Source organism: Achromobacter sp. 1012554356 (assembly GCF_059760815.1).
This window is the reverse complement of record NZ_JCBANC010000020.1, coordinates 56,944-100,650: the sequence shown is the minus strand read 5'-3', so window position 1 is coordinate 100,650 and position 43,707 is coordinate 56,944. Positions and strand designations below refer to the sequence as shown.

Annotated in this window: 35 protein-coding genes and 1 tRNA gene (1 of these 36 only partly in view); 19 read left to right on the top strand and 17 right to left on the bottom strand. The window is 65.3% G+C overall.

The genetic code is table 11. The features are described 5' to 3' along the window. Window positions 1-151 precede the first annotated feature (151 nt). From AC6LJW_RS12975 to def, 4 genes are read left to right on the top strand one after another with little or no spacing between them, the layout of a single operon-like run. The gene (locus AC6LJW_RS12975) at window positions 152-961 is read left to right on the top strand and encodes a M48 family metallopeptidase (protein ID WP_498087494.1); all 810 of its coding nucleotides are present in this window, start codon (window positions 152-154) and stop codon (window positions 959-961) included. A gap of 46 nt (window positions 962-1,007) precedes the next feature. Continuing rightward, window positions 1,008-2,150 carry a 2-aminoethylphosphonate--pyruvate transaminase gene (locus tag AC6LJW_RS12970; protein WP_498087493.1) on the top strand — a complete coding sequence of 381 codons (1,143 nt, stop codon included), beginning with the start codon at window positions 1,008-1,010 and terminating at the stop codon, window positions 2,148-2,150. An 11-nt stretch (window positions 2,151-2,161) separates the two neighbouring features. Beyond that, a complete protein-coding gene (gloA, locus tag AC6LJW_RS12965; protein WP_056569127.1) occupies window positions 2,162-2,557 on the top strand; it encodes a lactoylglutathione lyase in 396 nt (131 codons plus the stop codon). A gap of 14 nt (window positions 2,558-2,571) precedes the next feature. Then, a complete protein-coding gene (gene def / locus AC6LJW_RS12960; protein WP_056569130.1) occupies window positions 2,572-3,105 on the top strand; it encodes a peptide deformylase in 534 nt (177 codons plus the stop codon). Here the strand turns inward: def and AC6LJW_RS12955 are convergent. Then, complete coding sequence (locus AC6LJW_RS12955) at window positions 3,102-5,435, bottom strand: acyl-CoA dehydrogenase (protein ID WP_498087492.1); 2,334 nt, start codon at window positions 5,433-5,435, stop codon at window positions 3,102-3,104. The genes def and AC6LJW_RS12955 overlap by 4 nt on opposite strands. Window positions 5,436-5,578: 143 nt before the next feature. On the opposite strand from AC6LJW_RS12955, the gene AC6LJW_RS12950 reads away from it, so the two are divergent. Next, a complete protein-coding gene (locus tag AC6LJW_RS12950; RefSeq protein WP_056569539.1) occupies window positions 5,579-6,808 on the top strand; it encodes a nucleoside recognition domain-containing protein in 1,230 nt (409 codons plus the stop codon). Between the two features lie 57 nt (window positions 6,809-6,865). Here AC6LJW_RS12950 and pyk read toward each other — a convergent pair whose 3' ends face one another. Next, window positions 6,866-8,308 carry a pyruvate kinase gene (pyk, locus tag AC6LJW_RS12945; protein ID WP_056569133.1) on the bottom strand — a complete coding sequence of 481 codons (1,443 nt, stop codon included), beginning with the start codon at window positions 8,306-8,308 and terminating at the stop codon, window positions 6,866-6,868. Between the two features lie 106 nt (window positions 8,309-8,414). Here pyk and AC6LJW_RS12940 point away from each other — a divergent pair, with 106 nt between their 5' ends. Further along, on the top strand, window positions 8,415-9,557 hold the full coding sequence (locus AC6LJW_RS12940) for a glycerate kinase (RefSeq protein WP_056569135.1): 1,143 nt from the start codon (window positions 8,415-8,417) through the stop codon (window positions 9,555-9,557). Window positions 9,558-9,786: 229 nt separating this feature from the next. Here AC6LJW_RS12940 and rsmA read toward each other — a convergent pair whose 3' ends face one another. Genes rsmA through AC6LJW_RS12925 form a run of 3 tightly spaced genes read right to left on the bottom strand, consistent with a single transcriptional unit; the run spans window position 9,787 to window position 14,567 of the window. Beyond that, on the bottom strand, window positions 9,787-10,578 hold the full coding sequence (gene rsmA / locus AC6LJW_RS12935; RefSeq protein WP_427986257.1) for a 16S rRNA (adenine(1518)-N(6)/adenine(1519)-N(6))-dimethyltransferase RsmA: 792 nt from the start codon (window positions 10,576-10,578) through the stop codon (window positions 9,787-9,789). Window positions 10,579-10,596: 18 nt separating this feature from the next. After that, complete coding sequence (locus AC6LJW_RS12930) at window positions 10,597-12,189, bottom strand: peptidylprolyl isomerase (protein ID WP_498087491.1); 1,593 nt, start codon at window positions 12,187-12,189, stop codon at window positions 10,597-10,599. Beyond that, the gene (locus AC6LJW_RS12925; RefSeq protein ID WP_056569146.1) at window positions 12,186-14,567 is read right to left on the bottom strand and encodes an LPS-assembly protein LptD; all 2,382 of its coding nucleotides are present in this window, start codon (window positions 14,565-14,567) and stop codon (window positions 12,186-12,188) included. Before AC6LJW_RS12925 ends, AC6LJW_RS12930 begins: the two co-directional genes overlap by 4 nt. A 168-nt stretch (window positions 14,568-14,735) precedes the next feature. Between AC6LJW_RS12925 and AC6LJW_RS12920 the strand changes: the two genes are divergently transcribed. The 6 genes from AC6LJW_RS12920 to AC6LJW_RS12895 all read left to right on the top strand — a co-directional run bounded on the left by AC6LJW_RS12920 (window position 14,736) and on the right by AC6LJW_RS12895 (window position 19,788). After that, complete coding sequence (locus AC6LJW_RS12920; protein ID WP_498087490.1) at window positions 14,736-15,776, top strand: aminoglycoside phosphotransferase family protein; 1,041 nt, start codon at window positions 14,736-14,738, stop codon at window positions 15,774-15,776. After that, a complete protein-coding gene (murU, locus tag AC6LJW_RS12915) occupies window positions 15,776-16,462 on the top strand; it encodes an N-acetylmuramate alpha-1-phosphate uridylyltransferase MurU (RefSeq protein WP_427987827.1) in 687 nt (228 codons plus the stop codon). The genes AC6LJW_RS12920 and murU overlap by 1 nt, the downstream gene beginning before the upstream one ends. Window positions 16,463-16,609: 147 nt before the next feature. Then, on the top strand, window positions 16,610-17,308 hold the full coding sequence (locus AC6LJW_RS12910) for a DUF6776 family protein (protein WP_056569156.1): 699 nt from the start codon (window positions 16,610-16,612) through the stop codon (window positions 17,306-17,308). 163 nt (window positions 17,309-17,471) lie between these two features. After that, window positions 17,472-19,097 carry an FAD-dependent oxidoreductase gene (locus AC6LJW_RS12905; RefSeq protein WP_498087489.1) on the top strand — a complete coding sequence of 542 codons (1,626 nt, stop codon included), beginning with the start codon at window positions 17,472-17,474 and terminating at the stop codon, window positions 19,095-19,097. Further along, window positions 19,094-19,336, top strand: a complete 243-nt coding sequence (locus AC6LJW_RS12900) for a hypothetical protein (RefSeq protein WP_056569162.1) — start codon at window positions 19,094-19,096, stop codon at window positions 19,334-19,336. Before AC6LJW_RS12905 ends, AC6LJW_RS12900 begins: the two co-directional genes overlap by 4 nt. After that, window positions 19,333-19,788, top strand: a complete 456-nt coding sequence (locus AC6LJW_RS12895; RefSeq protein WP_056569165.1) for a MarR family winged helix-turn-helix transcriptional regulator — start codon at window positions 19,333-19,335, stop codon at window positions 19,786-19,788. Before AC6LJW_RS12900 ends, AC6LJW_RS12895 begins: the two co-directional genes overlap by 4 nt. Before the next feature lie 30 nt (window positions 19,789-19,818). Here AC6LJW_RS12895 and AC6LJW_RS12890 read toward each other — a convergent pair whose 3' ends face one another. From AC6LJW_RS12890 to AC6LJW_RS12875, 4 genes are all read right to left on the bottom strand, one after another. Next, a complete protein-coding gene (locus AC6LJW_RS12890) occupies window positions 19,819-20,145 on the bottom strand; it encodes a 4a-hydroxytetrahydrobiopterin dehydratase (protein WP_056569168.1) in 327 nt (108 codons plus the stop codon). Between the two features lie 69 nt (window positions 20,146-20,214). Next, complete coding sequence (locus AC6LJW_RS12885) at window positions 20,215-20,862, bottom strand: YiaD family glycine zipper/OmpA-like lipoprotein (protein WP_056569172.1); 648 nt, start codon at window positions 20,860-20,862, stop codon at window positions 20,215-20,217. 154 nt (window positions 20,863-21,016) lie between these two features. Continuing rightward, window positions 21,017-21,625, bottom strand: coding sequence for a hypothetical protein (locus AC6LJW_RS12880; RefSeq protein ID WP_498087488.1), 609 nt, complete (start codon window positions 21,623-21,625; stop codon window positions 21,017-21,019). A gap of 333 nt (window positions 21,626-21,958) precedes the next feature. Next, window positions 21,959-23,893 (bottom strand): bifunctional metallophosphatase/5'-nucleotidase, encoded by a 1,935-nt coding sequence (locus AC6LJW_RS12875; protein WP_498087487.1) that lies wholly within the window; start codon window positions 23,891-23,893, stop codon window positions 21,959-21,961. A 476-nt stretch (window positions 23,894-24,369) separates the two neighbouring features. Between AC6LJW_RS12875 and AC6LJW_RS12870 the strand changes: the two genes are divergently transcribed. Next, window positions 24,370-26,283 (top strand): putative bifunctional diguanylate cyclase/phosphodiesterase, encoded by a 1,914-nt coding sequence (locus tag AC6LJW_RS12870; protein ID WP_498087486.1) that lies wholly within the window; start codon window positions 24,370-24,372, stop codon window positions 26,281-26,283. A gap of 14 nt (window positions 26,284-26,297) precedes the next feature. Here the strand turns inward: AC6LJW_RS12870 and AC6LJW_RS12865 are convergent, their stop codons facing one another. From AC6LJW_RS12865 to AC6LJW_RS12855, 3 genes are all read right to left on the bottom strand, one after another. Then, window positions 26,298-27,242: a metallophosphoesterase gene (locus AC6LJW_RS12865; protein WP_498087485.1), complete on the bottom strand. Its 945-nt coding sequence runs from the start codon at window positions 27,240-27,242 to the stop codon at window positions 26,298-26,300. Window positions 27,243-27,493: 251 nt separating this feature from the next. After that, a complete protein-coding gene (locus tag AC6LJW_RS12860) occupies window positions 27,494-28,420 on the bottom strand; it encodes a nucleotidyl transferase AbiEii/AbiGii toxin family protein (RefSeq protein WP_498087484.1) in 927 nt (308 codons plus the stop codon). Continuing rightward, window positions 28,417-29,097 carry a type IV toxin-antitoxin system AbiEi family antitoxin domain-containing protein gene (locus tag AC6LJW_RS12855; protein ID WP_498087483.1) on the bottom strand — a complete coding sequence of 227 codons (681 nt, stop codon included), beginning with the start codon at window positions 29,095-29,097 and terminating at the stop codon, window positions 28,417-28,419. The genes AC6LJW_RS12860 and AC6LJW_RS12855 overlap by 4 nt, the downstream gene beginning before the upstream one ends. 25 nt (window positions 29,098-29,122) lie before the next feature. Between AC6LJW_RS12855 and AC6LJW_RS12850 the strand changes: the two genes are divergently transcribed. Further along, on the top strand, window positions 29,123-33,184 hold the full coding sequence (locus AC6LJW_RS12850; RefSeq protein ID WP_498087482.1) for a helix-turn-helix domain-containing protein: 4,062 nt from the start codon (window positions 29,123-29,125) through the stop codon (window positions 33,182-33,184). A gap of 341 nt (window positions 33,185-33,525) precedes the next feature. On the opposite strand, the gene AC6LJW_RS12845 is transcribed toward AC6LJW_RS12850, so the two are convergent. Together AC6LJW_RS12845 and AC6LJW_RS12840 are read right to left on the bottom strand one after the other, a co-directional pair. Then, window positions 33,526-33,601, bottom strand: a tRNA-Lys gene (locus tag AC6LJW_RS12845). Between the two features lie 140 nt (window positions 33,602-33,741). Further along, window positions 33,742-34,488: a 3-oxoacyl-ACP reductase family protein gene (locus AC6LJW_RS12840; protein ID WP_498087481.1), complete on the bottom strand. Its 747-nt coding sequence runs from the start codon at window positions 34,486-34,488 to the stop codon at window positions 33,742-33,744. 114 nt (window positions 34,489-34,602) lie between these two features. Here AC6LJW_RS12840 and AC6LJW_RS12835 point away from each other — a divergent pair, with 114 nt between their 5' ends. Both AC6LJW_RS12835 and AC6LJW_RS12830 read left to right on the top strand, forming a co-directional pair. Further along, window positions 34,603-35,250 (top strand): TetR/AcrR family transcriptional regulator, encoded by a 648-nt coding sequence (locus AC6LJW_RS12835; RefSeq protein WP_056569187.1) that lies wholly within the window; start codon window positions 34,603-34,605, stop codon window positions 35,248-35,250. Window positions 35,251-35,261: 11 nt separating this feature from the next. Beyond that, complete coding sequence (locus tag AC6LJW_RS12830) at window positions 35,262-36,854, top strand: sensor domain-containing diguanylate cyclase (RefSeq protein WP_498087480.1); 1,593 nt, start codon at window positions 35,262-35,264, stop codon at window positions 36,852-36,854. A 4-nt stretch (window positions 36,855-36,858) separates the two neighbouring features. On the opposite strand, the gene AC6LJW_RS12825 is transcribed toward AC6LJW_RS12830, so the two are convergent. Then, window positions 36,859-38,934, bottom strand: a complete 2,076-nt coding sequence (locus AC6LJW_RS12825) for an AsmA family protein (protein ID WP_498087479.1) — start codon at window positions 38,932-38,934, stop codon at window positions 36,859-36,861. Between the two features lie 348 nt (window positions 38,935-39,282). On the opposite strand from AC6LJW_RS12825, the gene AC6LJW_RS12820 reads away from it, so the two are divergent. Further along, on the top strand, window positions 39,283-41,205 hold the full coding sequence (locus tag AC6LJW_RS12820; RefSeq protein WP_427986820.1) for an LTA synthase family protein: 1,923 nt from the start codon (window positions 39,283-39,285) through the stop codon (window positions 41,203-41,205). A gap of 23 nt (window positions 41,206-41,228) precedes the next feature. On the opposite strand, the gene AC6LJW_RS12815 is transcribed toward AC6LJW_RS12820, so the two are convergent. Continuing rightward, window positions 41,229-41,837 carry a DNA-3-methyladenine glycosylase I gene (locus AC6LJW_RS12815; RefSeq protein WP_056569198.1) on the bottom strand — a complete coding sequence of 203 codons (609 nt, stop codon included), beginning with the start codon at window positions 41,835-41,837 and terminating at the stop codon, window positions 41,229-41,231. A 117-nt stretch (window positions 41,838-41,954) separates the two neighbouring features. On the opposite strand from AC6LJW_RS12815, the gene AC6LJW_RS12810 reads away from it, so the two are divergent. Further along, window positions 41,955-42,416, top strand: a complete 462-nt coding sequence (locus AC6LJW_RS12810) for a YkgJ family cysteine cluster protein (protein WP_056569542.1) — start codon at window positions 41,955-41,957, stop codon at window positions 42,414-42,416. Between the two features lie 28 nt (window positions 42,417-42,444). On the opposite strand, the gene AC6LJW_RS12805 is transcribed toward AC6LJW_RS12810, so the two are convergent. Next, on the bottom strand, window positions 42,445-43,227 hold the full coding sequence (locus tag AC6LJW_RS12805; protein WP_498087478.1) for a helix-turn-helix transcriptional regulator: 783 nt from the start codon (window positions 43,225-43,227) through the stop codon (window positions 42,445-42,447). A gap of 108 nt (window positions 43,228-43,335) precedes the next feature. Between AC6LJW_RS12805 and AC6LJW_RS12800 the strand changes: the two genes are divergently transcribed. Further along, window positions 43,336-43,707, top strand: partial view of a Fur family transcriptional regulator gene (locus AC6LJW_RS12800; protein ID WP_427986824.1) — the 5' portion only. It continues 69 nt past the right edge of the window; the window shows 372 of its 441 coding nt (coding positions 1-372); the start codon lies at window positions 43,336-43,338; its stop codon lies beyond the right edge, outside the window.

Genomic DNA, 43,707 nt, shown 5'->3' with positions numbered 1-43,707 from the left:
GACGGCCGCCCCCCGGGCGCCGTCCGCCGGGCCCCAGACTCACCGCCCCGACACGCACCGTCCCGACACGCACCGCCCCGACACGCCCCGGCCCGTCGCGCCCGCCAACCTGTTTCCCGACGCCGCCAAGGCGCCCGCCACCGGCGAGCCGCTGCTGACGCTGTCACCCAACGCGGCCTCGCGCGTGCCCACGCCCTGCCCTGACCCGCTGCCGCCCGGTGCGCGCTGGCGCGAGGTGCCCACCGAACAGCAACCCATCGGCTTCGTGCTGCTGCGTTCGCGGCGGCGCAGTATTGGGTTTGTCATCACCGACGATGGCCTGCGCGTCACCGCTCCCAACTGGGTGACGCTGACGCAGATCGACGACGCAGTGCGTGAAAAGTCCCGCTGGATCCTGACCAAGCTGCGTGAATGGCACGCCCGCAAGCAGCAACTGGCCATGGCCCATACCCGCTGGCAAGCAGGCGGCGAACTCCCGTATCTGGGCCGGCGCATCATCATTGGCGTGGGCGGCGACAGCCGTCAGGCCAACCTGTCCGGCGACGCCGATGCGCCGCAGGACGGCGACACGCTGTGGCTGGCGCTGCCGTCCCACGCCGACCAGGGCCGCATCCGCGATGCGGCGCAAGCCTGGCTGCAACAGCGCGCGGGCGCCTGGTTCGGCACGCGGCTGGCCCACTTCCTGCAAATCAGCGGACTGAAGATCAGCCGCTGGCGCCTGTCGTCGGCCGCCACCCGTTGGGGCTCCTGCACCAGCGACGGCAACATCATGCTGAACTGGCGCCTGATTCATTTTGCCCCGGCCATCATCGATTACGTCATCGCGCACGAGCTTGCCCATTTGCGCGAGATGAACCACAGTCAGGACTTCTGGCGCGAAGTGGGCCAGATCCTGCCCGACTTCGAAGACGCCAAGAACATCCTGCGGCGTCACGATCCTGCTTCGCTGCCTCAGTTCTGAGGCGCCGGAGCACACCAGCGTCTCAGCGATCCCAAGGAGAATCGAAATGCTGCTGCTGATTCCGGGCCCGGTCACGACCGATGCGCGGGTGAAGGCCGCCATGGCGCAGGACTACGCGCCCTGGGACAACGATTTTCGAACCCTGTACCGGCAGGTCTGCGACGGCGTGCTGGCGATTGCGCAAGCCAGCGCGGATGAACACGTGGCCCTTGCCCTGCCAGGCTGCGGCCATTTCGCGGTCGAAGCCGCCCTCCGCACTTTCCTGCCGCCCGGCGGCCGCGTGCTGGCGCCGTCCACCGGCGCCTATGCGGCCCGTCTGCAGAAACTGGCCGGCGAGGCTGGCCGCGTTGCCGTGCCGCTTGCGGTGGGCACAACCGAGCGCGTGGACCCGCAGGCCGTGGCCGACGCGCTGGAACGCGACCCGACGATTACACACGTGGCGCTGGTCTACAGCGAAACCGGCAGCGGCATCTGCCACGACGTGCCCCATCTGGCGCGCATCGCCCATGCGCTAGGACGCCGCGTGATCATCGACGCCGTGTCCGCCTTCGGCGCGCTGCCGCTCGAACTGCGCGCCTTGCCCGCGGTCGATGCCGTGGTGCTGACCGCCAACAAATGCCTGGAAGGCCTGCCCGGCGCCGCCTTCGTGGTCGCGCGCCGCGACAGCCTGGATGCCGCGCGCGGCAATGCGGGAAGCTGGTCGCTCGATCTGGCGGACATCTACCAGCACACGCTTGCGCCCAACGCCGGCCCCCGCTTCACCCCCGCTGCCCCCACGCTGGCGGCGCTGGCCGTGGCGCTGGAGCTTTTCCGCCAGGAAGGCCGCGAGGCCCGTCTGGCGCGTTACACGGCAAACATGCGCACGCTCTATGATGGCGTGATCGAACTTGGCCTGACCCCGTACCTGCCGCCCGAGCTGCAAGGCCCCATCGTCGTCAACGTCCGCGCGCCGGATGCCCCGACCTGGCACCTGCAGCTCTTTGTGGACGCGCTCAAGCAGCGCGGCTATGTGATCAGCAACTTCACCAACACCGAAGAACCCTCGTTCCGGGTCGGCTGCATCGGCGCCTTTGGCGCCGGCCAGATGCGGCAGGCGGTCGACGCCATGGGCGGCGCGCTGCGCGACATCGGAATCTCCCGGGAACACGTCGGAAATGCCCGGCTTTTCCCCCAACCTCTCACCGCTTAAGGAAACCTCCCATGCGTCTGCTCCACACCATGCTGCGCGTCGGCAACCTCGACACGTCCATCGACTTCTACACCAACGTGCTCGGCATGCGTCTTCTGCGCCGCAACGACTACCCGGACGGCAAGTTCACGCTGGCCTTCGTGGGCTACCAGGACGAAGTTGATGGCGCCGTCATCGAACTGACCCACAACTGGGACACCGACAAGTACGACCTGGGCAACGGCTACGGCCACATCGCCCTGGAAGTCGACAACGCCTACGAAGCCTGTGACAAGGTCAAGGAACGCGGCGGCAAGGTCACCCGCGAAGCCGGCCCCATGAAGCACGGCAAGACGGTCATCGCTTTCGTGGAAGATCCCGACGGCTACAAGATCGAATTCATCCAGAAGAAAGACCGCCAGGACTGATCCGGACGCCAGCCATGATCCATCCCATCCTGAAAATGGGCGACCCGCGGCTGCTGCGCGTGGCGCCGCCGGTCGAGCGTTTCGACACCCCTGAGCTGCACGCCCTGATCGACGACATGTTCGAGACCATGGCTGCGGCGCAGGGCGTAGGCCTGGCCGCGCCGCAGATCGGCGTGGACCTGCAACTGGTGATCTTCGGTTTCGACCGCAACGACCGCTATCCCGACGCGCCGCCGGTGCCGCAGACGATCCTGTGCAATCCGGTCATCACGCCGCTGTCGGATGAAATGGAAGACGGCTGGGAAGGCTGCCTGTCGGTGCCCGGCCTGCGCGGCCTGGTGCCGCGCTACCGCCACATCCGCTACAGCGGCCGCGACCCGTACGGTCAGTTGATCGAACGGGAGGCCGAGGGCTTTCACGCGCGCGTCGTGCAACACGAGTGCGACCACCTGATCGGCCGCCTGTATCCGTCCCGGATCCAGGATTTCACGAAGTTCGGCTTCACTGAAATCCTGTTCCCGGGCATGGACCCGAACCAGGACGATTAGGCGTTTTCGGCGGGTTTTGCCGCAGCGGGGGGCTCGTCCTCCTGTTGCGGCGGCTGCTGCGGTTGCGGCTGCGGCTGCGGCTCCTGATTCTGCTTCTGCTCCTGAGCCGGTGCGCCTTCGCCGTGCGGCGTCAGCGCCTCCGGCGCAAAATCATCCACCTGCAATACCCTCAGCACCGTCGCTTCGGCGGCTTCGAGCTGCGCTGCCTGCGCATCCGTAATCGCGCCGCGCTGATGGGCCTCGCGCCAGTTGCGCACGTTGGACTGGCGCAGACGGTCGCGGATCGGCTGCACCGCGTCGGCCAGCGCAAAGGCGCGGGTCAACAGGCCCAGCGGATCTTCGCCGGGCTCGCGCTGCAAGTCGGCCGCCAGACGCACGTGCGTGGGCGACGGCTTGAGCAGCAGCTCGGCGCATTCTCGCGTCAGCGCATCGTCCGGCCCCTTGGCCAGCCGCAAGGGCAGGATGGCCGCCCGCAATCCCCACGACACCACCTTGACCGGCAGGTTGCGCAGCACCTGGTCCATCGATTTCTCGATGCTGGCGTAGCCCTGCGCCATGCACCAGCGCACCAGCGGCAGGTCGTCGTGCTTGCGGCCTTCGTCTTCCCAGCGCTTGAGCACCGCGGACAGCAGATAGAGTTCCGACAGGATATCGCCCAGCCGGGCGGAGATCATTTCGCGGCGCTTCAGGCCGCCGCCCAACTGCGCGAGCGTGGCGTCCGCCAGCAGCGCAAAGCCCGACGCATAGCGGCCCAGCCTCCGGTAATGGCCCGCCACCGGCCCCGAAGCCGGCGCGGGCGCCAGCATGCCGCCCGTCCAGGCGCGGCCGATTGCGCGCAGCGTGTTCATGCCCGCGTGGCGCAGATGGCGCCAGAAGACATCGTGAAAGACCTCGATGCCACGTTCCTCGTCGGGATTGCCCAGCGCCAGGATCTCCGGCATCAGGTAGGGATGCGCGCGGATCGCGCCCTGCCCGAAGATGATCAGATTGCGTGTGAGGATGTTGGCGCCCTCGACCGTGATGGCGATGGGCACGGCGCGGTACAGCGAGCCCAGATAATTGCTGGGACCGTCCATGACGGCGCGGCCCGCGTGCACGTCCATGGCGTCGTTCACCGACATGCGCATGCGCTCGGTGGCGTGGTACTTCATGATGCCGGACACGACCGCGGGCTTGACGCCCTGGTTGAGCGCGGCACACGTCAGGCGGCGCGCGGCCTCGACCAGATACGCGTTACCGGCCAGGCTGGCCAGCCGTTCCTGCACGCCTTCGAACTTGCCGATCGGTATGCCGAACTGCTCGCGCACCCGGGCGTACATGCCGGTGGTGTGCGCGCACATCGCAGCGGCGGCTGCCGACAGCGACGGCAGCGAAATGCCGCGCCCGGCCGCCAGCGCGCTCATCAACATCTGCCAGCCCTGGCCGGCGCGCTCAACGCCGCCGATCAGCGCATCCAGCGGCACGAAAACGTCGCGCCCCGAGTTGGGGCCATTCTGAAAGACCTGCATGGCAGGCAGGTGGCGGCGGCCGATCTCGACGCCGGGCGCTTCCGTGGGAACCAGCGCAACCGAAATGCCGATGTCCTTGGCGCCGCCCAGGATGCCGTCCGGGTCGGACATCTTGAACGCCAGCCCCAGCACCGTGGCCACCGGCCCGAGCGTGATGTAGCGCTTGTGCCAATTGAGCCGGATGCCGATGAGCTCGCGGCCGTCCACCACCTGGCGGCACACGATGCCGGTGTCCACCATTGAGGCCGCGTCCGATCCGGCTTCGGGGCTGGTCAGGCCAAAGCACGGGATCTCGCGGCCATCGGCCAGCCGCGGCAGCCAGTAGTCGCGCTGCGCGGACGTGCCAAACTGCATCAGCAGTTCACCGGGGCCCAGCGAGTTCGGCACCATCACGGTGACGCCCGCGGTGATGGAATACGCGGAAATACGCCGCACCACCTCGGAGTGCGCATAAGGCGAGAAGCCCAGCCCGCCATGGCGCCGCGGAATGATCATGCCGAAGAAGCGCTGCGTCTTCAGGAATTCCCAGACCTGCGGCGGCAGATCACGCCGGTTCCAGGAGATGTCCCATTCATCCAGCATGCCGCAAAGCTGGCGCACGGGGCCGTCGATGAACCGCTGTTCATCCGGCGTCAGCGTGGCGGGCGGCACGCCCAGGAGCTTGCGCCAGTCGGGGTTGCCCGTGAACAGGTCGGCATCCCACCAGCTATCGCCGGCTTCGATGGCTTCGCGTTCGGTGGCCGACATGGCCGGCAATGCATTGCGGGCCCAGCGGTATGCGGGTTCCGAAATGCGGCGCCGGCGCCAGGCGTTGAAATCCATGGGTCCCCCTGTTGTTCGCTACAAGACGTATCGGGGCAAAGTACCAGAATTGACGCCGTGCGGCCAAGCTGCGGCTTACCGACTCTGCGACAATGAGCGTCGCCGCGCTGATGCGCAATCAACCGCTGTCCGGGCACGTCCGCATGCTGAACAAACTCTGGCTTGGCTTCTTCCTCACCGCCGCCGCGGCCGCGCTGTACCGCTGGCTGGCCATCGGAGATCCCGAGGTCTTTCGCCAGATGGTCGCCAGCCTGTTCGACATGGCGCGCGTGTCCGTGGAAGTAATGGTGCTGCTTTTTGGCACGCTGACGCTGTGGCTCGGCTTCCTGCGCATCGCGGAGGGTGCGGGCCTCGTCGAAAAGCTGGCGCACGTGCTGGGACCGCTATTCGCGCGACTGATGCCCGAGGTGCCGCGCAATCATCCGGCCATCGGTCTCATCACGCTCAACTTCGCGGCCAACGGCCTCGGGTTGGACAACGCCGCCACGCCCATCGGCCTGCGCGCCATGCGCGAGCTGCAATCGCTCAATCCCAAGCCCGACACCGCCACCAATGCGCAGATTCTGTTTCTGGTGCTCAATGCGTCGTCGCTGACACTCTTGCCCGTCACGCTGTTCATGTTCCGCGCGCAACAGGGCGCGCCCGATCCCACGCTGGTTTTTCTGCCCATCCTGCTAGCGACAAGCGCGTCCACCCTGGCCGGCTTTTTGGCGGTGGCGCTGTGCCAGCGCCTGCGCCTGGCCGATCCCGTCATCCTGCTGTGGCTGGGCGGCGCCGCGCTGGTGCTGGGCGGATTCATGGCGCTGCTGGCCAGCATGTCGGCGGCCGCAATCGCGTCGCTGTCCTCGCTGATGGGCAACCTGACGCTGTTCGGCATCCTGCTGGCGTTTCTGGTCGTGGGCGCCTGGAAGAAGGTGCCCGTGTACGAGGCCTTCATTGAGGGCGCCAAAGAAGGCTTCGACATCGCCAAGAGCCTGCTGCCCTATCTGGTGGCGATGCTGTGCGCCGTGGGTGTGCTGCGCGCGTCCGGCGCGCTGGACTTCCTGTTGGACGGCATCCGCTGGGTGGCCGCGCAGGCCAACTGGGACACGCGGTTCGTGGACGCGCTGCCCACTGCACTGGTCAAGCCGTTCTCGGGCAGCGCGGCGCGCGCCATGATGCTGGAAACCATGACGCACTTTGGCGTGGACAGTTTCCCCGCGCTGCTGGCCGCGGTGGTGCAAGGCAGCACCGAGACCACGTTCTACGTGCTGGCGGTGTATTTCGGATCGGTAGGCATCTTGCGCGCGCGCCATGCGGTGGGATGCGCGCTGATCGCCGATCTGGCCGGTGTGCTGGCCGCGATCGGCGTCTGCTATTGGTTCTTCGGCTGATCGCAGGGCGCGCCGGCCGGCATCTGGCGCCCGGCCGCGCCCTCATTCAAGACTGGCTCAGTCCACCAGCAGGATCTTCATCCCGTTGGTGCCGCCGCTGTCGCGATAGAAATCGCCCTTGGTCAGGATGACCCAGTCGCCCGTCTGCACCAGATTGCGTTTACGCAGTTCGTCGATGGCGGCGTTGGAAAGGTCCGCGGGATCGTAGTCCGACGGCGAGAACGGGATGGTGTACACGCCGCGGAACATCGTCACGCGGTTCTGCGTCACGCTGTGCGGGCTGTAGCAGTAAATCGGCACGCCCGAGCGGATGCGCGACATGATGAGCGGGGTGTGCCCGCTTTCGGTCAGCGCAATAATGGCCTTCACGCCGGGGAAGTGATTGGCCGCGTACATGGCCGCCAGTGCAATGGTCTCGTCGCAGCGCGTGAAGGTCTCGCCCATGCGGTGATGCGACTTGGTGGTGGTCGGGTGCTTTTCGGCGCCCAGGCACACACGCGCCATGGCCTGCACAGTTTCGACCGGGTACTGGCCCGAGGCGCTTTCGGCCGACAGCATGACGGCGTCGGTGTAGTCCAGCACCGCATTGGCTACGTCCGAGACTTCGGCGCGGGTCGGCATGGGGCTGGAGATCATCGACTCCATCATCTGCGTGGCGGTGATGACCACCTTATTCAGCGTGCGCGCGTGCTGGATGATGCGCTTCTGGATGCCCACGAGTTCGGCATCGCCGACTTCCACGCCCAGGTCGCCGCGAGCCACCATCACGCCATCGCTGGCGCGGATCAGCGCGTCCAGGGCTTCGTCGTCGGCCACGGCTTCGGCGCGTTCGATCTTGGCGATGATCCACGCCTGGCTGCCGGCGGCGGCAAGCAGGGTGCGGGCCTCGTCGATGTCGCTGCCATAGCGCGGGAACGACACGGCCACGTAGTCCAGTTCCATTTCGGCGGCCAGCTTGATGTCGACGCGGTCCTTGTCGGTAAGACTGGGCGCTGACAGGCCGCCGCCGCGGCGGTTGATGCCCTTGTTGTTGGACAGCGGGCCGCCCACCGTGACGGTGGTGTGGACCTCGTCGCCTTCGACGCGGTCGACGACCAGCACGACGCGGCCATCATCGAGCAGCAGCTCGTCGCCCACGCGGCAGTCGGTGACGAGTTCGGGGTAATCGATGCCCACGATGCTGGCGGTGCCGGCGTCCTTGGGATGCACGCGCGACAGCGTGAACGGCTGGCCCACCTGCAGATGCACCAGCTTGTCGACAAAGCGTGCGATGCGGATCTTGGGCCCTTGCAAGTCGCCCATGATGGCGACGAAGCGGCCTTGCTTGGCGGCGATCTCGCGCACCAGGCGCGCGCGTTCGCGGTGATCGTCCGCGCTGCCGTGCGAGAAGTTCAGCCGCGCCACATCCAGCCCCGCGCGAATCAGCGCGTCGATGCGTTCGGGCGACGAGGTCGAGGGTCCCAGGGTGGCGACAATTTTGGTGCGGCGCAATACAGGCATGGCGGTCCACTCTCGCAAAAACAACGAAAGCGCTATGGTACGCCGGCCGCGTTGCCACGGGTATCATGGGTGACATTTCCGACCCTCAACACGCCCAACGACACCCGTGAAAATCGTCATCGCTCCCGACTCGTTCAAAGAAAGCGTTTCCGCGCCTGATGCGGCCGCCGCCATTGCGCGCGGCGTCAAGGCGGCCTTTCCCGGCGCGCATACGGTGTGCGTCCCGATGGCCGACGGCGGCGAAGGCACCGTCGAGGCCGTGCTGGCCGCCACCGGCGGCAAGGAGCGGCAGATCACCGTAAACGACGCGCTCGGCCACAAGGTCGACGCCGTGTGGGGGCTGCTGGAAGACGGCACCGCCATCATCGAAATGGCTGCGGCGGCGGGCCTTGAATTGATTGCACCGTCCAAGCGCGACCCGATGCGTGCCAGCAGCCACGGCGTGGGCGAGCTGATGCGCGCGGCGCTGGACGCGGGCGCCACGCGCATCATTCTGGGTCTGGGCGGCTCGGCCACGAACGACGCGGGCGCCGGGATGCTGACGGCGCTGGGCGTGCGGCTGCTGGACGCCGGCGGCAACAGCCTGCCGCCGGGCGGCGGCGCGCTGGGGCAGCTTGCCTCGATCGACACGCGCGGTCTGGACCCTCGGCTGGCGCAGGTCCGCATCGACATCGCTTCCGACGTCGACAACCCGTTGTGCGGACCGCAGGGCGCCTCGCATGTCTTCGGGCCGCAAAAGGGCGCGACGCCGGAACAGGTGCAGACGCTGGACACGATGCTGGGCAACTTTGCCGACGTGTGCGCGCGCCATCTGAACGCCGACCACCGCGATGCGCCCGGCGCGGGCGCCGCGGGCGGCCTGGGCTTTGCCGCCAAGGCGTTTCTCAACGCGCACTTCCGCCCCGGCGTGGAGATCGTCGCGGAGCTGGGTGGCTTGGCCGAAGCGGTCGAAGGCGCGACGCTGGTGTTCACCGGCGAAGGCCGGATGGATGCACAGACCCTGCGCGGCAAGACACCGGCGGGCGTCGCCAAGATTGCGCAGCGCGCGGGCGTTCCCGTCGTGGCGCTGGCCGGTTCTCTGGGCGACGGCTACGAAGCCCTGCACGCCTGCGGCATCAGCGCCGCATTCAGCCTGGCCCCCGGCCCCATCACCTTGCAGCAGGCCCTGGCGGACGCCGAGCGCCTGCTTACCGACCGCGCGCGCGACGTGATGCAGCTGTGGATGGCGGCGCAGAAACGCATGCTGTGATTGGGCGCCTGGGGCAAACATCTGCGCCTGCAACGTTGCGGTCTTCGCCATGCCAGGCGTCAGACACCCGCTGATTCGCCAAGGTGTCTGACACCCGCAGCACCGCCGTCACAGGCTGACGTCCATCTCCCCAGGGTGTCTGACACCGTCTCCCCCAGCGCCTGAATGCAAAAAGAGCAAAAAGGCCCCGCGGGGCCTTTTTGCATTGCTTTGCCATACTGAAAGGACGTCAGTCCCGCGCCAACACTCCAGCCTCGACTAGCGCATCCGACAGGCGGATGTAGCGGTCGACCGAAATGTCCTCGGCGCGGGCGGTCGGCGCAATCTCCAGCGCTTCCCAGGGCACTTGCGGCGCCCAGTCGGCCAGCACCCGCCGCAGCATCTTGCGGCGCTGCGAAAAGGCGCGCGCCACCACGGTTTCGAAGGCGCGCTCGCTGATGGGCCGCAAGCGGTCCGCCGGCAGCGGCACCATGCGCACAATGGCCGATACCACCTTGGGCGGCGGATCGAAGGCCTCGGGCGGCACGTCGAACAGCTTGTGCATGCGATAGCGCGATTGCAGCATCACGGACAAGCGGCTGAAGTCGCCGGAGCCGGGCTTGGCCACCATGCGGTCGATCACTTCGCGCTGCAGCATGAAATGCTGATCGCGGATGTGGTCGGCCCACGTCATCAGGTGAAACAGCAACGGGCTGGAGATGTTGTAGGGCAGATTGCCCACGACGCGCAGCGCGCTGCCGAACTGCGAGAAATCCACCGTCAGCGCATCGGCTTCGACCACGGTCAGGCGCGATGCCTCGAACTGCTTGCGCAGGCGGGCGGCCAGATCGCGGTCGATTTCGACCGCGGTGAGATGGTCCAGACGCTCGAGCAGCGGCCGCGTCAGCGCGGACAGGCCTGGGCCGATCTCGACCACGGCATCGTCGCGGGCGGGCGCAACCGCCCGGACGATGGACTCGACGACGCTGTCGTCGGTCAGGAAGTTCTGGCCAAAGCGCTTGCGCGCCTGGTGTTGAGACATGAAAAGCCCGTAATGCGTTTAGCGGTTGTTCTGCTGGATCTTCTGCTGCTTTTCGAGGCGGTTGTCGACATACGCCTGTGCACGCAGTTGCTCGAGCCAGTCTTCGAAGGCCGGCTGGGCGCGCCGTTCAAACAGCGTCTGGCGGGCGCGCATGCGGGCCAGGTCGTCGGTCGCATCGTGATCGCGGCGTTCTTCGACCTGGATCAGGTGCCAGCCAAACGGCGACTGCACGGGCTGGCTGATTTCGCCAGGTTGCAGCGCGTTCATCGCGGCCTCGAACGGCGGCACGGTTTCACCCGGGTTCAGCCATCCCAGTTCGCCGCCCTGCGGCGCGGTGGCATCCTGCGAATACTGGCGCGCCATTTCCTCGAACTTGGCGCTGCCGTTCACCAGGCGCAGACGAACCTGCTCCAGGCGCTGGCGGGCCAGATCGTCGCTCATGACGGTCGACGTCTTGATCAGGATGTGGCGGGCACGCGTTTGAACGACTTGCGTGGGACCCTGCGGCGCCTGGGGACTTGCGGCCGGCTGCGGAGCCGGTTGCGGGGCGGCTTGCGGCGCCGGAGCGCGGGCCGTGCGGCTGGGCGCGGGCTGGGCGGTGCCGCGGTCCACCACCTTGATGATGTGGAAACCGTTGCCGCTCTGGATGAGCTGGCTGACCTGGCCCTTCTGCAGGTTGCTGACCGCCTTGACGAAGAGGTCGGGCCAGCCGTCCAGCGGACGGACGCCCATGACGCCGCCCTGCAGCGCCTCGGGGCCGTCGGACGACGCCGCGGCAAGGCTTGCGAAGTCATCGCCGCGCTTGGCTTGCGCCAACAGGCCTTCGGCCTTCTTGCGCAGCAGCGCCAGCTGATCGGGCGACGAGCCTTCCGGCACGCGCACCAGAATCTGCGCCAGGGCGTACAGCATGGGACCGGCGGCGGCTGCCTGCTCGGGTGCTGCCTGCGGCTGAGGCTGGGGTTGCGCTTGGGGCGCCGCCTGCGGGGGAGCCGCGGCGAAAGCGGGGTTGCGGCGCTGATCTTTCAGGAAGGCGTCGACTTCCGCGTCGGAAATGACGATGGTCGAGTCGACCGCGCGCTGGCGCAGGCGATCCGAGCGGATCTCGTCGCGCAGCGACTTGCGGTACCCGTCCCAGGACGTGCCGGACTTTTCGAGTTCCTGGCGCAGTTGCGCCACGGTGATCTTGTTGCGGGCGGCGATGGCCTGGATGGCCGTGTCGATCTGGGCGTCATCCACCCGGATGCCCAGGCGGTCGGCTTCGTGGCGCTGAACGCGTTCCATGATGAGACGCTGCAGCACCTGGTGTTGCAGCGTCTGGGCGTCCGGCACCTGGATGCCGCGCGACTGGAGTTCGCCGGCGATGCGCTGGGAAGCGTCACGCAGTTCGCGCAGCGTGATCACGTCCTTGTCGACGATCGCGGCGATGCCGTCCACGAACTGCTCGCCCTTGGGCGCGGGCGCTTCCCTGTTCTGCGCGGCCGGAGCGGCCTTGGCGCTGTTGGCGCCGCGGGCGGTCTGCTCGGCCGCATGGGCGGCGGGCAAGCCGGCGCACAAGGCCAGCAGCAGCGCCTTGCCGGAGAGGCGGCGCAAAGAGTGCAACCTACGCATCATTCATACCTTTCAAATGTGGTCCCGGTCTGCGCGGGCGGCGTGACGCGCGTGTAACCGGGGATACTTCTGTTCAGCAGGCTCATGGGGTCGGTTCCGAGGGAACCCAGGCCCGTGAGTTCAAGCTGGAAGAACAGCGCGGAGTTGGTGTCCGCCGCCGATACGGCGTAGCGCTGGTAGACCATGCGGCCCACCCAGCAGCAGTCGCCCTTGTACTCCAGGCCAGCGATGGCCTGCGTCACGCGGGGGGATTCCGTCGTATTGGCCAGCGTGCTGGACGGTCCGGAACGCAAAGAATAGTCCACCCGGCCCACACCGTACCACCGCTTATTGAACGGCCATTGAACGGCCAGGCTGACCTGGTTCTGGCCCTGCGGCTGGTAGAACACGCCAGGCTGGGGGTCGCGCTGGTAGCGGTAGGCCACCGCCACGGTGGTCAAGCGCTGAGGCGACCAGCGCGCGCTGATGAGCCCGCGCGACCAATTGTTGTCGTAAGGGTTGTACTGCGCGGCCACGTCGGTGTTCAGCGTGTCCGTCAACGCGGCGGAGACACCTACGAGGAAATCGGAGCGCACGTCCGTCCGCGGGGTTTCCAGCGGCAGCGTGACTTTCTGGTCTTCAAAGTACAGACGCTGCGCCACGCCAAGCGACAGGCGTTCGAAGCCGGTATCGGCGTCGAGCCAGCGCGTCGTCAGCGCCGCGGTCAGCTGGTTGGCGTTGGCGATACGGTCCCAGCCGCCCGAGTAGATGTTTTCCTCGAAGGCCTGGGTAAAGCTGAAGTCGGCCAGCGACGTGTCGAACACCGGCAGCTTGGACTGGTCGCGGTACGGCACGTTCAGGTAGTACAGGCGCGGTTCGAGCGTCTGCGTGGAAGATTTGCCGAACAGCGTGGTGTCGCGCTCGAAGATCAGGCCCGTGTCCACCGACATGATGGGCAGCGTGCGGGACTGCGAGCGCGGCAGGCCAACGGCCGACCCGCCATTGAGCCCCTGCGCGTCCACCCCATACCACTTGGTCTGATAGGACGTGTAGTTGATGCCCGCCTTGGGCGTGAAGAACCAGCCCGGACGCACGATCGGATACGAGATTGCCGCATAGCTCTGGAGACGGTCGCCGTCGGGCGCGCGCAGGGCGGCGCCGTACTGCGGCATGCTGAAGCGCACGGCGGTCGAGGTCCAGTCCACATCGAAGCCGCCCCAGTCGTAGCGCGAACCGCGCAGGTAGATCTCGGGCTCTTTGTTGTACGGCGGAACCAGCGGCGCGTCGGGATCCTGCAGCGTCTGGAACTTGTAGACCTGCGCGTAGGCGCTCCAGTGATCGGAGACCCAGCCCACGCGGCCGCGCTGCGGCAGGTACGTGGTGGACGCCTGGTTCAGGCCCAGCTGCGAAATGTCGCGGAAGTAATTGTCGTCGGATACCTTGGCGATATCCCAGTCTGTATAGAAGCCGTGCGAGAAACGCTGCTGGTGACGCCACCAGTACATCCAGCGGTCTTTGCCCGTCACGTCATCATCGGGCAGATAGGTGCCGTCCAGCATGCCGCCGTACGTGTAACCCAGATAGCGGAACTCGCCGCCCAACTGAGTGCCGCGCTTGGAGAAGTAGCGCGGCTGCACCGTCAAGTCGTAATTGGGCGCCAGGTTGAAATAGTACGGAATCGAAATGTCGAAGCCGCCCTGGCTGGTGGTGCCGTAGGTCGGGATCAGGAAACCCGATTTGCGCTCGCGCTTGACCGGGAAGGTCATGTAGGGCGAGGCCAGGATCGGCACGTCCTTGAAATACAAGACGCCGCCGCGGGCCACGCCCTCGTTTTCGTCGAAGTCGATATCGACCGAATTGGCCTTGATGTACCACGACGGGTTTTCGCAAGGGCAGCCGCTGTACGTCACCGTGTGCAGCCGCATCTGCGACTTGCTGAAAATATCCGCGTGGTCGGCGACGGCGAAGCCGCCGGTGGCGCCCAGCCAGAAGTTGGGTTTTTCGACCTCGCCGGAGTACCGGTCCACATTGAACGTGGCGGACGGCCCGGTCACCAGCGTGCCGTCGCGCATCATGCGGGCGTTGCCGCGCACGTCGACCTTGCCGGTGTCCTTGCGGTAATTGATTTCGTCGCCCTTGATCACGCCATCGATGCGACGCACCTGCGCGTTGCCGGATAGCGTGAGCTCGTAGTCGGGGTCGCCTGAAATGGCGTCCGCTTCCATGAAAGCGGGAATGCTCTCGTCGGGCAACCGGTGCATGCGCAGGCCGGGAGACGTGCGCAGTTGGGGGGTTGACGTGACCGACGGCGCGGAAGCAGCGGCGTCCGGGCTACCTTGAGCCTGGGCGGCTCCGGCGGCGACGCTGACAACAGATAGGATCAACCACGGAACCTTGCGCACGAGTGAAAACAGCCCTTTTTGACCATGGGAGAGCCGGACAAAGGCGCCCACGGGGGGCCAATGCTGACGGAAATGAGCCGGTATTATAGAGAAGCCGCGAACAACGCCCAGCCTTATGTTCGCCAAATCGAATTTTCCGCAATTTTGCCCTTCTGACACGGATCTTCCTTGAAAAACGATCACGCCCCCCGCTTGGCGCAGGTGCGCAACTGGCTGCAAGGCCTGCCCCCTGCCCTGAACCTGGCCGTGGAGACGCTGCGCCCCGCGTCAGCTGACGCAAGCTTTCGCCGGTACTTCAGGCTGGACGCCGGATCGCGCACCCTGATTGTCATGGACGCCCCGCCCCAACACGAGGACTGCCGCCCCTTCCTGCACGTGGACAAACTGCTGGCGGACGCCGGGCTGAACGTGCCGGCGGTGCTGGCGCAGGACCTGGACCAGGGCCTGCTGCTGTTGTCCGATCTGGGCGAACAAACCTATTACCAGCGCATCCAGGATGGACTGGACGACGCCCAGTTGCAGACGCTGTACCGCGAGGCGCTGGCCGCCCTGGTCAAGCTGCAAAAGGCCTCGACCGCCGGCCTGGGCACTTACGACAGCGCGCGCCTGGCCGACGAACTCAAGCTGTTTCCCGAGTGGTACGTGCAAAAGCATCACGGCGTCACGCTGGACGACAAGACCGCCAACGCCCTCGAAAAGATCTTCGCCCTGCTGTCGGCCAGCAATGGCGGACAGCCCCAAGTGCTGGTGCACCGCGATTTTCATTCGCCCAATCTGATGGTCTGCGACCAGCCGCAGTACGGACCCAACCCCGGCGTCATCGACTTCCAGGACGCGTTGGCCGGCCCCATCACCTACGATCTGGCGTCGCTGGTGACCGACGCCCGGACCACCTGGGAAGAACCGCAGCAGCTTGACTGGGCGATCCGCTACTGGGAAATGGCGCGCGCCGCCGGCCTGCCCGTCGATGCCGATTTCGCCGACTTCCACCGCGCCTATGAATGGATGGGGCTGCAGCGCAACCTGCGCATCCTGGGCGTCTTCGCCCGTCTGAACCATCGCGACGGCAAAGCGCACTATCTGGCGCACATGCCGCGCGTGAACGGCTACGTCCGCCAGGTGGCGCAGCGCTACGGCGTCTTCACGCCGCTCCTGCGCCTGCTGGACCGCCTGGACGACCGCCAGGTCAGCGTCGGATACACGTTCTGATGCGCGCCATGATCCTCGCCGCGGGCCGCGGCGAACGCATGCGCCCGCTGACCGACCGCCTGCCCAAGCCCATGCTGCCGGTGGGCGGCAAGCCGCTGATCGTCTGGCACCTGGAACGCCTGGCCGCGTCCGGTATCCGCGACATCGTCATCAACCACGCCTGGCTCGGCCACGAAATCGAACGCGCGCTGGGCGATGGCGCGGCGCTCGGCGTGCGCATCCGCTATTCGGCCGAAGCCACCGCGCTGGAAACCGCGGGCGGCATTGCGCAGGCGCTCCCCCTTCTCGGCGACGACCCGTTCCTCGTCATCAATGGCGACATCTGGTGCGACTGGGATCCGGCCGCCGCACAACAGGCCGCGTCCCTCGCCACGCACGGCGGCGCCTGGCTGCTATTGGTGGACAACCCCGCGCACCATCCTGCCGGCGACTTCATCCTGACGGCCGATGGGCGCGTGCTGGCACAGGGCGAGCCGCGTTTGACCTTTGCCGGCGTGGGCGTCTACCATCCTTCGTTGTTCGCGGATGTCCCGCGCGGCGCCGCAGCGCCGCTGGCGCCGCTGCTCAGGCAGGCGATGGGCCAGGACCGGGTGCGCGGCGCCCATCATTCGGGCCGATGGACCGATGTCGGCACCCCGCAACGGCTTGCGGACCTGGACGCGGAACTGGCTGGCACGGCCGCCTGACACCCACATATTTCACAATATCAAGGTGCGCAACGAGGCTTGTCTGCGCACGCATCGCCCCCGGCTAACGGGGTATTCTCTGACGCTTTGGCATGCGCGCGCCGCTTGCCGACAGGCATATACACAGGAAGTTTTCTAGGAATGGGGATGTTTGGAAGATCGCAACGGGCCACGTTCAAGCCCTCCGTATACCAGCCGGGGCAACGCACGCGCCGCATGCCGCGCTGGCTCGTCCTGCTGATGGTTGGCATTGCGCTTGGCGCGGGCGGCGTGCTCTTCCTGCAAACCAACTACGGCCCGCAACGCCTGACCGTCGAACAATCCGAACAGCTGCACAGCGAGCTCAGCGCCTCCAACATGGAGCGCCAGCGCCTGCAGACCCAACTTGAAGAAGCCACGCAGCAGCGCGACGCCAACAAGTCCGGCCACGAAAAGCTGACCAGCGACCTGGCGGAAAGCCGCGCCAAGATCGAAACGCTGAACAAGGAACTGGTGCTGTTCCAGGACGCCATGCCGCCCGACCCCCGCGGCGGCAATCTCGGCATCCGTTCGGCCACCTTCAAGCGCGCCCCCGGCCTGCTGGATTATCAGGTGCTGGTGATGCGCGAAGACCGCACGGGCGCGCCGTTCAAGGGCACGCTGACCTTCGCCATCGAAGGCTCCTACCCCAACGGCCGCGCCGCCACCGTGACGCCGGAAGGCCCCGCGCTCACGGTCGATCGCTACGACTACGCGCTGGGCCAGCTCAAGCTGCCCGACGGTTTTACCGCAAGGGTCGTGGTGCTGCGTGTGCTGGACCCCAACCAGAAACAGCAGGCGATGCGCATCTACAACGTACGCAACTGAGACTTGCCGAACTGAAGCATGCGCCCCTGAATGAAGGCCTCTCGCCGGCCTGAATTGACCCCAAACCCGCCCACTGGCGGGTTTTTTATCGCCTTGAAAAATTGGTTGCGTGCGCAACATACCGCGCATATAGTTGCGCAAACAACCAAATTCTGGAGACGGCATGACGCTCCCTTCGCACGTTCCCGTCCTGATCGCCGGCGGCGGTCCGGTCGGTCTGACCCTGGCCGCCCTGCTCGCCGAGTACGGCATTGCCTCGCTCACCGTAGAGGCCGATGAAGGCTATTGCAGCGGCAGCCGCGCCATCTGCATGTCGCGCCGGTCGCAGGAGATCTTGAGCTGGATCGGCGCCGACCGGCCGCTGATCGACACCGGTCTGGCCTGGACAGGCGGGCGCAGCTATTACCGCGACCGCGAAGTCCTGCACTTCCAGATGCCGCACGATCCCCTGCAGCGGTACGCCCCGATGGTGAACATCCAGCAGTACTACGTGGAGGAATTCGCGCACCAGGCCATGCGGCGCCATCCCGGCCGCGCCACCCTCGCCTGCTCGGCACGCGTCACTGCCGTGCAGCCCGGTCCGGACGGCGTATCGGTCGAGGTGGAGGCGGACGGCGCCCGCCAGACGGTGCGCGCCGATTGGCTTGTTGCCTGCGACGGCGGGCGCAGCACGGTGCGCGAAGCCATGGGCCTGAAGCTGGAAGGCATGCAGTACGAAGGCCGCTACGTCATCGTCGATATCGAACAGGAATCGCAACGGCCCGTCGAGCGCCTGGCGTGGTTCGATCCGCCGTCCAATCCCGGCTCCACGCTGCTGATGCACCGCCAGCCCGGCAATGTCTGGCGCATCGATTACCAGATCCGCGACGACGAAGATCCCGACGAGGCCGTCAAGCCGGAAAACGTGCTGCCCCGCGTGCAAAGCCATCTGGACATGATCGGCGAGACCGCGCCCTGGAAGCCGCTCTGGATCTCCATCTACAACGCCAAGTGCCTGACGCTGGACCGCTACCGCCACGGCCGCGTGCTGTTCGCGGGCGACGCAGGCCACCTCGTGCCCATCTTCGGCGTGCGCGGCCTGAATTCCGGGCTGGACGACGCCGGCAATCTGGCATGGAAGCTGGCGTGGGTGCTGAAGGGCCAGTCGCCCGACACCCTGCTGGACAGCTACAGCATCGAGCGCGTGCATGCCACGCGGCAGAACCTGGCCTATGGTGCGAAAAGCACGGAATTCATGGCGCCGCCGGATTTCGGCTTCCGGCTGATGCGCGAGGCCGCGCTGCGCCTGGCCTTGGTGGACGACGGCGTACGGTCGCTCATCAATCCGCGCCAGTCCGCGCCCATCTCCTATGACACCTCGCCCTTGAACCGCGAGGACCGCGCGCCAGAAGCCGGCCCGGCCGCCGCGCCCGGACAGCCCGCGCCCGACGTGCTGCTGCAAGACGGCGACAAGCCGCAGTACCTGACCGCCAGCTTTGGCGCGGGCTTCGTCGCGCTGGCCATTGCGCCCGATGCGGCTTTGTCGGCGGCGTTAAACACACTGGCTGCGGACACGCAAAACGCGCCGCATCCGCTGCGGGTGCTGCACGCGGGCGACGACGGCCTGGCCGACCCGCACGGCCAGCTTGCCGCGCGTTACGGCAATCAAACAGGCTCCGTCTACCTGCTCCGTCCGGACGGCTACGTGCTGGGGCGCTGGATCGCGCCCGCCGCCGGTGAACTGCGCGCGGCGCTAGCGCCCTACTACCCCTCGCTGAACTTGAACGCCACCCAGAAAGGCCAAGCATGAACAACGAATCACTGGACCAGGTCTACACCAGCATGGCGCAGGCGCTGACGCGCGTCGGCGAAGCGCGCGCGCCACTCTTTCTGTCGATCCTCGGATTGTCGTTGCTGAGCCGTCTGCCTTCCGCGCAGGAAGCTCTGGCGCTGCTGGCGCAGGCGGAAGCCGCCAGTCTCGAGGACGGCGCCATGGCAAACTATCCGGTCTCCTCTTCCGCGGGCGCCGACCCCGCCCGCCCGACGTGAAAACGCCCCCTCTGGAACGATTCCTCACCTACCGCCTGCACGTGCTCAACAAGATCACGGACCGGGACACGAATCGGGCTTATCTGAAGGATTGCGACATTCCCTTGGGCGAGGCGCGCTGCCTTGCCGCCATCGGCCGGTTTGCGCCGCTCTCGGTCAATGACCTGGCGCGCGCCGCCAACCTGAACAAGGGCCAGGCCAGCCGATCCGCGCAGGCGCTGGTGGATCGCGGGCTGGTGGAGAAAACGGTATCGGCGTCGGACGGACGTGGCGTCGTGCTGGCGCCGACCGCCGAGGGCTTGACGCACTACCGCCGCATCATCGACCTCATTGCGCGCCGCAACGACGACATCTTCAACTGCCTGACCGCCGACGAACAGCGGCAATTCGGCGACATGCTGGATCGCCTGATCGGCCACCTGCAAGCCGAGGCCGGCGACGCCGCGGACTGAGCGCCGGGCCGGCTGCGTTCAGGGCAGTGATCAGGGCTGCGCTTTCGGCGCAGTCGCGCCCGCGTGCTCGGCGGCTTCGTCCATGAACTGCGCCATCCGCACGTCCAGCTCGGTCACGCCGCCGGCGTCATGCGTGGTCAGCGTCACATCCACGCGGTTGTAGACGTTGGTCCATTCGGGGTGATGATTCAGCTTTTCCGCGAACATCGCGACGCGCGCCATGAAGCCGAACGCGGCATTGAAATTGGGAAAGCGGTAGCGTTTTTCGATGGCATCGCGCTCGGCCACGGCCTGCCAGCCGGTGAGCGCGGCAATCGCGATATCGGTGCCGATGCGGGCGGGGGGAAAATCGCTCATGTCAGACTCCGTAAAGAAAGGCGGCGGCGCATCGCGCCAACCGCCTGACAGCAAATGACGCGCCCGCGCTTATTGCTGGACCGCGTACAGGTAGATCTCCACGCGCCGGTTCAGCGCGCGCCCTTCGGCGGTCGCATTGTCGCCGATCGGATCGTTCGGGCCGCGGCCTTCCACCGACAGACGCGTGCCAGCCACGCCCTGCTTGGCCAGGTAATCCGTCACGCTCTTGGCGCGGTTCACTGACAACGTCTGATTATGCGCCAGCGCGCCGGTGCTGTCGGTATGGCCGACCACCTTGGCCCGCAGTTCAGGGTGCTGATTCAGCGAACGCGCCACGCTGTCCAGCACCGGCAGCAACGCCGGCTTGAGCTGCGTCTTGTCCGTATCGAACGACACGCCGCTCGGAATATTGACCTTCAGGCTGCCGTCGGGCATTTCGACGACGTCGATGCCGAGCGACGACGCGCCGGACTTCTGCACGTCATCTTTCACGACCTTCCAGTTGTAGCCCACGAGGCCGCCCGCCACCGCGCCGATGCCGGCCCCGATCGCGGCGCCCTTGCCGTGCCCGATCAAAGCGCCGATGCCCGCGCCCAAGGCCGCACCCGCGCCCGTACCGACAGCGGTGTTCGTTTGCTGTTGCGTCGCGCAACCAGCCATCAAGGCGCCCGCCGCCGCAAACACGGCGATCCGGTTGAGTGTTCTTCTTGAATTCATGGCAACCTCCACTGTCCATCCATCCGAATGCCGGATCATTCCGGCGAGGATCATGCTAGCAAGCGTAAATGGGGCGCCGGGCAACATTTTGTACGCGTGGCGCGCACCAGCCCCAGTAAGCAATACGCGCTTTCTCAGGGCGGATCGGCGCGCCTCACCCGCGCCGGCCAAACACCATCGCCAACCCGAACAACGCCCCGAGCCCGCCGACGATGGCCAGCGACACCGATGGCTCGCGCAGGTTCAGCGCCATGATGGCCGATCCCGCGCCCAGGGCGGTGATTCCCAAGCCGACCAGACGCCCCCCGGTGGAACCATAGAAATGCGTGCGGCGCGCCGCCTGCGTACCGGCCGGCTGGCGCTGTTGCCACGCCGCCAATGCCTGCTCAAACTCGCGCAACAGGCGCTCACGCCGGGGCAGGTCCACCGCGCTGACCAGCACGGTGGGCAGGCCGCGACGGACCAGCTTGAGGTAATCGTCCGTGCCCCAACTGGCCAGCTCGCCGAAGGCGATGGGCTTGCGGCGCGAAAACTCCAGACCTTCGGCCGTCACCTTGACATCATTGCGCGTGGGAAACCCCTTGAACGCAACCAACGGCGGCACGAAGAGGCCCAGCACGGCAAGCACGGCGGCCAGTCCGATCGGCCCGCGATTGAACACCACGAGCATGAAGCTGCCGGCGGCCAACGCGAACGCCAGGGGCACCGACAACTGGTGCCATCGCGTATAGACCGATACCGGGATCCCTTCGTTGCTGTTCATGCGTGCGCCTTGTCAGTTATTCGCTTTTACAGGATTTGAACCGCTGCTGCCCATGGGCAGCGAGCGGATGTCGGGCATTAACGATATCGTCATCGACCACCACCGACTCGTCCCAAGGCTTGGCGGTGAACTCGATGGACTGGCTGCGACCCTTGCGCATCCAGCGCCAGGCGTCCGCCCGCCACCGTATCGCAAGTGCTCGCGACCTTCGGCGAACGCGCTCCCACGGGCTCTGAACTGACGTTCGATGTGATGTGCTGGCTTGCCGCCGGCCGCCATCCCTCGGTCGGTAAGACCGGTACGAGGCAGCCGGTGTTCAAGGTATTGTGACAATCACGGCAGCCAGTTATGCGTGCTGTACCGGTCGTTGTCGATGCGGTTCAGAACCGGCAGACCGGTGCCCACATTCTTGGTCTGCATGTCGATGTAGGCCTGGAACACATCCGCATCCAGCACGCCGATGTCGGAACGGCGCTCGGCCGGCACGTTGGCCAGCGTCGTGTAGCCATCCCCGCCGGTCGCATTGAAGCTGAGCACAAACAGGCGATAGGTGCGCGCGTTGTCCAGCGGCAGCCACGTGCTGGTGGCCTGGTCCAGGTACTGGATATTGCTGGCGCGGCTGCCCTTGGCGTTCGAGGCGGTCACGTCCCAGCGCAGGCCGGCCGCGTACGGGTAAGGACCGTCCTTGCCGCCCGGCTTGTACGTGGCGTCCAGGCCGTCCTCGATCATGGACGTGACCTCGTTGGCGGTCAGGTCCAGGCGCCACAGCATGTTGCCGAAGGGCACGACAGCGATCACGTCGGCGGCCGTCACGGTGCCGTTCAGCGCGCGGCGGACACCGCCACCGCTTTGCAAGGTCATGTCGGCGCCGCCGTATTCGGCGTTGGCCACGTCCAGATAGGCTTGCGCCACCAACTGCTGGATGTCGCCGCCGCGCAGGGCCACGTTGCCTTCGCTCTCGCATGCGGGGCTGGCCGCGTTGCTGGTCGGCGTGGGACCCGGAATGCGGCGGAAGCACAGTTCCAGCGGCACTTGGGCGACGTTGGTCTTGCTGAAGATGTCGATCTTGGCCTTGAACGGTTGCAACACCGACAGCGCGGCGGCGTCCGGCGTCTGCTCGCGCAGGAAGCCGCTGGCCGAGACGCCGGCCTTGAAGGCGGCGCGATCGGCATCGGAGGCCGCGACCAGGGCGCTGCCCGACTTGACGCGGTAGTCGGCGCCGATCAGCACGTGGGGCGTGCCAGCGCAGTTCGTCACGTCGCCGTTGGCGTCGAAGCTGACCTTCAGTTCGCCCACGACTTGCGAGTATTCCCAGGCCTGCACCAGGCAGACCGGCTTGCCGTCCTTGTCGGCCAGACGGGTGGGATAGGCGCCGCCCGGCGTGCCCACGGCCATCGTCTTCATCGAGTCGGGACCCAGCAGCGTGTGCGAATCGCCGCCCACCACCACATCGACGCCGCTCAGTTTGGCGATCACTTCCTTGTCGTAGCCGTAGCCGATGTGGCTGAGCAGGATGACCTTGTTGACGCCATTGGCGCGCAGGGCGTCGATCTGCGCCTGCGCGGCCACGGCTTCGTCCGTGAACGTCGTGTCCGCGTTGGGGCTCGACGATTCCTTGGTCTTGCTGGCGATGGTCAGGCCGACGAGGCCGATCTTCTGCGCATCGCGCTCCACCACGACGGCGGGCTTGATCAGGTCGGAGCCCTTGAGCGGCGAGCTCGCGCCGAAATTGACGTTCGCGCTAAGAACCGGCGTCTGGCAGGCGCCGGCATGCAGGAAGTCCACAAAGCGCTTCAGGCCGTCGTCGCCCTTGTCGAATTCGTGGTTGCCGACCGCCATGGCGTCGAAGCAAACCGTGTTCATCAGCGCGGCATCGGCCTCGCCCGGCGCGCCGGCGCGGTTGAAGTACAGCGTGCCGGTCTGCGCGTCGCCCGCATGCAGCTTGAGCACGTTCGGCGAGTTGGCGGCCAGTTGGTCGATGGCGGCTTTTACGCGCGGCATGCCGGCGGCGGACACGGTCACTTCGGTATCGGTCCCGGCCGCGTTCTTCAGGGTCAGCGTGCGGTCCCTGCCGTCCAGCGTGGAGTGGTGATCATTGATGTGGAGAATCGTCAGCTCCAGCGGACGAGCCTGCACGGGAGGTTCGGTGACGGGCGGCGTTTCGGGGTCGCTGCTGTTATCGCTGTCGTTGTCCCCGCCGCAGCCCGCAACCAGCGCCATCGCGCTCATCATTGCGCAGGCCAGCGCATTCCGATTCCAGTGCTTCATTTTCCTTTTTCCCGTGGAGGCTGATCGAGGCCCGCATTCTGTTTGCCGCGTATTACGCAACGATGAATGCAAGCTGAAACATTCCGCGCAAGAAAATGGTCGATTTTTGGCGTCTGGAAATGCTTTTGACGCGTGGGTGGTGTAACGCGGGGGGTGAGGTCAAACGCGCGCCGCCAGCTGGAAAATCGCAGGCATGTGCGATAAATTCATATGTCGGAAGAATCAGTTACAGATTTGTCTTCCATAATTTTTCAGCCGCGTCACACTTCGAAACTGGTTCTCCCGCCGACGCCTCCGGCAAATGTGGCGTCGGTTTCGCTGTAGCGCAGGACAAACACGCATTGATCGGCGACACCACCCGCCGCGTGGTCAGCAATGGCGGCGCGGCAATGCGGTTGGCAGTTGCGCGGCTTGCCCGCGCAACGCCGGGGGAACCAGACGGCGCAGCACGAGGAGAAATAGAAAGGAGGCTGTAGATGAAATGCCCCCCACCTTTGCCGACCGAAACCGAGAGGCTGCGCGCCCTGTCGGAATACGGGCTCGATCCGCAGCATCCGCTGCCCAGCCTGGACCCGGTCGTGCGCATTGCATCGCGCATGTTCAACATGCCGGTGTCGGCCATCAACATGGTCGGCAGCGATCATGTGTTTTTCGCGGCCAGCATAGGCGTCGGCGACACCGACATGCGCCGAGACGTCTCTTTCTGCGCCCATGCGGTCTTGCAGGACGACGTCATGGTCGTGCCGGATGCGCGCCAGGATGAACGCTTCCACGACAATCCGCTCGTCTCGGGCCCAGCCAGCATCCGGTTCTATGCCGGCGTTTCCCTGAGCTCACCGGACGGCCATCCGCTGGGCGCGCTGTGCATCATCGACACGGAACCCCACGCCGATTTCAGCGAGGACGACAAGGAACGCCTGCGCGAGCTGGCCCGCATGGCAGCCGACCGCCTGGAATTGCGGCGTGTCGAAGTCAGCGCCGAACTTGCCCGCGCGCGGACCAAGCCGCCAGGGGCCGGACAGAGAACGAAGCGCGCAACCGCGCAGCGGCCCGGCCACACTCCCGCGCACAAGCGCCATGACGACGACGCGCGCAAACTGACCGGTTTCGATCCGCTGACCGGCCTGGCCAACCGCGGAGTCTTCTACCGGCGCGTGGAAGACGTGCTGGCACATCCGTGCGCCGCCGCCATCCTGATGCTGGACCTGGACGGCTTCAAGGACATCAACGACACGATGGGCCATGCGGTCGGCGACGCGATCCTGCGGGAGCTCGCGGCGCGCCTGGACGGCACGGCGGGCCCCTGCGACACGGTCGCGCGCCTGGGCAGCGACGAGTTCGCCATCCTGCAGCACGACGTCGGCGACCTGAAACAGGCAACGGAACTGGCGCAACAGGCGTTGGCGCGCATTGCCGAACCCATATCGATCCAAGGCCAGGAGCTGCGCCTGACCGCGAGTTGCGGCGTGGCCCTGGCCCCGCTGCATGCGCACGAAGCGCTGGAACTGGTGGGCAACGCCGATCTCGCATTGGTCAAAGCCAAGACGGTCGGCCGCGGCCGCATCTTTGTCTTCGCCCCCAACCTGCGCCTGGAAGCCGTGGCGCGGCGCCTGTACGGCATGGAGCTGCACCGCGCGGTCGCCAAAGGCGAATTCCTGCTCTTCTATCAACCGCAGATCAATCTGGCGACCGGCTCACTGACCGGCGCCGAGGCGCTGTTGCGATGGCGCCATCCGCAATTGGGCCTGCTGGCGCCCGGCGTCTTTCTGCCGTCGCTGGAAGGCGGCCCCTTGGCGGGCACGGTCGGCTCATGGGTGCTGAACGAAGCGTGCAGCCAGGCCGCGTTCTGGCGACGTAGCGGCATGCACGATTTCCGCATCGCCGTGAACCTCTTCAGCGTGCAATTCCGCGAGGGCGACCTGGCGGCCGAAGTCGCGCAAACGCTTGCCCGGCACGGCCTGCCGCCCGAGGCGCTGGAACTGGAGATCACCGAGAACATCGTGCTGAACAGCGACGACACGGTGCTGGAAACGCTCCAGCGCCTGCGCGCCCAGGGCGTGGGCATTTCATTCGACGACTTCGGCACCGGGTATGCGTCGCTCAGTCTGCTGAAGACGCATCCGATCACGCGCATCAAGATCGACCGCTCGTTCGTCAGCGGGATTCTGGAATCCAACCAGGACGCCACGGTGGTCCGCGCCATTCTGGATGTGGCGCGCAGCTTTGACCTGAACACCATCGCCGAAGGCATCGAAACCGACGAGCAACGCGAACGGCTGCAGGCCGAGCATTGCGAAGAGGGTCAGGGGTATCTTTTCGGAAAACCGATGGCGGCGCAGCAGTTTGCGCAGACGTTCGGGATTGAGACGGCGCTGCGGATCATGGCTTGAAGGCCGTCGCGGCGCTATTCCCTTTCCCAGACCAGCTTTCCGTTGGACAGCGTGTCTTCGCCATCCCAGCGGTACGCCACCAGCGGACCGCCCGCAGCGGCCGACCAGTCCAGGCAGGCAAGCTTGCCGCTCTCGATCTTGGGCTGCCCCTTGAACCAATGGTGGCCGATGAAAACGGGCGCGCCGGAGAGCGGCGTCCGGCAAAAGCCCTCTGGCAATGCCAGCCCGCGAATCTGCTCCTCCTGGCCAGCCGGCACCAAGGCGACCTCATGCAAGGCACTGGCCCAATCGCGCCAATTGGCAAGCCGCACATGGTGATGGCGGTGCCCCTCCTTGTCCTCGATGTAGCGGCCATCAGGCAACGCCAACTCCATTCCTGACGTGAGCAGCTTCCTGGCTTGCTCCAGCTCTGTGCCCTGTTGATGCATCGCCACCAGCATGGCGTCATCCAATGGCTTGCCAGGCACCCAACCCGCGTCTGCCAACGCTTTGGCAGCACGGTCGTCCCAGCACGCATGCGCAACGCGAATCCCGCCCAAGTCCATGCACGGCGGCAATTGGCGGAACCAGGCGACCCAGGAGGCATGCTCCCGGCTGCCTTCACCTATCTGATCGATGAAGGCACCGTGCTGCTTGCGGTTCTTGCGGCACGTCGCCGAGTCGCCGCGATTGGGCCGCAGGAACTCGCCGGGATGGTGGGGGTCTTCGATGGCATAGCCGATGGCGTTGAATTCGTGGTTGCCCATGACGCACAACGCCTGGCCGTCATCCATCATGGCGCGGACGATTTCCAGGACACGGCGCTGCCCCGCGCCTCGATCCACCAGATCGCCAAGGAATACTGCCTGACGGCCTTGGGGGGCTTTGTACCCTTTGCCCGCCGGCACATAGCCGAGACTACGCAGCAGCCCCTCGAGCTTCAGGTCTTCTCCGTGGATGTCGCCGATGATGTCGTACATGCGTCGTCCTTCATGCGTTCCTGAGTCGATTGGCGAGATGTGCTTCGCAGGCTGAGGAGACGAAAGCGGAATACGTTAGCACTGCGGCCAAATACCCGGAAAGCAAAAAGCCCACCGTTTCCGGTGGGCTAACCGATGGGGTACTGCGACGAGTACTGCCAAAGAATTCTGGTGGGCTGTGAGTGGCTCGAACACTTGACCTACGCCTCGACACGCAGCGGCGGCATTCGGTAGCAACAGATTAAGAATGTCTACCGACTGCGCCAAGTCCTGCCGTCTGGGTCCCAGACACCCTGAGCGCCTTCCGGGACGCTCAGGCCCTCAAGGATTGGCCCAAAAAAAATTCGCAACTCCGACTGCAGTTCTGGGAATGGCGGCGGCTCTAACGCCGGGGGGGTCCGGCGCAGGAAGCCGGACCACAGTCCACGCTCCTCCGCGATGATCGCGAAAGCATCGGCGAGCCCCAGCATCTCGCTCGGGATCGCCGTCTCACGGCGGCGAAGTGTCCCGCCAACTGCTGCGACTAAATTGGCTAGATCGAACTGGAAGGTCCGTGTAGTGATCCAGATGTCATAAAAATCCTTGATCCGGCCATTGGCCGCGCCGAACCGGACCATCGCTTCGAATTTCTCGGCCACGACTGTTTCGGGCGGATACATCAGGATGTTGGCCGGAGGCAGGTCTGGCAGCAGACTCGGAAATGTTTGGCGCTTGGGCTCTGGATAGACGTGGTCGCCAAAACCGATGTCGATCTGAACCGGGATTCGTGCCCCTGCCAGATCTGCGGTTAGGCTGAGACGGACACCTTGATACCTGTTGGCTTCGCGAACGGGCTCGATTTTCAGTGTCGCCGGGTCAAAGGTAATGCCGTCACTGGTGACGTCGACTTGGCAAATGCGGGTGAAAATCTCTTTCAAAGTCTCGGGGTCTGGATCCCCGTGGCCCAGCAGATCGAGGTCGCCGGTCGGGCGGAAGGCATGTTTAGGCCAGGTCACGAACAGCATCGCACCCTTGAGCACATATCGTTCGGCCGCGTCAGTCTGAGCAAGCCGAAAAAGTAGCCGTTCAATGGCATAACGGGTCAGCACTCGCTGAAAGAGGTCCTGGTGCTGTTTAGCGTGGATGAGCAGTTTGGCTCGGATAGACGCAGCGGGATTTTTGAGCACCTTATCGGTCATTGCATCGCCTTGATGTAAGGGGCCATTCGAGTAGTGACTCGGTCGATGGCAGCAAATTTCATGAGTTCGCTGGCCGTTGTTTTACGCTGACGCAGAGCGTCACGTAGAGCTTCGATTGCCACATCCTCGCCAACGTGGCGGCGATGCTTGAAACAGTCGGCCACTGTCTTGGCTACGCCATAGACCGGTACTGCAACCCCTTCAATGTCAAAATATTCGATCCCGGCGGTCAGGGTTTCGCCAGTGGCGCGCACAACTTCTAGCCGCAGGCCTGCAGGGTTCGGCTTGCGAGCCTTGTGAGGGATGGTCATCCAGACGGCGTGGGGCAATTGCGTCGTTAGTTCGTGCCTGCGAAGAGCGCTAATTAGGCTCACCACCCCATTCGGCACCAAGCGGCTAGCCTCGGCGAGATCATGGGCAATATCTTCGCCCACACGATCCGGTGTTTGGTAAAGGCCACGTCCGAGTCGGACAAGGTCGCCAGCATCGGTTAGGCGCTTAAGGTACACGAGGGGAATGCCGGCTGCTTTCAGATCCCGCGCGCGCGCTATCCCCCGCTCCCGGACTAGCTGGAGGACGCGTTCGCGATTAGAAATAGGACGTCTCGGCATAATGTTATTCATTGTCGGCAAAAAAATGCTAGTTGTCGACATAAAGAAACTATTGGAATTTTTCATCTGATGTCATATATTTTATATGACCATGTCTACCTCTACCCCCCCTACCGAACTGACCCCCAAGCACGTTCGTGCAGCGCGCGCGCTACTGGCGTGGTCACAGCAGGACCTCGCCAAAGCCGCCAAGGTCGCGACCTCGACTGTTGCCGATTTTGAGCGCGGCTCGCGCACCCCCGTCGCAAACAATGCCCAGGCTATCCGAAGTGCCCTCGAGGCGTCTGGCATTCGGTTCCTACCGACCGGCGCCGTGATCGGCCCGGTTGTACCCATGATCACTCAATCCGGTCGACCAGGAGCGCCGGTACGCTGGGTCAATGCTGACGACCTCGCGACATGGGCCGGACGGACGGAAGGGCCAGTAAACCTGCCTACCCTGATCGCCTTTCTGGTGCGCGCTACTCACGGCGGCGCCCTGCATCTGCGATTCCCCGCAGACGGCGGCGTGCGTCATTCCGGTTGGGACGGTGTGACTACGGCTGAGGTCGCTAGCGACTACGTTCCGCAGGGTGTGGCGGGATGGGAGCTCAGCGCACAGCGCCAAGGCGTGGCTCAGAAGATCGCAAAAGACTACCGCAAGCGCACGGACGAACCCGCCCCCCTCGATCCCGCGTCGTCGACATGTGTTTTCGTCACCTTGCATCACTGGCCACAGAAGGATGAATGGGCAAAAGCTCAGATGGCCGCAGGGCCCTGGCGTGAGGTCCGCGTCTATGATGCCGACGATCTTGTGCATTGGATCGAACAGACTCCCGCGGTCGGCCTGTGGCTCGCCACCCGCCTAGGGAAGCGTCCAGAAGGAACTCGAGAGCTCGACGAGGCCTGGGAGGAATGGTCACTCGCCACGCAATGGCCGCTCACCGAAGACCTTGTGCTTTGCGACCGGGACCAAAGCGCCGCCGAGGTGCTGCGCTGGCTTCGCGCCGAACCCTCCGTCCTATCACTTCAGGCCACCTCGTCCGAGGAGGTGGTGGCATTCTTTCACGCCACCCTTAGTGAGCTTCCGAGCGATCTTGCCGAGGCTTACCGCGCGCGTTGCCTTGTGGTGACCACTACAACGGCGGCGCGAGCAATGGCCAAAGCCCCAGCGCCGCTTATCCTGATCCTGACCGAGCCCGATTCTGGTCTAGCGCGGAGCCTCGCCGACAAGGGCCACTTCGTACTGCAGGCATATGATGAAAGCGTCATGTCGCGGGGCGATGTGCGCACACTTGAGCGCCCCTCCCGGGAGGGAATTGCCAGCGCTCTGCAGGCCACAGGCATCGCCGAACCTCGCGCCAAGGCACTTGCCCGCGACAGCGCCCGTAACCTTGCCGTCCTCCGGCGTCTGGTCCCGGGCGCCCCTGGCCGACAACCGAAGTGGGCCGACGAGGCACCGCCAAGCGCCCTGCGAGCGGCACTCCTTGCCGGGGGCTGGGATGAAGATGCCGAGGCGGATAAAGCTCGACTTTCGGAACTTGCCAACACCCCTTACGACCAGGTCCTCGCTGCATTGACGCCTTACGTCGGCCAGTTTGACAGTCCTCTGCAGAAGGTCGGTTCGGCTTGGCGTGTGGCTTCGCCGTTTGATGCCTGGCTCCTGCTCGCCCATCACCTAACGGCGGTCGACATTGAACGGTTTGAGGCTACAGCCCACGCCGTTCTTGGATCAGCCGACCCTCGCTTCGATATGGCCCCGAACGAACGCTGGATGGCAGCTTCGAAGGGCATCAACCGTGAACACTCGGGAATGATTCGCCACGGGATCGGTCAGGTGTTGATCCTTTTGGCGCTTTGGGGCGACCGGGTGCACACCGTACCGAATGCCAATCGCCGTGCCGACGCCGTTGTTGCCAAGTTGCTAGACGGGGCCGATCGACATCGGTGGTGGTCCCTGTCTCGAGATTTTCGTCTCCTGGCCGAGGCGTCACCAACTGCGTTTCTGAAGGCGGTCGAGGACAGCCTTGACCAAAATGAGCCGCCCATTTCTATCCTCTTTAGAGACGATGACGGAGGCGTCTTCGGAACCGAACATCTGTCGGATCTGATGTGGGCAATGGAGGCCCTCGCCTGGTCACCTGAATGGATGCCGCGCGTGACGCTTGATCTCGCCAGGCTCGATGCGATCGACATTGAGCCACGGAGTTATACCAATGGTCCCGCCAATAGCCTGCGTGCGATACATCTGCTGTGGATTCCGCAAACTTACGCCACTCTCGACGAGCGGCTTCGAGCGCTTGACTTGATCCGAAAGCGGGAGTCCAACGCAGCCTGGAAACTGATGCTTGGTATTCTCCCAAGGGGTCACGACAGCTCGACTCCTTCACCGATGCCTAGGTGGCGTGACTTCTCGGTTGACAAGATCGAGACGACCACTTGGCCATTGATTAGTCGCGGTGCTGCAGCAGTCAGCCAACGTCTTCTGGACGACGTGGGCCTTGATGTCACGCGCTGGCTGCAACTCCTCGATCGAATCAACGACCTTGGTCCTAGCCCCGAGGTTGTCCTCAAGGCCCTCGAAGCTGCGGAGCCCCGCATAATATCCAAGACTGACCGCGATCTGATGTGGAACAGGCTGAGAGGTATTCTGCACCACAACCGCGAGCTCCCCGACGCGGAGTGGCGTCTAGCCGACCCAGTGTTGGCCCAATTGGACATCATTTACCATCGCTTCGCTCCGGAAAACTCTCTGGAGCAAGTCGCATGGCTGTTTCGGTCCAGCGTAGCTATGCCAAACTCGTCCGCAACTGGGTGGGAAGCCAATCAGCGCGCCATCGAGGCGGCTCAGGTTGATGCCGCCAGGAAGGTTTTTAGCCTTGGTGGCGTTGCAGATGTTCTAGCTCTAGCGCGGCTGACTGAGACGGCCGGCCTCCTCGGCAAAGCAATCTATAACGCGGGTTTTCCGGTGCCTGACATCGACACGTTGATCAAATCCGCTGTCCGGAGCGAAGACGCAAGAGAACGCGACGTCGCGCATGGCCTGATCATTGCGGCATTTCCCGACCGTAAGGAAACTTGGGGCGCGGAGCTGATTAACCAAGCAAGGACTCAGACCTGGGGCGACACAGCCCTACTTACCATCCTCCGCGCCCTGCCGGTCACTCGCTGGACCTGGGACCAGGTAGCCAAAATCGGTGGCGAAATCGAGACCTGCTATTGGCGAAAAATGCCGGTGTTCTGGACGAGCGAGGACAATGAGGACGTCGCCTACGCTGTCCGGCACCTGATCGACGTCGGCCGCGCGCGACACGCACTACCACTCTTGCATCGCGGTACCAACGCGACCTTGCCAACAGAAGTTCTGGTCGAAGTGCTGCAGAAAGCAGCGCGCCAGCCACTCGGAAACGAAGACGGCAGTAACGATGCCTCAATGCTCCAGTACCATGTCGCCGAAATTCTCGGCATCCTCGACAAACGGAACGATGTTGACCGCAATGCGCTGGTGATGCTTGAGTGGAACTATTTGCAGCTTCTGGAGCACTCCCGCCGGCCAGCAAAGGCCTTGCTCCGTGCCCTGTCAGAACAGCCAGCCCTGTTCATTGAAATGCTGAGCGCCGTGTTCCTGCCAAGTGAGGAGAGTGGCGTCGTTGAGCCCGAACCTACCGACCCTGAACAGGCCCAAGCAGTCGCCCGCCAGGCCTACCGTCTGCTCTCGCACTGGAGCCACCTGCCAGGAACGCGGGACGACGGCACTATCGATGGCAAGTCGCTCGAAGCCTGGATCAAGGACGCGCGGGCGCGGGCCAAAGCGGTTGGTCGTGAGAATATAGCCGACGACAAGATTGGCGAAATGCTGTCCGCGTCTCTAATAGGTACCGATGGCTGCTGGCCGGCTGAACCTGTTCGTTACGTGCTCGACCTCTTCCGCAGCAAGCCGATGCTCAATGGTTTTCAAATCGGAAAGTACAATCGCCGCGGTGTCACGACCCGGATGCCAAGGGATGGTGGGAAACAGGAGCGGGAGCTTTCGGCCCAATTTCGCGCCTGGGCAAAGGCGATCAGTTTTGAATATCCCCATACGGCCAGAGCGCTGGGCGACCTAGCCGAAAGCTATGACCGGGACGCCCAACGTCACGACGAAGATGCTGAACGCTTCGACTGGGAAGGCTGACCAGGATAAGCGTCGATCTGCGTTCGGCGCCTCATCCAGCGCATGGGGCTTAGTCAGCTCCGGCCTCAGCCCGACGATCTGCACGGCAGTCGCCATGCCTATGCTTGATCTTGCGGTGCCGGGCACAATCGGCTTTCAAATTTCGATGGCGAAGTCCGCGCAACGGATTGGAAGGACGGTGACGCGGCCTTTCCAGTTTCATCCTCAGGTCAAAAACCGACAACGCGAAACGAAACACCTTCCCACCAAAAGCGTAGATTTACGATGAAACGCGAATCTTGCCCAGGAATGAAAAACGCCGGAAATCCTTGCACATCAAGGAGTTCCGGCGTCTAAAATTCTGGTGGGCTGTGAGTGGCTCGAACACTCGACCTACGGATTAAGAGTCCGCTGCTCTACCAACTGAGCTAACAGCCCTGCGAGTCACTCACTTTGATCTGCTGCCGCGCTTAGCGCTGTAGCGTTTCGTTATGTGTGTGCTGCGAAGAAGAAAGATTATATGGGGCTTTTTTTGTTTGTGCAAGTCGGGTGGCGAAAAAGTTTTAGAAACGACTACATCAGGCCGCGTACCCGCCGTCCACCGCAAGGCTGGCGCCCGTGACATAGCGGCCTTCGGGTCCAGCCAAGAATGCGACCATCCCCGCGATGTCGCGGGCTTCACCATAGTGAGGCAAGGACAGCACGGCAACCAGATCAGCCGCGCGGTCTCCATCGGCCGGGTTCATGTCGGTGTCGATGGGACCCGGGTGCACAACATTGGCGGTGATGCCGCGCGGACCCAGATCGCGCGCCAGGCCTTGCGTCAGTCCGACCAATGCCGATTTGCTGGCAGCGTACAGCGCAACGCCCGCGCGGCCCGCGCGTGGAGCCAGGCAGCTGCCGATGTTGATGATGCGGCCGCCATCGGGCATGGCGGCCTGCGCCGCCTGGATGGCGACGAAAGGGGCGCGCACGTTGATGTCCATCGTCCGCTCGTAGTCATCCAGGCTGGTGTCCGCGACATGCCCGGCCAGAAAAATGCCGGCGTTGTTGACCAGCACGTCGATGGGACCGAGCTCGCGGATGGCGTCTTCGACCGCGCGCTTGACGGCGGCGGCGTCCGCAGAGTCGGCCTGGACGGCTTTGGCGCGGCGGCCTAGCGCCGTCAACTCCTGCGCCAGCGCCTGGGCGGGTGCGGCCGATGTTGCGCTGACATAGGTGAAGGCCACGTCCGCGCCGCCGGCGGCGAGGCGGCGAACAATGGCGGCGCCGATGCCTCGGCTGCCGCCGGTGACGAAAGCCACTTTTCCGTTCAAGTTCTGCATGGTCAATCTCGTTTTGTAGTGATCGGTACAAATATCATCGCCGTGCAACCTCGCCGTGGTCAACAATTTTTTAGCGATCAACACAAAATAGGCGGCGCGAGTAAAATCGCGGGCATGGCTGAACGTGGGCGCCCGCGGAACTTCGACCGTGCCCAGGCCTTGCAAAAGGCCATGGAGGTTTTCTGGTCGAAGGGATATGAAGGGGCATCGCTGACCGATCTGACGGAAGCGATGGGCATCAACTCGCCCAGCCTCTATGGCGCCTTCGGTTCCAAGGAAGGCCTCTTTCGCGAAGCCGTCGAGCTCTACCGCGAGACCGAAGGCGGTTCGGCGCGGCGCGCGCTGCTTGCGGCGCCGACTGCGCGCGATGCGGTGCAGGCAATGCTGCTGGCGTCGGCCGAACGTTTCACGGCCCCTGGCCTGCCGCCCGGCTGCATGATCGTCTTGGGCGCACCTGCGGGTTGCGACAACCAGGCCGGCGTGGGGAATTTTCTGGGAGACAACCGGCGCGAGATGCAAAGCCGCATCCTCGCGCGTCTGAACGCCGGCGCCGCGCAAGGCGAATTGCCCGCCGGGACGGACCTGAAGGGGCTGGCCGCGTTCTACACGACGGTCCTGCATGGCATGTCCATCCAGGCGCGCGACGGCGCCAGCCGCAAGACATTGCAGGCCGTGGCCCGGCAGGCGATGCGCGCGTGGGACGCCTTGATCTGCGACGCCCCGCCGCCCTCCGGCGTGCCGCCGGGCCGCGCCCGCAACTGACGGATACCGTCATGTTCCGCGTCGACCTGCGGCGTCTCATCCTGTGGATCAGCCTGCTGTCGGTCGTTGTGGTGCTTGCGGGCGGCCTGCATGCCAGCTATCTGGTGCAGCGCGGTCTGCTGCTGCGCAATGCCATGGACACGAACCGCATCTACGCGTCCAAGCTGGCGCTGACCACCGATGCGTTGCTGAACGATGTTCATCGCTACCTTTCCTACAGCGCTGATGAACTGGCCGGCATGGAAAGCCACCCCGAACGCATGGCCGAGGAAACGCGGCGGCAGGAGCAGCAGCTGGGGCTTTTCAATTCCAGCTTTGTCGCATCGCCCCAGGGCAAGGTGCTGGCGGTGTCGCCGTCGTATCCGCAATTGCTGGGACATCAATTGGTCAGCAATGCGGTAAAGCAGGCGCTTGCCGCGCGCAAGCCCACGATCAGCGAACCGTTTCAGGCCAGCAACGGCCGCTGGCAGATCCTCTACACCCAACCCATCTTTTCCCGCGATTTCCGCTATCTCGGATTCATCGCGGGATCGCTTTATCTGCACGAGGACAATTTGCTGGATCGTTTGCTGGACCAGCATTTCTACCGCGACGATTCCTTTCTTTACGTGATCGACCGCAAGGGCACGCTGATCTACCACCCCAACAGCGCCCAGCTGGGCAAGCCGGCTCCCGACAACGAGACCTTCGCCGCGGCGCGGCGCGGCGAGACGGGCGAGCGGCGCTTCATCGACAGCGAGGGCCGCGACATGCTGGCGGGCTTTGCGCCCGTGCCCAGCACCGGCTGGAGCATCATCGCGCAGCGTCCGGTGGACAGCACGCTCGCCCCGCTGACGGACCTGTTGATGGCCACCGCCCGCAACACCTTGCCCCTGCTGCTGCTATCGGTGGCGTTGATCTGGCTGTTGTCGCGCTGGATCGCGCGCCCGTTGGGCCAGATGGCCAGCATTGCCAAGCGGATGCAGGACCCGGATTCCGCGGACCGCATCCGCGCCGTGCGTTCGTGGTATTTCGAGGCCGCGCAATTGCGGCGCGCGCTGCTGATGGGGCTGGCGTCGTTTCATCACAAGCTAAGCGACCTGCGCCGCGAAAACACGACCGATACGCTGACCGGGTTGCTGAACCGCCGCGGCATGGACGAGGCGCTGGCGCTGCTGGGCGCCGAAGGCACGCCGGTGGCCATCGTGGCGATCGACATCGACCACTTCAAGCGCATCAATGACCGCTACGGCCACGCGGCGGGGGATCAGGCCTTGCAGGCGCTAGCGGGCGTGATGCGCGAGGGGTCGCGCAGCGATGACGTGCTGACGCGGCCGGGCGGCGAGGAATTCGTCATGCTGCTGCCAGGCGCCAGCATGGCGGCGGCCATCGCGATTGCGCAGCGGTTGCGCACTCGCCTGGCCTCGCCGGAGGCGACGCCCCTGCCCGCCCCCATCACCATCTCGGCGGGCGTGGCGCACTATCCGGAACAGGGCGCCACGCTTGAGGCCGTGTTCGAACGCGCAGACCAGGCGCTCTACCACGCCAAGAACCATGGCCGCGATGTGGTGTGCGCGGCCGACGAGGCCGCGCCCGGCGGCTTCCGGCTGATGCCCGGGGGCTGACACCCTACTTTTTGGGCGGCGGCGGCGCCTTCGGCGGCTTGCGCATCTGCTCGAGCAGCGGCCCGCACGCGTTCTCGTCGTTGGCGCTGGGCGCAATCAGCGCCAGCAGCCCGGCCGCGGGCGTCAGCAGCACGCCGAGCGCCACCATGCCCGCGCCGCGCGCCGCCAGCGGGGCGACATGCACGCCCACGTCGGGCGATCCGAACGTCCCGCGCACATACAGCGGCGAACGCAACGAGAAGATGCGGAACCCCTTGCTGTCGGGATCGATGTCCAGATCCATGGTCTCGTCCTTGAAGTTGGCCGAGCCGGTGATCGTGATCAATGCGTTGTCGGTGTCGAAAACAAAGATGCGTGGCGTCATGACGCCGCTCTTCAATTCCAGGTCCGCCGCGCCGCAGTTGATCTTCACTTCGTCGTCACCGAACAGCTTGGAGACCACGTAATTCGCGACGTTCAGACCAGCAAGCTCCATGAGGCTGCGGCTGATGACGCCGTCGTTGACGAGCATCTTGACGTCGCCCGTCGCCGAGCCCAGCAATGCCGCCACGGAGTTGCCAGAGCCGCTGATCGCCAGGTCGCCATTCAGCTCGCCCAGCGTCTTCTGCATGGATTCGGCCGAGGGAAAGAGCTGCTTGAGCTGCAGCCGGCGCGCGTGCATGTCGATGCGGCCGGTAAGCGGCGCGCGCGACCCGTCCAGGCGCGCGGTGGCGTTCATGGTGCCGCCTGCCATGCCGAAGCTGAGGGGGTCCAGCGCAAGCTTGCCGTCCTGCAGGATGACGTGCACCGACAGCTTGGACAGCGGCAGCTTGCTGTCATGAACGATGCGCGCGGCGTCCAGCGAGACGTCCGCGTCCATGTCGCGCCAGCGGTCCGTGCGGAACTCCTGCGTCGGCAGGACCTTGCCGCCCTTGGGCTTGGCGGGCGCGTCCTTGGATTTGTCAACGGCCGCCTTCGAGCCGCCGCCGGACGGCACGCCGATCAGCGGACCCAGGTCGGCCATTTGCAGCAGTTTGGACGACAGCTTGCCGGTCAGCTTGGGCCGGGGCGCGCCCAACGCGAAGGTGATGTCGCCATGCAGGTCGCTGTCGCCGACCTTGCCGTTGAAGTTCTTGTAGTCGAACACCGCGCCGCCGGGGTTCTGCAGCTTGGCGACCAGATGGCCATCGGTGCTGTAGGGCGGCGTGTCGGGCAGCGTCACGCCGGTCAGCGGATAGAGCTGCGCCATGGACGAGCCGGACAGTTTCAGATGCAGGTCCAACGCGCCCAGGTTCACGGGATCGGTCAGCGTGCCCGCGACCGATGCGCGCGTGCCGCCGATGGATACGTCCGCCTGCAAGGGGAACGGCTGCTTGGGGTCCTTCATGGCCAGCATGCCCCCGACCTTGCCCTCGCCCTTGGTGGCCAGCCCCTTGTATTTGCCGTCGACCTTCCAGCCGAACACATAGTCGCGCGGCGCCGGGGCCGTACCGTCCTCAGGCACGAACGATTTACCCGTCACGTCCGCAAACGGCACGGGCTTGCCCAGCGGATCGATCAGCACGGTCAGGTCGGCCTTGAGCATGTCGTCGGCATAACCGACGCGCCCCTTGTCGAATCCGATCTCGTTGATGTCCAGCACCCAGGGCGACGGCTCGCCCGATTCCGGCAGGGTGAAGACCCAGTTGGCGCGGCCGTCGGCCTGCCGTTCCAGATCGGCGGCCGGTTCCGTCAATTGAATGTGCCGAATGACGACGTGCTGCGCCAGCAGCGGCAAGGGCGACAGGCTGAATTCCGCGCGCTTGAGCGTGGCGAAATGCGGCGCCTTGCCCCACTCTGTATTGGCGATCGTGATGTCGTTGGCGACCACGCGCGGCCATGGCACCCAGGATCGCCAGCCCCCTTCACCCGCCTCCCGCTGCCATCGCACGCTCAGGTCGCCGTTGATCGCAAAGGGGCGGCCCATGGCGGCGGTGGCCCGTTCATTGATCATGGGCTTGGCGCGGTTCCAGTCGAAGGTGGCGATCACGATCACCAATACCGCCACCACCAGGGCAATGCCCCCTACAATCCCGATCGCGATTTTTCTTGTGCGCGTCATGGTTACTATCCTTGGCTTGGCTGCCGGCCGCACACCGCTGGCCGGTCTCACTACCCCAGGGTATCGCGGCCTGTTGCGACGGTCGGACGGAACGACGCCATAATGTGTGCGGATTTTTCCGGGCGTGCGCGCCGTGTAAATATGGCCTCGGCGCGACCGCCCGCAGCGCTGCGCAGCAAGCGACGTGCCTGCGCATCGTCTGCGCCGTTACAAAGAGAGACGACTAAGGACGGCGAAATGCAGGCACATCGGGCGCCTTCTCAGAATTTTTGACGCCGGCGCGGTTCCAATGCCAAATGACCGAATCTGCCCGAGCTGGGCGGTGAAGCAGGACAACCTGGAGGCCCGATGCGGCATTCAACCTTGATTTTCGTGTTGGCGGCGTTCGCGCTGCTGACGCTCAGCCGCCTGGCGCTTGCGCTGTGGCAATGGCAGCGCGTGCGCAATGCCGGCGGTCTTGCGCCCTTGCTGCTGCGGGGCCTGCGCATCGACGCGCATCAGATCGCAGTGCTGGCGGCGCTGCCGGCCGTGCTGTCGCCGCTGTTTGGCCACATCCCCCTGGCGGCGGACATCGCCGCCGGCTGGTATCTGGTGGCATTTGTGCTGCTGGCGTTTCTGGAAGTGGCGACGCCGCCCTTCATCATCGAATACGACTCCCGTCCCAATCGCCTGTTTGTCGAATATCTGAAGCATCCGCGCGAGGTTTCCGGGATGCTGTGGCGCGGGTACAAGGGCGCGCTGCTGGGCGGGCTGGGCGCGCTGGCGGTCATCGGCTGGGCTGCGTGGACCCTGCTGGGCCATGCGCGTCCCGACGCGCCGCTGACGTGGTGGCAGATGCCGCTTGCCAGCGTGGCGATCCTGGCAGTGGTGATCCTGGCCATCCGCGGCACGCTGAGCCACCGTCCGATCAACCCGTCTTCGGTGGCCTACAGCTCCGATGGGATGCTCAATACCCTGGCGTTGAATTCGCTGTACAACGTGTTTTACGCGGTCTACAGCATGAAGAACGAAAAGTCGGCCTCCGCCGTGTATGGCGGCATGGACGACGACGAGATGCACGCGCTGGTGCTGGCGCAGTCCGGCCTGCCGTATCCGCCCCCGAACCCGGACTACCCCAGCCTGCACCGCCAGCCGGCCACGCGCAAGACGCATCGTCCGCTCAACCTGGTCATCATTCTTGAAGAAAGCCTGGGCGCCCAGTACAGCGCGGCCCTGGGCGGCGCCAACCTGACGCCGGAGCTGGACGCGCTGGCGCGCGACGCCTGGACCTTCACGCGCGCCTACGCCACCGGCACCCGGTCGGTGCGCGGCCTGGAAGCCGTGACCACCGGATTTCTGCCCACGCCCGCGCAGGCGGTGCTGAAGCTGCCGCGGTCGCAGCGCGGGTTCTTCTCGTTGGCGGATCTGCTGGGCCGCCACGGGTATCACTCGCGCTTCATCTATGGCGGCGAGTCGCACTTCGACAACATGAAGGGCTTCTTCCTGGGCAACGGCTTCAAGCAGATTGTGGACCGGGCCGATTTTGTCGACCCGGCGTTCGTTGGCACCTGGGGCGCCTCGGACGAGGACATGTTCAATCAGCTGGACCGCCTGCTGCGCGAGGACGGCGACCGGCCGACCTTCACGCTGGCGTTCAGCGTGTCCAACCATACGCCGTGGGAATATCCGGCCGGCCGCATCGAGACCGACGGCAATCCCGCCACGGTCGAGAACACGGTGCGGTACGCTGACTGGGCACTGGGCCGTTTCTTTGAACGGGCCAAGGCGTCGCCGTATTGGGAGAACACCGTCTTCCTGGTGGCGGCGGACCACGACTCGCGCGTGTTTGGCGCCAGCCTGGTGCCGGTGCGCCACTTTCATATCCCCGCAGTGATCCTGGGCGCCGGCGTCGAGGCGCGCCGCGACGACCGCCTGGTCAGCCAGATCGACCTGCCCCCGACGCTGCTATCGCTGATTGGCGTGGACACCGAACACCCGATGATCGGGCACGACCTCACACGCAGCACGCCGGGACGCGCGATCATGCAGTACGACAGCACGTACGGATACCTGAAGGGCGACGACCTGCTGGTGCTGGCGCCCAACAAGCCCGCGGTGCAGTACCGCTACACCGCGCCCGAGGACTACGCCCCCGCGCCGCTGAACCCCGAATTGGCGACCGAGGCGCTGGCGCATGCGTTGTGGCCAAGCTGGGCTTACCGCGAGGGCCGCTACAGCTTGCCTGGGCAGGCGCCGGTGCAAACCGGGCTGGAGAACGGCCGCCCGGCCTGACGCGCGCCATTCGGCGCAATGCGTCAGCCCGCCGGCCGCACGAACGCCTTGCGCTTTTTCTCGATGACTGCGTGGCAATGGCAGCCGGGGCTGTGGTCGTTGACCATGCCCACGGACTGCATGAAGGCGTAGACCGTGGTGGGCCCCACGAACTTCCAGCCCAGCTTCTTGAGCGCCTTGGACAGGGCCTCGGACTGTTCGGACGTCGAGGCGCCGTAGGTCGATACCTTGGAAGGCGGCGCTTCGAAGCGCCAGAAATACGCGGCCAACGATCCCTCGCGATCGATCATTTCGAGCGCCCGGGCCGCGTTGTTGATCATGGCTTCGATCTTGCCGCGATGGCGCACGATGCCTGCATCCGCCAGCAGCGCCTGGACTTCCGGTTCGCCGAAGCTGGCAAGCTTTGCGGGATCGAAGTTGGCGAAGCCGCGGCGGAAGGCCTCGCGCTTGTTCAGGATGGTGCGCCAGCTAAGTCCCGACTGGAAACCTTCCAGGCAGAGCTGTTCGAACAGCGCGCGATCGTCGCCTTCGGGGCGGCCCCATTCGGTGTCGTGATAGGCCATGTATTCGGCCGACGTGTCCACCCAGCCGCAACGCGCCAGGCCATCTGGAAAATCGGTTTTCGCGGACAAGAAAGCGCTCCTCAAGGCTGACAGGGTACCGATGCTACTCCTGCAACGTCCCTGAAAAAAGTCGTAGCGGCCGCAACGCAAATCCAGATAATATTTCCGGCCTTCGGACCCATGCCCATGTCCCTGCCACTGACTTCGCTCGTTTCGTTCGTATCGCCCGCGGTGCTGGCCGGCGACGACCCGTCCGCCAATCCTTGCCTGGACTGCGGCGCCTGCTGCGCGCACTTTCGCGTGTCGTTTTACGTCGGTGAACTCGCCGGCGAGAACGGCGGCCACGTGCCGCTGGAACTGGTCACCCAGATGAGCCCCCTGCGCGCCTGCATGAAGGGCACGGAAATGGGCGGCGGACGCTGCATTTCGCTGCGCGGCGAGCTGGGCAAGCCGGGCATCCACTGCGACATCTACGAGAGCCGGCCCACGCCGTGCCGCGAGTTCGACATCTGGATGCCGGACGGCTCACCCAATCCGGATTGCCAGCGTCTGCGGCTGTCGCTCGGCTTGGCGCCGGTGCCGCCCCGGCCGGACGCCGAGAACGACCCGGAAGGCCCGTTGCATCCGGACCAGCCCGCCGCCGCCTGACTGCGCTACCCCTGACCGCGTCCCCCCCCTAACCGCGATCCGCCAGATACCGCGTCGGCGTCATGCCGAACGCCGTGCGGAAGCTGCCAATGAACGCGCTGGTGCTTTCATACCCGACCGACAGCGCGGCCTGCGTGACCGATCCGCCCCGGAACAGCATCTCCAGCGCCCGCAGCAACCGGGCTTGCTGGCGCCACTGCCCCAACGTCACGCCGGTCTCCTGGCGAAAACGCCGCATCAGTGTGCGCGACGACATGTTCAGCCGCTGCGCCCATTCGTCGATGCCCGCCGTGTCGTCCGGCGTATCGAGCAGCGTGTTGGCCAGGTCCTGCAGGCGCGGATCGGCCGGCATCGGCAGCGGCGCGGTCGCATCGAAGGTGCGCTGCCGCAGTTCCTCCAGCAGTACATCGAAAAGCTGCGCCTGATAGGACGGCGGCGCGTCCTGCCACCCGCCTTCCGTAAAGCGTTCGACCAGCGCCTCGATCAGCCGGGAGGACGGCCACGCGCGGCAGTTCGGCGGCAGGCGTCCGCAGACGTTTGGGTGCACGTGCAGGAATGACCCGCGCGCCTCGCCGAACCAGCGCGCGCCATGCTGCACCCCGGGCGGAATCCATCCCAGACTGCCCGGCAGCACCGTCAGCACGCGCTCGCCCGACTGCACCATCACCAGCCCTTCGTGGACCAGCACCAGCATCCCCTCGGCGTGGGTGTGCGCCGGCACGGAGATTCCCTTCGACTCCCGCCGCCTGCGCAGGCTGAACGGCGTCAGCAGGACGTCGGGCAGAGGGGGTGCGGCAGCCGCTTGAAGCATGGTTGGCAGGTTTGAGGCACAGATTGACGGGTTCCCGTTAGCGGGTCCATTTGAAAATGTACATCATTCTCATCAACCGGGTATCGGCCCCCCGGATGGAGAATCTACATGGACCACACACGGCTGCGCGACGCCGGCATCAAAGCCACTTTCCCGCGGATGAAGATCCTGGACATCTTCTACCGCCACGCAGACGAGCACATGAGCGCCGCGGACATCTACCGCCGCCTCATCTCGGATCACAGCAATATCGGCCTGGCCACGGTGTACCGGGTGATCACGCAACTGGAGCACGCCGGCCTGCTCAAACGCACCCAGCTCGATACGCACACCAATGTGTTCGAACTGAACGACAAGGGCCATCACGACCATCTGGTCTGCACGCGCTGCGGGCAGATCCGGGAATCCAGCGATCCGGCCATGGCGCAACTGGTCAGGAAGATCGCGCGCCGCAGCGGCTTCGAACTGGATTCCTACAGC

Coding starts and splice junctions, on each gene's coding strand:
- murU (WP_427987827.1), top strand. CDS start 15,776: ATGCGCGCCATGATCCTCGCCGCGGGCCGCGGCGAACGCATGCGCCCG.
- AC6LJW_RS12870 (WP_498087486.1), top strand. CDS start 24,370: ATGAAATGCCCCCCACCTTTGCCGACCGAAACCGAGAGGCTGCGCGCC.
- AC6LJW_RS12865 (WP_498087485.1), bottom strand. CDS start 27,242: ATGTACGACATCATCGGCGACATCCACGGAGAAGACCTGAAGCTCGAG.
- AC6LJW_RS12855 (WP_498087483.1), bottom strand. CDS start 29,097: ATGAAAAATTCCAATAGTTTCTTTATGTCGACAACTAGCATTTTTTTG.
- AC6LJW_RS12835 (WP_056569187.1), top strand. CDS start 34,603: ATGGCTGAACGTGGGCGCCCGCGGAACTTCGACCGTGCCCAGGCCTTG.
- AC6LJW_RS12825 (WP_498087479.1), bottom strand. CDS start 38,934: ATGACGCGCACAAGAAAAATCGCGATCGGGATTGTAGGGGGCATTGCC.
- pyk (WP_056569133.1), bottom strand. CDS start 8,308: ATGCCTGTATTGCGCCGCACCAAAATTGTCGCCACCCTGGGACCCTCG.
- AC6LJW_RS12970 (WP_498087493.1), top strand. CDS start 1,008: ATGCTGCTGCTGATTCCGGGCCCGGTCACGACCGATGCGCGGGTGAAG.
- AC6LJW_RS12860 (WP_498087484.1), bottom strand. CDS start 28,420: ATGACCGATAAGGTGCTCAAAAATCCCGCTGCGTCTATCCGAGCCAAA.
- AC6LJW_RS12880 (WP_498087488.1), bottom strand. CDS start 21,625: ATGAACAGCAACGAAGGGATCCCGGTATCGGTCTATACGCGATGGCAC.
- AC6LJW_RS12890 (WP_056569168.1), bottom strand. CDS start 20,145: ATGAGCGATTTTCCCCCCGCCCGCATCGGCACCGATATCGCGATTGCC.
- AC6LJW_RS12950 (WP_056569539.1), top strand. CDS start 5,579: ATGCTGAACAAACTCTGGCTTGGCTTCTTCCTCACCGCCGCCGCGGCC.
- AC6LJW_RS12910 (WP_056569156.1), top strand. CDS start 16,610: ATGTTTGGAAGATCGCAACGGGCCACGTTCAAGCCCTCCGTATACCAG.
- AC6LJW_RS12810 (WP_056569542.1), top strand. CDS start 41,955: ATGTCCCTGCCACTGACTTCGCTCGTTTCGTTCGTATCGCCCGCGGTG.
- AC6LJW_RS12875 (WP_498087487.1), bottom strand. CDS start 23,893: ATGAAGCACTGGAATCGGAATGCGCTGGCCTGCGCAATGATGAGCGCG.
- AC6LJW_RS12930 (WP_498087491.1), bottom strand. CDS start 12,189: ATGATGCGTAGGTTGCACTCTTTGCGCCGCCTCTCCGGCAAGGCGCTG.
- AC6LJW_RS12955 (WP_498087492.1), bottom strand. CDS start 5,435: ATGGATTTCAACGCCTGGCGCCGGCGCCGCATTTCGGAACCCGCATAC.
- AC6LJW_RS12820 (WP_427986820.1), top strand. CDS start 39,283: ATGCGGCATTCAACCTTGATTTTCGTGTTGGCGGCGTTCGCGCTGCTG.
- rsmA (WP_427986257.1), bottom strand. CDS start 10,578: ATGTCTCAACACCAGGCGCGCAAGCGCTTTGGCCAGAACTTCCTGACC.
- AC6LJW_RS12840 (WP_498087481.1), bottom strand. CDS start 34,488: ATGCAGAACTTGAACGGAAAAGTGGCTTTCGTCACCGGCGGCAGCCGA.
- AC6LJW_RS12830 (WP_498087480.1), top strand. CDS start 35,262: ATGTTCCGCGTCGACCTGCGGCGTCTCATCCTGTGGATCAGCCTGCTG.
- def (WP_056569130.1), top strand. CDS start 2,572: ATGATCCATCCCATCCTGAAAATGGGCGACCCGCGGCTGCTGCGCGTG.
- AC6LJW_RS12905 (WP_498087489.1), top strand. CDS start 17,472: ATGACGCTCCCTTCGCACGTTCCCGTCCTGATCGCCGGCGGCGGTCCG.
- AC6LJW_RS12850 (WP_498087482.1), top strand. CDS start 29,123: ATGTCTACCTCTACCCCCCCTACCGAACTGACCCCCAAGCACGTTCGT.
- AC6LJW_RS12900 (WP_056569162.1), top strand. CDS start 19,094: ATGAACAACGAATCACTGGACCAGGTCTACACCAGCATGGCGCAGGCG.
- AC6LJW_RS12805 (WP_498087478.1), bottom strand. CDS start 43,227: ATGCTTCAAGCGGCTGCCGCACCCCCTCTGCCCGACGTCCTGCTGACG.
- gloA (WP_056569127.1), top strand. CDS start 2,162: ATGCGTCTGCTCCACACCATGCTGCGCGTCGGCAACCTCGACACGTCC.
- AC6LJW_RS12885 (WP_056569172.1), bottom strand. CDS start 20,862: ATGAATTCAAGAAGAACACTCAACCGGATCGCCGTGTTTGCGGCGGCG.